Genomic DNA, 42801 nt, shown 5'->3' with positions numbered 1-42801 from the left:
ATAGGAGAGACGGTATCTACAGAGGGGATAGCCCATACTGTAGGAGCGGCTTCAGCCGCGATCAAAGCGGACTAAAGTCTCGCACCTCCAGCCAGCGCCCCTGGCCCGGATCGTAATGGAAGGTGCCCACCACCTGGACCCGCTGACCCAGGTGCTCCCGGGCCAACGCCAACGGTTCCAGCTCCACCCGATTAAGGGCCTCATCCTCGATCCAGTAATGCTCCGGATCGTCAAAGCCCCGCACCACGCCGCTGGTGGCCACCAGGCTGCCCTGATAGGTCTGCGGCTCGGCGGCCAGCGCCCGCAGCGGCGCCCCCTGGGGCGCGTCGCGGTAATCACAGCCGGCCAGCGTCAGCATTACCGCCAACGCCAACGCTGCCACCGCCGCGCGGCGGCCTCCGTCAAACATCATTACCGCTCCCATCATTACCGCTGCCCGGCTGGGGCGGCACCCGCCATTCCGGCTCCTCGAACTCACCCAGCGGCGTGATCTCGCAGGTGCGCGCGTGTTTTTCCAGGATCGCCTTGACCCGGGCGCTGCGGCTGTCGTCCTTGGCGTCCCGGTGGGCCTTGGAGTCCCAATGGGCAATCGCCAGCAGGGTGTCCGGCTCGCCGATCTTGCGGTGCAGGTAGGTACCCCGGGCACCGGGGGTTTGCTGGATGACGCGGCTGGCCTCGATCCAGGCCTCGGCGTATTCCTCCACGGTGTAGCCGTGTTTCATGCGGACTTCGAAGATGTATTTCATGGCGGTTCCTTACTTAGAAGAGCGGCACTGAAAAGAGCGGCGTTCAGGGCCCGGCGGTCTCCCACCAGCGGTCCGAGGTTTCCATCAGCCCGGCACCGCGCAGCGCCCGGCGGGCCTGTTCCCGCCCTTCCGCATGCAGGAAGGCGCCCACCTCCAGACCGCTCTCATCGTCGCGCAGGATCAGACGCGGCAGATCCACGGAACGAGCCGGCAGTATCACATGCAGATGGGCGTCCGGCCGGCTCAGTTCCCAGCGGCGGCGCGGCGGCCCGCGCACGCCCTGTTCGATCAGCACCCGCTCCGGCTCGATGGTGATGCGCTGGTACAGATAGCTGAGCCGGAAGCAGACCCTGTGCATCAAAAAACACACCAGCCCCACTTCCAGGCCGGCGAACGGCAGCGCCAGCCAGATGCCGGCGGCGCTCCAGGCGGCGGCCACCACGAACACCACCGCCGCGATCAGCGCCATGAACCGCTTCACCTGCCGCCAGTCGGCGGACAGATGGGGACGGAGGGTGATCACCGTGGTTCCCGCCCGGGTTTCGCTCAGCACCATGATGGACTCGGCATCGGATTGACTCGGCATCCAGGTTCGCACCGCCCATGATCGCACCCCCGGCGCCAACATGGGAAATCGCCGCGCGATGACGACGCCGGGCCCAGCCGGTAGCATGGGCGGCTTGTCGAGATACGGACCCTTGCTTGGAGACATGCGCATGATGGGATGGTGGCATTCCCGCCGGCTTCGCTTTCTGGCCGCCTGCGTGGCGACGCTGTGGATTCTGATGGTGCTGCTGCGCGCCGCCTTCTATCTGTTCTTCTCCGAAGTGGGCGACACCGTCAGCGCCGGCCAGATCTGGCAGGCGGTGGGTGTGGGCCTGCGCTTCGATCTGCGGCTGGCCCTGCTGATGGTGTTGCCGCTGGCGGTGCTGGCCTGGCTACCGCGCTTCAACCTGGTCCGCTCGCCGCTGGCCCGTGGCCTGGCGCTGGTCTATCTGGGCCTGGCCACCCTGTTGCTGCTGCTCACCTATATCCTGGATTTCGGCCACTACGTGTACCTCGGCGACCGGCTGAACATCACCGCCCTGCGCTTTCTGCAGGACACCCGCATGTCCACGCAAATGGTCTGGGAAAGCTACCCGGTGGTGTGGATCACCCTGGGCTGGCTGGCCGCCAGCGCGCTGATCACCTGGCTGTTCGCGGGCCTGGCCGCCCGCTTCCTGCTGCGCGACAAGCCACCGATCCGCACCCGTTCCCTGTGGGCCGGGGGCGTGGTGGTGTTCCTGCTGTTCACCTTAGGGCTGCTGGGCCGGGCCACCGACATCAACTGGGAAAACCCGGTGCCCCTGCGCTGGAGTGATGCCTTCGTGTCCGGCGACAAGGCGGTCGCGGCCCTGGGCCTGAACCCGGTGCTGTTCTTCTACGACACCAGCCAGCTGGAGACCGAGCCCTACGACCTGGAAGCGGTGCGCCACTACTACCCGCTGATGGCGGACTTTCTGGACCTGCCCGCCGACCGCCGTGGCGACCTGAACTACCGCCGCCACGTCACCGTGCAGCCCCACCGCCTGGACACCACCCGGCCGCCCAATATCGTGGTGGTAATGCTGGAGTCCCTGGGCGCCAGCCGGGTGGGCGCCTACGGCACCCCGTTCGACCCGACCCCGAACCTGGACCGTATCGCCGAAGGCGGCTGGTTCTTCGAGCATTTCTACGTGCCGGTCACCGGCACCGCCAAAAGCATCTGGGCGTTCCTCACCGGCATCCCGGACGTGGCCCCGGAGGAAAGCGCCAGCCGCAACCCGCTGATCGGCCACCAACGCATGATCGTCGACCAACTGGACGGCTACCGGAAGCTCTACATGGTTGGCGGCAACGCCGGCTGGGCCAACCTGAAAGGCCTGCTCACCCGCAGCATCGACGGCCTGGAACTGTACGAGGAAGGCGACTGGCAAAGCCCCAACGTGGATGTATGGGGCATCTCCGACCTGGCCCTGTTCAAGGAATCCCACGCCATCCTCGACGCCATTCCCGACGACCAGCCGTTCTTCGCCTTTATTCAGACCGCCGGCAACCACCGGCCCTTTACCATCCCGCCGGACAACGACGACTTTAAGGTGCGCGACGACCTCAGCGAGGAGCAACTGAACGGCAACGGCTTCAAGAACGCCGCCCAGTACAACGCCGTGCGCCTGCTCGACTACAACGTGGGCCGCTTCATGGACATGGCCCGCCAAAGCAACTACTTCGACAACACCCTGTTCGTGTTCTTCGGCGACCACAACAACCGCATCACCACCCTGCCGCACATGCCACGCTTCCAGGAGGTACTGCGCCTGGAAAGCCACCATGTGCCGCACATGATCTACGCCCCCGGGCTGCTGCAACCGCGCCGCATCCACGAGGCGGTGAGCCTGATCGACGTGATGCCCACGGTGGCCGGCCTGATCGGCCTGGAATACGACAACACCACCCTCGGCCGGGACATCCAGCAACCCGCCCCGGAAGGCGACCGCACCGCCTTCGTGGTGCTGCGCGAAGGCCCCCGCCCGCAGATCGGCGCGGTCACCGCCGACCACATGGCCCGGCTCAACCACGACGGCGAGGACGCCAGCCTGCACAAGCTTTACAGCGACAACCCGGAACAGGACCGTTCCGACGCGGACCCGGAGACCTTCCAGCACCTGTTCGATCTGGCCCGGGGCTTCTACGAAACCTCCCGCTACCTGTTCTACGACAACGCCATCCGCGACCGCCGGGATGCGCCGGCCGGCGACCAGGAACCCTGATGGAGCGGGTCGGCACCGTGGTGGTCGGCGCCGGCGTGGTGGGCCTGGCGGTGGCCCGCGCACTGGCCCTGGCCGGCGACCCGGTGGTGGTGCTGGAAAACGAAGCCCACTTCGGCGAGCACCTGTCGTCGCGCAACAGCGAAGTGATCCACGCCGGGCTCTACTACCCGCCCGACTCGCTCAAAGCACAAAGCTGCCTGCGCGGCAACGCCCTGCTTTACCAGTACTGCGCCGCCCGCCACATCCCCCACCGCCGCTGCGGCAAGCTGATCGTGGCCGGCCCGGACCAACAGGACGCCCTGGCGCAACTGCTGGACAACGCCAGCGCCGCCGGCGCCACCGGCCTGACCCTGATCAGCGGCGGCAAACTGGCCCGGGAGGAACCCTGGCTGCGCGCCGCCACCGCCCTGCACTCCGCCCACAGCGGCATTGTCGACAGCCACGGCCTGATGGCCGCCCTGGCCCGCGACGCCGAGGACCACGGCGCCCTGCTCTGCCCCCGCCACCGGGTCACCCACATCGACTGCGCCCCCGGCCGCTTCGACCTGCGGGTGGACACCGGCGGCGACACCTTCGAGCTGCGCAGCGACCGCCTGATCAACGCCGCCGGCCTGGGCGCCGTGCCCCTGATCGAACAAATGAACGGCTTCCCCGACGACCAACGCCCCACCCAGCGCTTCGCCAAGGGCAACTATTTCCGCCTCGCCGGCGCCAGCCCCACGGACCGGCTCATCTACCCCCTCCCGGAAGCCCACGGCCTGGGAGTGCACCTCACCGTGGACCTGGCCGGCCGCGCCCGCTTCGGCCCGGACGTGGAATGGGTGGACCACCCGGACTACCGCGTCGACGACACCCGCCAGGCCCACTTCGAAACCGCGGTACGCCGCTACTGGCCAGCCCTCCCCGAAGGCGCCCTGCATCCGGACTACGCCGGCGTGCGCCCCAAACTCATGGTCGACGGCCAACCCCACCCGGACTTCCTGATCCAGGACCACCGCCACCACGGCCTGGAAGGCCTGACCAACCTGCTCGGCATCGAATCCCCCGGCCTCACCGCCGCCCTGGCGTTGGCGGAGCGGATCGCGGCCGGGTAACCGCGCGCACCGCCCTTGATTAGTCTTATAAAAATACTTATATTTCCATCTGTCAGGAGGACAGATGAACGATGTGAAATGGACTCGCAAGGCACCTACCAAGGTTCAAATCATCAACGGCTCGGACGGGAAACCCGCCTTCGTGGTGATCCCCTACGACGAATACGTCGCCACTCACCCCGGTTCAGATCTGATTCCGCATGAAGTGGTCGGCATGATGGTGATGGACGATCTTTCCCCGGCCGCCGCTTGGCGAAAGCACCTCGGCCTGACCCAGCTCCAGGTCGCTGAACGCATCGGTATCACCCAAGCCGCCTACGCCCAACAGGAAAAAGCGAAAAAGCCGCGTGCCGCCACCCGCGCAAAAATCGCCGACGCCCTGGGCATCAGCGCGGACTGGCTGGATATCAACTGATCGCGCCGCCGACTGTCCGCGCCCGGACACAAAAAAGCCCGAGTTCTTGAAGGACCCGGTATTCTTCTGGGCCACTTCAATATTTCTGAACTCCACAACCGTTTTGTCTTCAAGCACGTCTCCGAAATCAGCGAACCCTTGTTGTATTCCTCAACAACGGACGCAACCACCACCCCGATTTTTCCGTCCTGGGACTGCAAGGCGGAACCGCCACCGACCACCTTCCCACTCCAGCCCTGAATCACCCACCTTGCAGCAAAAGAACATTTGAGCGGAAAGTGAAATATGTGATAGATATCGTTATGACAACAAACTTATAAAAACGGAAGCATCATGCACGGAAGAAAAGATTGGACCACCACTTCTGAAGTAATTTCGGCTTTCTTGGGGATAAAACAGAGCAAAACCAGCGGACCAGAAATACTCAAAGCCAAGAGCCTGCTCCTTTTGGCGGCGCTTTTCTGTACACCCGCGCTGGCCGAAACCGCACCCGAGTCCGAGTTCAAGGCCCGGATGGAACGGTGCAAGCTTATGGAGCGGTTTGGCGAAACCGTTATGCTGGCGCGGCAAAGCGGCATGGCCCTGTCCGACACCCTGGAAACGCTCAACAAGGATTCATCGATGCCTTTGCTGAATGCCATTGCCATGAAGGCCTGGGAAGTGCCCCGGTTCTCCAGCGAGCAGCTTCAGCTACGGGCAGTCAACGAATTCAAGGACGGCATTTTCCACGGCTGCATGGAAGGCTGAACCGGCCTTCCAACGCATCCTGGCACCAATACGTTTAACGCTGGGGTTGAACGGCACCGAAAGAGAAAATCTGGAAAGCGGCTATCTCAACGCGCTACGACAATACAGAGAAGCCGCCCTCAGTGACCTGTCCGCTCTTAATACGGACTCTTTCGCGTGCTTGTAACTCGGTTTGAGTATCAGTTTATCGGATGAGGCGGAAATCAGTTCCGCCCTGGCACCGTCCTGGAAAACCAGACGCTCGCCATCATATTTGAGCAACGACACCGCATTCTTCTCATTCCAAGAATGGCAATATCGGCCAGTGCCATCGGGTTCCACCACAAGGGTCACCAGATAGGAACCCATGCTGCCCGTCCATGTGCCGACCAGGCTAGCCGGCGCGGGTTGAACTTTCGCCTCTGAGTAACCGCCCTCCAGCAAGTCATCCAGCGGTGTAGCACAGCCGGACAGCAGCGCCGCCGCTAGTAAAATGCCAAGTGCAAACCTCATTATATCGCCCCCTGATCTATCGCCCATTGCATGACCGGAGCAATGGCGGCGCAGCCGAGATCATGTATTTGGCCGCGCTGTTGATGCTGTTCGCCTGTTAGAGCTGCGGTTTTTCGGAACCTACTCACCCTTGATTTCTCCGGCGCGCTCCTGCGCTTTGCGAATCAAAGTGATTAGATCGTCGAACTTTTCGGCACTGCCAAAAAACATGACCTTGTTCACGTTATGCTCGTCAGTGGCGTAAAGGCTGATGGTCGCTTTGCCGCCACCCTCGTTGGCGACATGGACATACATCTCCCCTTTTGGGTTCTTCCATATACCAATTTCTTCCAGGGTCCTGGCGCCGGCAGAGCCACCCCACACAAGAAAAATAAAGCCAATGATGGCGTATTTCATTTTGCCCTCCTGGGTCGTTTTTATTACATCGGATCATACCTGCCAATTACCCCCCGCACACACTACAGCAGCCGTTGATCCTGATGATTGGCTCTGGTCGGCCCGGATTAACGGGCTTCAGGTATAGCTCTCCTTCGCTGTCACAGTTCCGGGTACGGCAAGCCCAGCCAACCGCTCTACCCGCCACATGCATCCTCTATCTGTCTGGCGATCTAGCCCAATGCCCGTTTATCCCCACGCCTGTGGGGAACCCGGCGAGCAGAGCACCGCGACCGGCGACAAGAACGGCTTATCCCCACACGTGTGGGGAACCCCAGCTGGCCAAAGTCTTCCTGGTCCTGCTCGGCGGTTTATCCCCACACGTGTGGGGAACACGTGCGCGGAGTAGCTGGGCCTGGGCCAATTCCACGGTTTATCCCCACGCCTGTGGGGAACACCTTCCCGTAGGCGGTCACACGGTCGGCGATTTCGGTTTATCCCCACGCCTGTGGGGAACCCGTCGCCACAATGCCGTCCACCCGGCCCGTGCTCGGTTTATCCCCACACGTGTGGGGAACCCCTGCGCCGCGTTCTTTGTCTGCTGCCCTGCTACGGTTTATCCCCACACGTGTGGGGAACCCCGCTTTGCTTGAGGCGCGCGCCTATCTGCGTCCGGTTTATCCCCACACGTGTGGGGAACCCGGCCCTCTTCTGCTTGTCGATGCCGGCGGCGACGGTTTATCCCCACACGTGTGGGGAACCCGCCAGAGCAATATCTGCCGGTACCGACATCGACGGTTTATCCCCACACGTGTGGGGAACCCTCCGCCGAACGCACGAACCTGTTCGCCAACTGAGGTTTATCCCCACACGTGTGGGGAACCCGGCAAGTTGGCCCATCCGGAGGCCGACCGGGCCGGTTTATCCCCACACGTGTGGGGAACCCTGGAATTGGTGGGCGCCGGGCGTTCCGCGGTCCGGTTTATCCCCACACGTGTGGGGAACCCTTGTGACGACCACCAGAACCGGTGGTGGCGTCCGGTTTATCCCCACACGTGTGGGGAACCCGTGGCAAGCGCCACGACTATTTTACCTCTGCTCGGTTTATCCCCACACGTGTGGGGAACCCTGCACCATCTTCGGCTTGAACTTCGTCCACTCCGGTTTATCCCCACACGTGTGGGGAACCCGTCGGTGACCAGCGCCATTACCAGCCCGCCGCCGGTTTATCCCCACACGTGTGGGGAACCCGGCTTTTTCATCATGTACGTAAGGTGAGGGCCCGGTTTATCCCCACACGTGTGGGGAACCCTCGCCCTCGCCCTCTGTCAATTCGTCCTGCCCCGGTTTATCCCCACACGTGTGGGGAACCCCTGCCGAATACCTAAGAATCAGCACAAGCACCCGGTTTATCCCCACACGTGTGGGGAACCCTCGCTGAGGCGCTGGACGTGATGCTGGATGACCGGTTTATCCCCACACGTGTGGGGAACCCATCCATCAATCTGTTTCCTGCAATTTCATTCACGGTTTATCCCCACACGTGTGGGGAACCCTCTAAATGTATCCCATTGATCTTAAAGAAGAAAACCGGGCCGGTAATTTCCACCGAACAAGTTGATCAAAAAACAGCCTTCGATTAGGTACTACAGAAACCGCTCAAACGACGTCACGAGAAAACCATCACTTCGTCAGGCCAGGGTTGTGCTGGATGACAAGGGCGAGGGACACCAGCCAGGTTGGCCGGGTCGGCGGAGCCACCCGGAAGGAGCGCGGTCGTCGACCGAGGAAAGGTTCCGAGGCGCGTTGAGGTTTATGCCTTGCGGATAGAACCAGGGCGGACTCGGCGGCCCGCTCTGGAGGCGGGCCGCCGCGGATAAAGCAGAGGGCCAAATCTCACGCTGTCACTGACTGAGGTCGCGGAGTCCCGCTGACAAACCGTGGCGTTAACTCCGGAGCCAGAAACGGGCCGGAATCGATTTGCTCAGAGGCAACTGGAATGCTCGCCATAACGATAAACCAGATAAGGGCTTCCATGATCGGTGCTCACAAAATACACCAGATCCTCCCAAATCAAGCCGTCAATGATCTCCTCGTCATCCGTTTGGGACATGAGAAAAAGCTCAAGCCGCTGGACGCCATCGATATGGTGGGATGCTACTTCCCCGGCTATGTCCCACTGCACCACAGGGCCCGGCTGTGGAGCGTCATAGTCCATTCTTTCCGTGCGCGACCCTGTTACCGTGCCGTCCGACATAATGTTCAGAGTCATGGAGTCTGAAGACAAGTAGTCGCCCTGGCTTATGTATTCGGTGCTGATGTTTCGGCAGCCGGACACCGGGGTAACCGGCTCGGCGGTATCACCGGCGTAGGCGAACTCAACCGATTGTCCCGCGAGCGAGCCCTGTATGGTCTGGCCTTCCACCGTCGAGGCGCTCCATTGGACAGACTGGCAAACGCCTTCGGCCGCGAACGTCCGTTGCTGACCGTCTTCCCCACGCTGATGCTCGCACAAAAGAAGGTCAGCGGATGATTCCGCGCGCATGGGCACTTTGCCATACACGGAATAGAATTCGACATTATCAGTATCAAGCCAGCTACCGGTCATGGTGCCGTCGGTATCAATGAAGAGCGAGGAGCTATAACCATTAACTTCGCCCTGCCAAAGCCCGGCAAGATCCGCCGGCTGGCTCGGATTTCCATTACCTGGGGACTCGGAACCTCCGCCACCTCCGGAGCCCCCGCCTCCACAACCAAACATCATAAAAGACAGAACAAAAAATACAGCCCATTTCATTATTAATATCCTCCTTTTGGCGGGACCACCATAGGATCGGACTGCAACCCGGTCCACAATATATGCCTTCTTCCAGTCATTTTTGCCGACCGGAATAGAAAAATTTCTACTTGTCTTTATTCAAGGTGGGTGAGTCTTCGACGGGCAGAAAAGAGACCAGCCGCAGGCCGTCATGGTCCACGGGCACACGGCGGTTCTCGCCACAGGTCTGGAAGTCAAAACCGGATTCGGTGTTGGTGGCCCAGCAAAACGCCACATTGCCCTCCTCCACCAATTCCTTGGCCTGTTCCCAGATCATTTCACGGATGCGTTTGCTGACATCGCCGACGTAGACGCCGGCGCGGATCTCCAGCAGCCAGACGGCAAGGCGCCCGCGCAATCGCGGCGGGACATTCTCGGTGACCACCACCAACATGCTCATCCCTGGCTCCGGTGGCCGCTGTCGGCAAGGGATTCCGGTTCGGGAATGGCGGGTGGCTGGCTGTCTTCCGGCGGTGGCGGGGGCTCAATACCCCCGGCGGCGAGGACGTCCTCAATGGCCGGTATAATTCGCTTGAGCAACTTGCTCTGCCGGAAGACATCGCGGCAGGCGACGCGCACCGCACGGTCTGGTGCCACGGGTTTGCTGGCGGCGATGCGAAAGGCGACGGGAACCACGGTATCAAACTTAAACAGGTCCGCTATGTCGTACACGAACGACAACGGCTTCCCTGAGTGTACAAAGCCGACCGCCGGGGCATACCCGGCGGCGAGAATCGCGGCCTCAGTCACACCGTACAGGCAGGCGGTGGCGGCACTAAGGCACTGGTTGATCAAATCGGATTTGTCCCATTCCTTTGGATCGTAACGGCGGCCCTTCCAGACAACCCCGTGTTGTTTCGCCATCAGCTCGTAGATTTTGCGCACGCGGGCGCCCTCGATGCCACGCAACTGGTCCACGCTGCGCCGCTCCGGAGCCGGTTCGCCAAACCGCTGCTCGAACATACGGCGCACGACCTTGAGGCGCAGGTCCGGATCCAGGGCGAGCTTCGCCTGATAGAGCAGCTTGTCGGAGCGGGCGCCGCCGGGTTGACCACTGGCGTACAGGCGCACGCCTGCCTCGCCGACCCAGATCAATAAAGTGCCGGTCACCGCCGCCAGCTTTACCGCCGCGTGGGAGACCCGGGTACCGGGCTCCAGCATGATGCACGCCACCGATCCCACGGGAATGTGCATGCGCTCGCCATTGACCTCATCGACCACCACGAAGGCGCCGTCTTTTACGTCAATGCGACCGTAGGCAACGAACATCATGGAGACACGGTCCTTGATCGGGATCGGTTTGAGCGGCACGAAGGCCATGGTCAGGCACGCCGTATCATCATCATGCCGAAGCCGAACGCCTTGGAACGGCCCAGGCCCTGCGCCAACGACGCCATGAAGGCCTGTGCATCGGTCACCTCCAGCGTGCCGCTGTAATCCACGCCGGAGAACTGAATCGGCTTACCCTGCCTTCTGCGCCCCAGGCTGTGTTGGCGATAGCCGCTGACCTCCGGCTCCGCCCGGAGGACGAAGCCATTCTTTTCGCCCTGCCCGGCCAACCACTGCCGCGCGGCGGCGTCCATGGCGTCCTTGCATTCCTGGCTGGCGCGCTGATCCGGTGCGAACGCCGCTTTGGCATGCATCAGAACATCGCTGCGAACGGAGTGCTTCTGGCCGTCGACCCGGCGCGCCACGGTGGGGTTGGCGCGTAATCGAAACGCCAGGGTCTCCCCCGCGTCCAGGCGTGGCGCGAACGGTTTGCTTTCCACCGCCAACAGACCGGGCACCGCCACCGGGGTTTGTTCGGAAAGCAGATAAAACAACGGTAACCCCTTGCAGCGCCCTTCGCCGTCGGCGCCGTCCTCGATTTCCTGGCGGAAAAGAAAAGGCCGCGGGCCGCTGTAATCGGGAAACAATCGCCAGAGCAGTTGGTGGGTGCCGTAAGGCTCACCGCCCATGACCGCGAACAGCTCATTGCGGCCAAGGCCATTGAGATCAACACGAACGCGAGAGAGATGCATCAAGCCACCTCCCGGGCGTATTGGTATCGCCGAAATGCCTTGCGCGGGCCGAACTGCCAGCGGTCGCGGTTGAGCGGGTCATCCCACACATCGTTGCTTTCGACGTGCCGGTCGTCACCGTCCAGGTCGGTGGCCGTCCCCTCCCACACATAGAGGCAGGCAGCGTCGGGCCGTAGCCAGCTCTGCTGGCCGGACATCAATGGCTCGAACTCGTGATCAAGGGCCGCCTTCAAGGTCTCACGCTCGATCACCTCCGGCGCCAATGGCGCCGCCAGCGGGCAGGCCCGGCGGCCGAGGTACAGGGGAAACACGGGTTTGAACAGGGCCTCACGGAGAACCGCCAGGTCCTGCCGCGCCGCCGGAGTCGCCCGTACCGCCACCGTCCACAGCCCGTCGCAGCGATACTGGCGGCTGGAGAGAATGGTATGAATCACCTTTTGAGGCGCGTTGAGTTCGTCACGGCGAGTGCGATAACGGACTCTCGATTGTGAGGCGGGCACCTGGGCAGTGTGGTAATCGCTCAGCAAGGTACCGGCACGATATTGCTTCACCGCCACGCGAAAGCCGCCAAACAAAGCTGCCTGCCCCTCCGCGTCGTCACGGCGCAGCCCAAGGGCGGCGCCCAGCAGGCCCAGCAAGGCGCCACGGCCCGGGCAGGTACCCGAGGGACGCGTCTCGCCCACCGCCGCTTCGCCCCAGCTGGCCAGCGGCGCATACAGGCGGAACACAAGATACTGGCTCATGGCGCCCCCTAGCGATCCGCTTTCAGAAACTCGATCAGCGAACCGAGGTCACCGGACTTCATGCCCTCCGGCGCGCCCGGGTAGTCCGGCTCGGCGGACAGTACGAAGCGGCGGTCGGCGCCGGCGCCGTAGGCACCGTCGAAAGCACTCACCTGGCGTTCGAGGCGCTGAATGGCGTCCAGCGCCTGATTGTCACCGCTCACCGGCTTCAGGAAGGACACCGACAGGGAGCGGGGCTGCTGATCACCGGCTTCCACCAGCACGTAGCTGGCGTGGGCGCGGGAACCAAAGCTGTTCTGCTTGCCTTTGGGGGAAGTGCGTACGGCGGCTTCCAGCAGAGCGGCAATGGCGCGGTCCGCCAGTTCCCGATCCCCATCCAGGTTTTCCTCGAGCAGATGGCGATCGATGCAGACATAGGAGTAAAACAACCCCGCGCCAAAGCCGGCATCACCAACATGAGCGGCGCCACGGTGCTCCTCACCGGTATTCAGGTCGTCCACGGCGGTGAAATAGTCGTCCTCGACTTCGGCGGCGTGCACGGTGATGGCGTGCGCCACCTGGCAGGAAGCATCCACGTTGAAAGCCGGTGACGCCGCCAGCATACGACCAAACAAGGCCACGTCCACGGCGCTGGTATGATGACGCAAGGCGTCCAATTCCGATTTTTCTGGAGCGCGCTTCTCTTCGGCAAGCGTGGTCGCCAATGCCTTTACCGCCGCAAGTTCCTCCGGACCGACATGCACGAGCTGGCTGGTCTCCAGCTTGCCTTTTTCCACATCCCCGAACACTTTGGCGATTTCCAGCGCCCATTCATTGGCTTTCTTCTCTTCAACGCCCTGGGCGAGAAGCGCCTCCACAGCGATCAAACCCACTTTCTTGGTGCGCGTACCGCAATGCCGCCCCAGCGCCTCCTCAAACAGCGCGGAAGTACGCCAGGTACGCTTGAGGCTTTGCGAGGAAACCCGCAGCCGCTTTCTGCCCCCCATCATCGCCGTCTTCGGGCGCCCCAGGTCATCCCGGTTGAGGTTGGCCGGCGGGTAGGACGTCAGCAGATGCACTTGAATAAAATGAGTCATGACACACCCCTATTTATAATCAGTGAATTCAGTCGTTGTTCGAGCGGTAACCCGCCACCTGACGGAAATAGTCGTTGGCCCAGCGGAACGCCACCCCCTGCGTGGGCCGCTCGGGGCGCCAGGGGCTCTCGTTTTCTTTCCACCATTGAAGAATGTCATCGGCCAGGGACACCGCGCTGACGCCCTCTTTATCCACCAGCGCCAATGCCCGCCGGAGCCGCATCAGCAGTTCTTCGAATGAATGGCATTCCATCAGTTGCTGAAAGCGCAATTCGCTCATGCGTGGTTGCTTGCTATCACCTTGTTTCTTGGCATCACCTTTGGCTTTACCCGCTTTGGTCGCTAAGCTGACGCCAGCCTGCTCGCCCTTTAGTTCCGCCAGGACCATGGCGACCCCGGCCCAGACGTATAGGGCATCCTTTGCGATTTCGTCACGGCCCAGCCCATCCCAGAGATGCCGAAAGCCCTCGGTGAGCAGCGCGGCTTCCGGGCGGTCGCAGCGGCGTAATTCGGCGCGCACACCTTTTGACCAGCCTGGACGGGAACCGAGTTTCTTGAGCATTTCGGGGGACAGGGTCAGCCGCTGCCACCAGTCACGCACCGCCCATGCTTCGTGGCCGGAGAGAACGTGACAGCGCTCAATCCGCGCGTCTTTCTTCTGTGCGTTTTCAAGCTCCGTATCGCTCATGCCGTTTCCTTCCGCTCAGGGTTGTCGCGTTCGCTCCGCGTCAGAGGAACATGGTATTGGCGGGCGAACTGCGTAATCGGTTTGGCGCCCTTGCCCTGCCCGCTCAGGAAAGCCAGCAGGCGGCTCCTTGCCGACACCACGCGCGGCCAATTGAGCGCCTCCTGAGCGGCGGTGAGCACCTGGTCTTCGAACAGTGCCAGCGAGGCGGCGCGCAGGGCCCGGAACCAGGCGTCGGCGGGCGCGCTCAGGTCGGCTGTTTCACCGTGCTCGATCAACACTGCCTTGATGCTCTCCAGCGCCTGGAAGAAAGCGCCCTCGGTGTTCTCATAAAGCTGCGCTTCCAGGTAGGAGGTGTCGCCCTTGGCATCGCCGGGGCGCTCGAACCAGGCGTTTTTGATCTGGGTGCGCGTGTACCAGACCACCTGACGGGTGAGGTCGGAGAAATGCTGCACCGCCTCGCGGAAGACGTCCTGGAGGGCCTCCGGCAGTACCACCAACGGCATTTCCGTGCCGTACCAGCAGCGGGCTTTCATGTTGTCCATGTCGTAACCGAACACCCACAGCCGGGGCCGCCTTAGAAGCGCTTCCACGTCCTCTCCCCAGGCCCTTTCATTCGTACTGGTCTGATATTTGGCGTCGAGAAAATCACGGACCACCGCCGCCGGCAGCGCACCGGTATTGGTCGGATCCGGCAGCACCAGATAAGACCAGTTGCGGTAACCGATGCCCCCGGGCTGGCCCTTGCTGGACAACGGCGGCTCCTGGGGTTTCTTCGGGTCCGTGCGATAGGGGGTGAGCGGGTGCAGCCAGGGCCCGGCATAGTTGGCGCCGTAATTCTTCGCCTTTACCTCGCGCACGCTTTGCGGCGCCTCACGGCCACACAGATCGCAGCGGCAGGGCTGGTTTTCCACAATCAGGCGAAAGCGCCTCGGCATCGCCCAATACGGATGCAACGGATGCATGTGCTCCGGGAATACCTCGGTGTTCTTGGCTTTGCTTTCCCGCGTGGGCGCCACCCAAGGGAATAGAGTGGCATCCTCCGCCGAGGGCGCCGCAAAGGCCAGCCCATCACGGTCGAACACCGACCCGGACATCACGTTCAGCCACAGCCGCTGCCAAAGACTGGCGTCGCCCGCCTCGGGAAGAACCAGCGTGGTCAGGGGGCCGCCACCCCGCAGGCCGACGCGGTAACCAGCGCCGCCGGACGGCGCATTGATCTGCATGGTGAACAAGGCCATGGCCGCGCAATCCGGGCACATCACCTCGGTACCACCCCGCTTCACGAAGAAGTCGGTATTGTTCTTGATGCCGTTGGCACCCGGCGCGTCGATCAGCAACCCGGCCACCGGCGAGGGCTTGGCGTCGTCCAGCGGGTCCAGATCCTGCATAAAACGCGGGCCATCGCCGTCCAATTCAAAGGCCTGCAGAAAAGGGGCAAAAGCCTCCTCCAGCGCTTTCTGATCCGGCGGTTGTGTCAGACCTTCCAACCAATCAACGTGGTGTTTGGGGGGCAAGGCGGTCTGCAGCAGGCCAATCAGCCATTGGTAGGCCGCGCCCTGGAAGTCAGCACGCGGCAGGCCCAGATCGACGATGTCCGGATCGGATATCGCCGTAGGTGGTGCGTATCGCGTTTGACCATTTCGCGTCCTGAACGGCAGCCAGTCTTCCTTTAGCAAGTTCATACTTATCTCGATTCCCTCCGTTCAGCGACTATCGCCGTCTACCCCAACAAACACCCGAGCGCCGGATCGTAGCGTACCGCCGCGTCCGCCTCGGGCAGCCAGGGTCGGGTGTATTTCAGTGCTTTGTACCGGCCCTGCAATTCTTCCCAGGCGGCCAGATCGGCCCCAGCCAGCTCCGGCAGCTTGCGTGCCTGGCTTTCGCGCAGGCGAAGCTGGCTGAGCATGGCGGCATGGCGCTCGCCTTGAGCCCATAACACGATCCCGCCTTCGGCCTCCCTTTTCAGTAGCACCACATTCACGGTGGGCTCGTCGCTGAGCCGGGTGCCGATTTCCTGGTGGTCGTCCAGCCAGGGTTGGTCATCGCCCACGTAACCGGCGGCCAGGTCCAACAGGTTGTAGCGCGCCATGGAGATCCTGCCCTGATCCTCGCCCTCCTGCTGGAGGTGCACGTCGCGCAGCCCCTCGGGCAGGGTTTCTTCGGATACGCCGTAGACACCCTCCAGTAACACACGGGCGTCATCGGGCAGATGGATGCCGCCGCGCTCGCGGAGCACTTTCTGAGTCAGCCAGCTTATCGCCACGTCGGGGTACACGAAGGAGGTGCCTGGCAAGGCGTCCCGCAGCCAGCTGACGCCGGGCCGCTCATCCCATGGCGGCGCCAGCACCCAGAGGCGTGGCAGCGGGCGCTCACCACGGTCATGGCGCTGCAGGCGGCCGGCCCGCTGTATCAGCAAATCCACCGGCGCCAGGTCGCTGATCATCACATCCACATCGCAGTCCAGGCTCTCCTGGAAGACCTGAGTGGCGATCAGCACCTGGCCCCTGCGCGCCTGCGGTTCCGAGTCCTTGCCAAGCGCCGACAGCACCCTGGACTCAATTTCCTGGCGGTCCGCCATGGCGAAACGGCTGTGGAACAGGACGCAGCGATCCGGCTCGGGGTGACGGTCCCGTACCGTTTGATAAGCCCGGATGGCGTCATCCACCGTGTTCCGTACCCAGGCCACGGACCGCCCCTCGGATACGGCATTGAGCAGTGTCTCCACCGCCTGATCTTCATCCTCAAGCCAATCCACCGCCACGGATCGGCGGCTTGCCGGTCTCGCTTGCACCGGCTGTTCCAGAACGGACGGATCGCCGCCGGTGCGGGTTAGCAAAGGAAACTCCGTCTCTTGCAACGATATCGGGGCGGCGTTCAACGCCTGGCGCCAGGCATTTACCAGCGCCTGGCGCTGGCCCAGAGGCAGAGTCGCGGTCAGCAAGATGGCGCTGCCGCCCTGTCTGGCGTGGTGAGCCAGCAAGGCCACCAGAAGCGACCGGGTATAAACGTCGTAGGCATGGACTTCATCGACGATAAGCACCTTGCGCGCCAACCCATACAGCCGCAGCGATTGGTGACGAAACGGCAGCACGCCCATCAGTGCCTGGTCGATGGTGCCCACCGCCACGTCCGCCAACAGCGCTTTCTTGCGCGAGTCCGCCAGCCAATGGTTGCACTGCGCCGACGCGCTGGCTTCATCGGCGCGATAATTCCGGTCGCCGGGCTGGTCACCGACCAGCGAACGGGCGAAGTCCTCATTCAAGTCGCGGGCCCCGTGGGCCAGCACGAAGGATGGCGCGCCCTCCTCCGTGTAAAAGCGACGATGCATGGCGCCCAGGCGGGAGTACATGGCGTTGGAAGTGGCCATGGTGGGCAAAGCGAAATACAGCCCTTCCGCCTCCCCGGCATACAGCAGCCGCTGAGCCAGAATACAGGCGGCTTCGGTTTTGCCGGCCCCGGTCACGTCTTCAAGAATAAAAAGCTGTGGCCCGGCCTGAAGCTCAAGCGCTTCCACCGCGCTTTGAAGGGGCGTGGGCGTTACCGCCTTACCCTTGAACCAGGTGCTCAGGCCGGTATACGGCCTGGGCTCCAGCGTGTGACCGAACCCGGTGGCGGACAGAGCCTGTTCCGCCTTTTCAAGCGCCGCCGGCCAGTACGCTTTCAAGGGGTCGGGTTCGTCAACGTATTCGAAATAGGTCTGATTGGAACCGAGCCAATCGCTGAGGACCGCCCAGCCAGCGAGCGTCCAACTCAACCCACGCAGCGATGCGGCCCATTGCGCCGAGGTTAATTGCTCCACCGGCCAGGGCACCGCCATCAGAGCCGCCCATTCGGCCACAAAGGCCCTCGCCGCCTGAAGGTCATCGGCGTGCTGATCCGCACCGAAGAAAGACTGCATTCGCAAGCCATTCCGCGCCACCGGCTTGCCATGGTGCCCGAACACCACGCTGGTCAAGACGCCCAGCGTGGCGCTCAGGGTGTTGCGCTGATCACCGTCGAAGGATTGTTTTGGAAAGCCCAGGGTGCCATCCCTCAGCCAGGGAATGCCCGCCTCGGACCATAGCAAGGCGCCCAGACGATCGTGGCGTTCGGTGTATTGGCAGGACCTTAACGGCGGGACCAGAGACCCCATGGAAACCAGCCCCTGGAAAGCACGGGCGAACTTGCCCAAGTCGTGCAGCCCCAGGAAGAACACCAGCAGAGAGCGTAATATCGGTGGAGGAAGATCAAGGCGCCGGGCCAGCAGCCGGGCCAAGGGACGCTCCGGCGCCAACAGGTGCCAACCCACGGCCGCCACGTCCAGACTATGGAACGGCAGCAGATGGTAGGCCGCGCCCTCAGCGGAAGCCGGCCGAGCTTTACCCCAATACAAAAAACAAGCCGGCCAATCAGTAGCGTGCATCCCGATCACAAATCCCTTTTGCCTCTTTTAGCCGCTTTGTCCAACGGCGAGGTTTTTTATCACTGGGCTCTTCGGCCCATCACGCGGAACCATTGACGACATCGCCCCAGGCAACGTCGCCAAGCTCACAATCTAGCGCCCTGTGACGCAGATCACAACAGAGCACCGTTGACCCTGGCGCCACGCCCATACGGGCGGCAGGGACGAATCAGACCGTATGCGGGACCGGTTTACCATCCTCCCCCTTTTTCGGTATTAAAATCTGACACCATGACCGCAGACGGCAAAGTACCCTGAAGGCTATATTCCGCGCTCCTAGGCCCGGACGCCAAACCGTATCAGGTCCCTGATGCTCGGGCATTTCTTGAACAAGCAGGAGTCACCCCATGAACGCGATGAGCTATAAGGGCCACGCGGCCTGAATTACCACATCATGCTCATTGGTGGCCACCACACGGCCGTGGGGAACACCGCCAGGCTGTCCTCTTCTGCTGGCCAATGAGCGGCTTATCCCCACGCCTGTGGGGAACACGCCGGCAAGGGCGTGGATAACCGCGCCGATCTCGGTTTATCCCCACACCTGTGGGGAACACGTTGGACAGCGGGCCGGAGATGCGCTCCATCTGCGGTTTATCCCCACACCTGTGGGGAACACCGCTCGAACGTGCCCAGCCACTCGGCCAGCAGCGGTTTATCCCCACACCTGTGGGGAACACCAGTGTTCCGGGTTAATCCGTCTAGCCATTTCCGGTTTATCCCCACACCTGTGGGGAACACCAGTTCCGCGCGGTCACCCAACAAATCCTTTCCGGTTTATCCCCACACCTGTGGGGAACACTCCACGTCGTCCGGCGCCGCGAACGCCGACGGCGGTTTATCCCCACACCTGTGGGGAACACAACTCCGCCGCGCTGAAGTGTTCGAGCGGCAGCGGTTTATCCCCACACCTGTGGGGAACACGTGAGTGTGCCCATCAGGATCCAGCCTCCCAGCGGTTTATCCCCACACCTGTGGGGAACACCTGGCCCGGCACCAGACGGAAACGCGGGAACACGGTTTATCCCCACACCTGTGGGGAACACAGGTACCAGTCGTCGTAGCCGTTCAGGTTCAGCGGTTTATCCCCACACCTGTGGGGAACACTCCAAGCCGATCTCGTCGGCCATTACCGCACCCGGTTTATCCCCACACCTGTGGGGAACACAGGATCCCCGCTTTGATCGCCTGCAAGAATCCCGGTTTATCCCCACACCTGTGGGGAACACTATCTCCCGGCTGTTGGCGTCTCTGGCGTAGGCGGTTTATCCCCACACCTGTGGGGAACACTGGCTGGACTACGGCTACCCGCAGCACCCCTACGGTTTATCCCCACACCTGTGGGGAACACGGGCCGCGCCATTGGGTGGGGCGAGGAAAGCACGGTTTATCCCCACACCTGTGGGGAACACGCGTTGATCTCGCCCACCATATGGAAACAGCCCGGTTTATCCCCACACCTGTGGGGAACACGTGCTGCACACGGTAGATCATGCCAGTTGACGCGGTTTATCCCCACACCTGTGGGGAACACTGCTGATGAACGAGGGAGAACTGATCGACGTCCGGTTTATCCCCACACCTGTGGGGAACACCCTGGGCGATGAGTGAGCAGCATAAAGGAGTGCGGTTTATCCCCACACCTGTGGGGAACACAGGGAATCCCCAGGTGTCGTCGCCGCCGGCACCGGTTTATCCCCACACCTGTGGGGAACACCGGCACTCGGTGACGCGCACCTCAGCGAACGCCGGTTTATCCCCACACCTGTGGGGAACACGCCCCTCTACCCAGCGCCCAGACCCAGGAGCCCGGTTTATCCCCACACCTGTGGGGAACACACCTCCCGGCTGTCCGTGGCGATATGGGGGTGCGGTTTATCCCCACACCTGTGGGGAACACCCCGGTCACCGGGAAGCGGGTCCACATGGTCGCGGTTTATCCCCACACCTGTGGGGAACACCGGATCAGCAGGGCCACGCCGGCAAGCACCTGCGGTTTATCCCCACACCTGTGGGGAACACTCTTCCTCGGACTCGCGGACACGCTGGAAGATCGGTTTATCCCCACACCTGTGGGGAACACGTGCCGCCAATGCTGCGACAAAATGTCGTTACCGGTTTATCCCCACACCTGTGGGGAACACGCGTGGAACGCCTGTTCGAGGTTGTCAGCCTGCGGTTTATCCCCACACCTGTGGGGAACACGTAGTCGCCGATAAAGTACCGCTCCATCTCCCGCGGTTTATCCCCACACCTGTGGGGAACACCCGTAGGCGCTCTCGTAGTCCTCGTAGATTTTCGGTTTATCCCCACACCTGTGGGGAACACGCGTCGGCCAGTGATACCTGGGTAGCCCGCACCGGTTTATCCCCACACCTGTGGGGAACACTCCGGCAGGTGCGGATTGCTGTACGACGGCGCCGGTTTATCCCCACACCTGTGGGGAACACATCGCCACCATTTGAGTTATGGTGATTTCTGGTGTATGGAAGCAGGCTGAAGGGGTGGCGTATCCTGTTGGTTGATCTCCGCCAAGATCACAACCAACAGAGGAATGATACGCCATGCCCAAGTCTAACCTGCATGCTCTTTCACAACCAGAGGTAGCCAGCAACGACCCGTTGCACGAGTTGATCCGGCAGGGTGCCCGGGATCTGATCGCACAGGCCGTTGAGACGGAGCTGGAGAGCCTGTTGAAGCAGTACGCGGACGTCAAGACGCCGGATGGCCGCCGTGCTGTGGTGCGCAATGGGCACCTTCCCAAACGCGCTGTTCAGACAGGCGTCGGCGACGTAGAAGTCCAGGTTCCCAAGGTCCGGGACCGCAGTGGCTCTGGCATTCGCTTCAACAGCCACCTGCTGCCACCCTACCTGAAGCGCGCCCGGAGCCTGGAGGAACTGATTCCCTGGCTCTACCTGCGAGGTGTTTCCTCCGGTGATTTCCAGGAGGCCCTGAGTGCGCTGGTTGGTGAACAAGCCAATGGCCTGTCGGCCAACACAGTGTCTCGGCTCAAGGCGAAGTGGCTTGATGAGCACAAGGACTGGCAGCGACGAGACCTGAGCCAGAAGCGTTACGTCTACTGGTGGGCGGACGGCGTGTACAGCAACGTCCGCCTGGATGACCGGCTCTGCCTGCTGGTGATCATTGGCGTGACCGAGCACGGCCACAAGGAGCTGGTTGCGGTCGAGGACGGCCACCGGGAGTCCGAAGCCAGCTGGCGAGAGCTGCTCACGGACATACGGGAAAGAGGCCTGGAGCCTTCGCCCAAGCTAGCTGTTGGCGACGGCGCACTGGGCTTCTGGAAGGCCCTGAGCAAGGTGTTTCCGGACACCCGGCACCAGCGGTGCTGGGTCCACAAGACGGCTAACGTGCTGGACAAACTGCCCAAGTCCGTGCAGCCAAAGGTGAAATCGGCACTGCACGAGATCTATCTGGCCGAGACAAGAGACAGCGCTCACAAGGCGTTCGATAGCACCTTGAGGCGGTTTCGGGACAAGTACCCAAAGGCCATGGAAAACCTGGAGAAGGATCGTGACGAGCTGCTGGCCTTCTACGATTTTCCGGCGATTCACTGGATTCACTTACGGACGACCAATCCGATTGAATCCACCTTCGCCACAGTGCGACTGAGAACCAAGCGAAGCCGCTCTTGCGGCAACCGCGACACCACGTTATCGATGGTGTTCAAACTGCTCCAGTCCGCCCAAAAGCGCTGGAAGCGGATCAAGGGGTTCGACCAACTGAAGCTGGTCGTGGACAACGTACAGTTTCAGGATGGAATAGAGGTGGAAGATCAATCTGACAGGAACGCTGCCTGATGGTCATACACCAGATTTGACAATAACTCCCACCATTTTGATGCCTGACTCCAGCCGCGGTTTATCCCCACACCTGTGGGGAACACGCCGCCAGCCGTTCATCCCACAGGGCGCGGAGCGGTTTATCCCCACACCTGTGGGGAACACTGTGATGGATGACGAGACCGCGATTAAGTGTGCGGTTTATCCCCACACCTGTGGGGAACACCTGGAAATAACCAGCGGGTGGTCCAACGTGAGCGGTTTATCCCCACACCTGTGGGGAACACGCCAATGGCCCCGGAAAACCAGACTCCGAACGCGGTTTATCCCCACACCTGTGGGGAACACGTACCGAGTGATCCGATCCCCCATAGCCAGAACGGTTTATCCCCACACCTGTGGGGAACACTCTAAATGTATCTTATTGATTAAAAAGAGGAAAATCGGAGTCCCATTTTCCACCAAACAAAAAGATCAAAAAACAACCAAAAAAACAGGGGCACTTTACCAGTTCAGACACGGTACCTAAGCGACCAGCCAGGCGAACGGTCCGCGGTGCTTGCTGTCCGCTTCAGCATGAGGGGGAACCGTCGTGTACTCGATTGGAGAATCACTGGCGGGTTATTGAAAACTTGATATTCAGGGGGACGCGGCAGCGGGTTGAAAGCCGCGGGTCGGACAGGATGCCGCCGATCAGGGATTGACGGCCCAATTCTCCACGCTCAGACCCTGTACATGGGTGAAGGCACTGTCTGATGTGACCAACACCAAGCCTAGCGAATAGGCGTGCCCGGCGATCATCATGTCCAGGGCGGAGAGGGATACCCCGCGGGCCTGGTTCTCGGCTCTTAAGGTACCGTATCGCTGCGCCACGTCGGAGTTCCATGGCTCGACCGAGACCCGGGCCAAAAATTCACGGACCAGATTCGCAAGGTGTGTCGCTTCAGGTCGGCGCGCAAGTCCGAATCGAAGCTCGCCTTCAGTGACGGCGGATATACAGATTTCCCCTATTGCGGTGGCCGTGACCGCCGTGACGACAGCCGGGTGACCGCGAAGCAGATGACTCACGATGTTGGTATCGAGCATGAATCTAGCCACGATCAATCCCTTCGAGAGGGTCCCGATGCGCATCGGGCGCCTCACGCTCATCCGGGCCCAGAAAATCATCGGGCACATCCGTCCGCGCCTGGACTTCCAGAAAGCCGGCCCAGCTTTCCGGACGTGTACTCAGCACGATATCCCCGGTAACAGGGTCCCGACGGATGAAAACCTCCTTCTCGGTGAAGCGGTACTCAGCCGGCAGGCGCACCGCCTGGCTCCGACCGCTCATGAATACTTTCGCCGTATCGGTCATGGGTAGCTCCCACACAGATGGTATATACCATGTAATATCTCAACTTCCCCGGGTTAATGCAAGCCATCCGGGGAACGGCAATGATCGACCGCCAACTGCTTGCCAAAGGGGCATACGCCACGACTACAGCATCTCGTTTCCCGCCCGGGGGGCATCAAGCCAGTCGCGGTCCTCGGCGGTGAGAGCCGTATCTCCAGGGCTGAAGGTTTTAAGCATTTCACTCAACGTCATCGCCGCCACCGGGCGAATCACCAGCTCCCGACCGCGCACTTCGATTTCCACGTCGCCAAGCGTCATACCCACCTGATCCAGAACCGCTTTGGGGATTCTCACAGCGCGGCTGTTGCCCAACCGCACCAGTTTCGTTCGCGTAACCATGAACATTCCTCCACCCAACAAAGAGCAATCTAGATAATCCGAAATTCATCCTTAATGTATATCCATGGATGTTTTACAGCATCCGGAGTTTGTCTCCGCGCCTGTGGGGAACACCGGTGAACTGGGCGTTGCCCGGTTCCACCCGCCGGTTTATCCCCACGCCTGTGGGGAACACAAACCAGCGCCGATTCGATCAACGCATGGGCACGGTTTATCCCCACGCCTGTGGGGAACACGTGTTCGGTATGGACTTCGCCCGCCACCGCCACGGTTTATCCCCACGCCTGTGGGGAACACTAATCCGGTCAGGTCTGCGATTTCTAGGCCTACGGTTTATCCCCACGCCTGTGGGGAACACTGGTCTTGGGTATGACGAGATTCACTCGATAGCGGTTTATCCCCACGCCTGTGGGGAACACATTGACGTAACCTCCAAATTCTTCCCAAAGAACGGTTTATCCCCACGCCTGTGGGGAACACCGTGCTCAGAGAATGCCAGCCGGCACTTTTCTCGGTTTATCCCCACGCCTGTGGGGAACACGGATCGGCCCTATTCGCCGGTAGGATCGGAGCCGGTTTATCCCCACGCCTGTGGGGAACACGTTGCAAGGCCATGGTGATCCTGACGAACGACCGGTTTATCCCCACGCCTGTGGGGAACACCCCGGTAAAGTCGCATTTCCATGTAGGGCAGCCGGTTTATCCCCACGCCTGTGGGGAACACATCTTCGGAGAAACATTGCAGGCAGTCGTGCACGGTTTATCCCCACGCCTGTGGGGAACACTCGTTGATCTTTTCCAGTGGCGCGTACTTGGCCGGTTTATCCCCACGCCTGTGGGGAACACGGTCGCGGCGCCGTTCGATCCGCCGTTGTGTGCGGTTTATCCCCACGCCTGTGGGGAACACCTCGCAGCTGCATTCCCACTCAAACACAACCCCGGTTTATCCCCACGCCTGTGGGGAACACTTCCCCGGTTTGCGCCCGGGCCACCTCCAGGCCGGTTTATCCCCACGCCTGTGGGGAACACTATTTTTCAGAATTGCCCGTTGGGTGCATTTACGGTTTATCCCCACGCCTGTGGGGAACACGCGGTTGTACAGGCCCGGCCATTGCTGGTCAGGCGGTTTATCCCCACGCCTGTGGGGAACACACGTATTGCGCACTGTTCCGCTGGCCGAACAGCGGTTTATCCCCACGCCTGTGGGGAACACCCCAGAGCGGCAGGGAGGAATGATATGGGCAACGGTTTATCCCCACGCCTGTGGGGAACACTCCGGCAGCATCTGGATGTTTGTCCCCGCGAGCGGTTTATCCCCACGCCTGTGGGGAACACCATTGTTAATCCTTGGTGGCCTTTTCCGTTTTCGGTTTATCCCCACGCCTGTGGGGAACACATAATCAGAGGTGTCCGGGGAAATCCCCGGCGCGGTTTATCCCCACGCCTGTGGGGAACACTACGGCTGATCGCCATAGCGTTCGGTCTGGAACGGTTTATCCCCACGCCTGTGGGGAACACGCGCATCTTGGGCTCGCTGGCGGCCTTCTCGACGGTTTATCCCCACGCCTGTGGGGAACACTGCCCTGTGCCGGCCAGCTTCTCCGGCTGCCCCGGTTTATCCCCACGCCTGTGGGGAACACCGGTACAGCCGCATTTCCATGTAAGGCAGACCCGGTTTATCCCCACGCCTGTGGGGAACACATGCGTTAACGTAATAAGATGATCGGCATTGACGGTTTATCCCCACGCCTGTGGGGAACACAAATTTCCGCTTCTCCGGCAGCCGCTTGAAGACGGTTTATCCCCACGCCTGTGGGGAACACTCCGGGATGTCGCCGATAGCAACCTCTTCAGCCGGTTTATCCCCACGCCTGTGGGGAACACAGCTGGCCGGCCTACGGCCTCTTGGCCATCGTCGGTTTATCCCCACGCCTGTGGGGAACACAACTGCGCAAACGCGCCGCCCCAACATGAAACCGGTTTATCCCCACGCCTGTGGGGAACACCTCGGAATCCTGCGAGCGTTCCGCTCGCTCAACGGTTTATCCCCACGCCTGTGGGGAACACCCCGAACGGCTCCGCGTGCCATGATCAACCGTCGGTTTATCCCCACGCCTGTGGGGAACACTCACGGATCCCACGGTAGTACACGGGCCGGGACGGTTTATCCCCACGCCTGTGGGGAACACTCGCGCAATAGTCATCCATCACTCTTGCGCCGCGGTTTATCCCCACGCCTGTGGGGAACACAGAGCCTCCGGCACCGCCACCTGGGGCGCCTGCGGTTTATCCCCACGCCTGTGGGGAACACAAACTGTCATCCATGTTGAACACATCCACGGCCGGTTTATCCCCACGCCTGTGGGGAACACGCCCCATATCCGGGTATGACAAGGGCGCCACCTGGTTTATCCCCACGCCTGTGGGGAACACTGTGATAATGTAGGTGTTCATCGTCTGCACCTCGGTTTATCCCCACGCCTGTGGGGAACACCGTTTCCAGCGCGGTCAGACCCGACGGAACGGCGGTTTATCCCCACGCCTGTGGGGAACACTATCAGTGACCAGCGCCATTACCAGCCCGCCGCGGTTTATCCCCACGCCTGTGGGGAACACTGGGGCGCCGCCCATGCTTTCGGTTACAGGGCCGGTTTATCCCCACGCCTGTGGGGAACACCCCGGGATCGCGTTGCTGACAGTCGCCCAGACCGGTTTATCCCCACGCCTGTGGGGAACACGACCACAGCCAACGAACCAACGAAAGCGCCGGCGGTTTATCCCCACGCCTGTGGGGAACACGCCGCGAGACCGGCGCCATTCATTGGCGGAATCGGTTTATCCCCACGCCTGTGGGGAACACCGTCGTTCATCGGAACCATCGACAGCAAACCGCGGTTTATCCCCACGCCTGTGGGGAACACCGCGTTTTTTGGGTGCTCCCTGTCCTGGCGGTCGGTTTATCCCCACGCCTGTGGGGAACACTTGCCGGTGTTGACACCTGTTTGTCGTTGATCCGGTTTATCCCCACGCCTGTGGGGAACACACCAGCAGCGTCTCGCCCATATCGACGGCCCACGGTTTATCCCCACGCCTGTGGGGAACACCGGGCGGCCCTATCCGCCGACCAGCTCTATGACGGTTTATCCCCACGCCTGTGGGGAACACAAATGGGAAATTTCCCCTTTCGTAAATGCCCCCGGTTTATCCCCACGCCTGTGGGGAACACTGAGAACAAACCGCTCCGGTGCCGATATCAGCCGGTTTATCCCCACGCCTGTGGGGAACACTGCTCCGACAATATGGACGCGATTCAGTGCGCCGGTTTATCCCCACGCCTGTGGGGAACACCGACTGATTCCGGACCCTATCAGGCGTCAGAGCGGTTTATCCCCACGCCTGTGGGGAACACCGAACAGACCGCCTACGCCTACACCGGGGGCGCGGTTTATCCCCACGCCTGTGGGGAACACCATTATCGGCACTCCCGAATATCGGTCCGGGCCGGTTTATCCCCACGCCTGTGGGGAACACCTCTGAGGACACCATCAGCTTCGGCAATCTCGCGGTTTATCCCCACGCCTGTGGGGAACACATCCGATTGGTCGGTTTCAAACGCCATGCATCCGGTTTATCCCCACGCCTGTGGGGAACACTCTAAATATATCTTATTGATTCAAAAGAAGAAAATCAGGCTCTGATTTTCCACCAAAAAAACCGATCAAAAATTAGTCAAAAAATAAGGGGCAGATCAGGTGATGGTCATCGGCCACCAGGTGTGTGGGCGGCGGTTGCTACCGGGTGCAGCGGAGGGCATCACCACTTCAAATTCGGAATGCGATGAAACACATCGCGCAGGCCCACGGACCAGGCTTCGCCGAGCTGGCGGAAGCCTTCGTGGTGTTCGTCCACGTTGAAGTGTTCGCTGGCGTTAAAGCTGGCGCGCTGGTAGCGCAGCACGTCCAGGGGGAGGCCCACGGAGAGGTTGGAGCGGATGGTGGAGTCAATGCTGATAAGGGCGCATTTGATGCCGTCGTCGAGGGAGGTGTCGTAGTCGATCACCCGGTCGAGGATGGGTTTGCCGTATTTGGTTTCACCGATTTGGAAGTACGGGGTGTCGGCGGTGGCTTCGATGAAGTTGCCTTCCGGGTAGACCAGGAACAGGCGCGGCGGTTCGCCCTGGATCTGGCCGCCGACGATAAAGCTGCTGCCAAAGTCCACGCGGCCCTGCCCCTGGCCGCTGTCGCGGGCGACCACTTCGCGGCCGGTGGCGCCGATGATGGTGGCCACGTCGTACATGGAGGCGGCGCCGAACAGGTTGGGCCGGTCGCTGTTGAGGCGCATGCGCATCAGGCTGAGCACGCTCTGGGTGGTGGCCAGGTTGCCGGCGGTCATCATGACGATGACGCGTTCGCCTTCGATCACGAATTTGTGCAGTTTGCGGTAGGTGGCGATTTGGTCGACACCGGCGTTGGTGCGCGAGTCCGCCGCGAATACCAGCCCGTCCTTGAGTGCCAGGGCCACGCAATAGGTCATTGCCGAACTCCGCTTACCGCCTGCCCTATTGTTCCCCGGTGCCGGTAAGGCGCACGTGGGCCACCGCGTTGAGCGATTCCACGCCGCCGCCGTAGCGGACGCCGCGAACCGGGCAGGCGTCGAGATAGTCGAGACCCACGGCCAGTTTCAGGTGGTGCCGTGGCCGGCGGGTCTGGTTAGTGACGTCGAAGGTGTGCCAGCGGTCGTTGCGCCAGACCTCGGCCCAGGCGTGGCTGGCCACATGTTCGCTGTCGTCGCTGTAAAGATAGCCGCTCACGTAGCGCGCGGGTATCCCCAAGGAGCGGCAACAGGCAAGAAAGACGTGGGTGTGGTCCTGGCACACGCCCTGCCCGCCCTGGTAGGCGGCCACGGCGTCGCTGGCCACGTCGGTGACGCCGGCGGTGAAGGGCATGTCCGCGAGGATTTGTTCGCTGAGTTTTTCCAGGGTGGCCAGGGACAGGTCGCCCCGGTAGCGCTCGGCCAGGTCCCGCAGGGCCTGGTCGGTGGCGGTGAGCGCCGAGGTGCGGGCGAACACCAGCGGCGACAGCCGGGCGTCGTCGTCTTCCTGGTCCTCGTCGACGATTTCCACCTGGCCACGGGCGGTGAGTTCGATGCTCTGGTGGGGCTGGTCCAGGGTCAGCACGTGCAGGATGTTGTGGAAGCCGTCGGCGGCGCGGGTGGCGTGTTCCGGCAGGTCCAGGTGCCAGTCGAGGATGCGCTGGCGCCGGGACGGGCGCGGTGTCAGGCGCAGGTACTGGGTGCTGTGGCGGACGCGTTCGGAGTAACGGTACTCGGTGCGATGTCGGATCGAGAGTTTCATACCACCTCCAGGTATTCCTGGCGGATGGTGTCCGCCAGTTCGTTGACGCGGCGCAGAAAGTCGGTGAGGTACTCGTGCAGGCCGGTGTCCACGATATGGTCCAGGTCGCCGTATTGCAGCCGCGCGAATTGCACCGCCGCCAGTCGTTTCGATTGTTGGCCGGCCTGGCCCTCGATGGCCGGCAGCAGCTCGCACAGCATCTGCATGCACGAGCGCAGCGAGCGTGGCACTTCCGGGCGCAGGATCAGCAGTTCGGAGACGCGCTCGGAGTTGATCGGTTCGCTGTAGATTTCCCGGTAGGCTTCATAGGCGCCCACCGAGCGCAGCAGGGCGTGCCAGCGGTAGAAGTCCACCGCGCCGTCGCCGTCGAAACCGCCGATCTGGTGCTTCACATCGAGGATGCGGGCGGTGTTGTCGGCCCGTTCGATAAAGGTGCCCAGGCGCAGGAAACGGAACGCATCGTTGCGCATGCTGGTGCCGTAGGTGGCGCCACGGAACAGGTGCGAGCGGTTCTTGACCCAGTCGAAGAACTCGCTGGCGCCGTAGCCTTCCAGGCCCTGCGCGCGGATCTCGCGCAGTTCCAGCCAGGTGCTGTTGACGCTCTCCCACATCTCCGCGGTGATCTTGCCGCGCACCGCGTGGGCGCTTTCCCGGGCGGCGCGCAGGCAGTGGAAGATGCTGCCCGGGTTGCCATCGTCCAGGGTGAAAAAGTGCATCACCTCGTCCACGCGGATGTCGTCATGGGCGGCCTCATAGGCTTCCCGGCTGCCGGTGATGATCAGCGGCGCGGTGATCTCCTCGCGGGCGTCCACGGCGAACGGAATCAGCGACAGGTTCCAGGCCACGTCCAGCATGCGCGCGGTGTTCTCGGCGCGCTCGAAATAGCGCGACAGCCAGTACAGGTCGGCGGCGGTACGACTCAGCATGATCCGTCCTCCAGCACCCAGGTGTCCTTGGTGCCACCGCCCTGGGAAGAGTTCACCACCAGCGAGCCGGCGCTCATCGCCACCCGGGTCAGGCCACCGGGCACCAAGCGGGTTTCCTTGCCGCTGAGCACAAACGGGCGCAGGTCGATATGGCGCGGCGCGATGCCTTCATCAACAAAGATCGGACAGGTGGACAGCGACAGGGTGGGCTGGGCGATGTAGTTGGCCGGCCGGGCCCGCAGGCGTTCGCGGAAGGCGGCGATCTCCGCCCGGCTGGCCGCCGGGCCCACCAGCATGCCGTAGCCGCCAGCGCCATGGACTTCCTTGACCACCAGTTCCGGCAGGTGGGCCAGCACATGGTCCAGGGCCTTGGGGTCGCGGCATTGCCAGGTGGGTACGTTGGCGAGAATTGGTTCCTCGTCCAGGTAGAAGCGGATCATGTCCGGCACATAGGGATAGATGGATTTGTCGTCGCCGACGCCGGTGCCCATGGCGTTGGCCAGAATCACGTTGCCTTGCAGGTACACCGACAGCAGCCCGGGCACGCCAAGCATGGAATCCGGGCGCAGCGCCAGCGGGTCCAGGTAGTCGTCGTCCACCCGCCGGTAGATCACGTCCACCCGTTGGGGGCCGGCGGTGGTGCGCATGTAGACCAGCCCGTCCTTGACGAACAGGTCGGCGCCTTCCACCAGTTCGATGCCCATCTGCTGGGCCAGGAAGGCGTGCTCGAAATAGGCGCTGTTAAAGCGGCCCGGAGTCAGCAGCACCACCGTGGGGTTGGGCACCGCGCCGCTTTCCTGCAGGGTTTCCAGCAGCAGCGAGGGATAGTGTTCCACCGGCGCCACGGACTGCTGGCTGAACAGCTCCGGGAACAGGCGCATCATCATGCGCCGGTTCTCGATCATGTAGCTGACCCCGGAGGGGGTGCGCAGGTTGTCCTCCAGCACGTACCAGGTGCCCTCCCCGTCGCGGATCACGTCCACGCCGCTGATGTGCGAGTAGACCCGGTTGGGCAGGTCCAGGTCCTGCATGCAGGGCTGGTACTGGGCGTTACCGAACACCTGTTCGGCGGGCAAGCGGCCGGCGCGGATGATGGCCTGGTCGTGGTAGATGTCGTGCAGAAACAGGTTCAGGGCCCGCACCCGCTGGATCGCGCCCTGTTCCAGGCGGCGCCAGTCGGCGGCGGGGATCACCCTGGGCAGGGCGTCGAAGGGAATCAACCGCTCGGTGCCGCTTTCCTCGCCGTAGACGTTGAAGGTAATACCGACCCGGTGGAACTGCAGCTCCGCTTCCTTGCGCTTGCGCAGCAACCCGTCGTGGACCTGGCCGAGCAACCAGCGGTGGTAGCCCTTGTAGGCGTCCCGGACCCTGCCACCCGGCAGAATCATTTCGTCGTAACCGGACACGTCCGGCAGAGATAGTGGCCCCATGGCATTCTCGCTGACACGGCCCGGCTCCTTGCCGGCCCCTGTATCAGTATGAGCAAACGCCGTGCCAGAAATTGTAAAGGTTTGCGAAGGAGAAATGCGCCGTGGCGGGGCCGTCGGCGTGGGCTGCGCCATTCTGGTGCGCGGGGATCGCGGCTGAAGCCGCTCCTACAGGGGGGCATCCTGTCTCCGCAGGAGCGGCTTCAGCCGCGATCCCCCAGAAACGAAAAAGCCCGGCACAAGGCCGGGCTTTTCAGGAACGGATGTTGAATCCCGCTCAGAGCTTGCTGTCCAGCTCCGGTACGGCTTCGAACAGATCCGCCACCAGGCCGTAGTCAGCCACCTGGAAGATCGGCGCTTCTTCGTCCTTGTTGATCGCAACGATCACCTTGGAGTCCTTCATGCCGGCCAGATGCTGAATGGCGCCGGAGATACCCACCGCCACGTACAGGTTCGGGGCGACGATCTTACCGGTCTGACCCACCTGCATGTCGTTGGGCACGAAGCCGGCGTCCACGGCGGCGCGGGAAGCACCGACGGCGGCGCCCAGCTTGTCGGCCACCTTGTAGAGGATTTCGAAGTTGTCGCCGTTGCCCATGCCACGGCCACCGGAGATAACGATCTCGGCGCTGGCCAGCTCGGGACGGTCGGACTTGGCCAGTTCCTCACCCACGAAGGAGGAGATGCCGGCGTCCTTGACCACGTCACAGCTTTCCACGGAGGCGGAACCGCCCTCCTCGGCCACGGCGTCGAAGGACGTCGGGCGCACGGTGATCACTTTCTTGGCGTCAGCGCACTTCACGGTGGCGATGGCGTTGCCGGCGTAGATCGGACGCTTGAAGGTATCGGCGTCGACCACGTCGGAGATCTCGGAGATCTGGGCCACGTCCATCAGCGCCGCGGCGCGGGGCGCGAAGTTTTTACCGGTGGTGGTGGCAGCGGCCAGGATGTGGCTGTAGTCGGCGCCCACCTCGGCCACCAGCTCGGCGATGTTCTCGGCCAGCTGATGCTCATAGGCGTCGTTGTCGGCACACAGTACCTTGCTCACGCCTTCCGCCTTGGCGGCCTGCTCGGCCACGGCGTTGCAGCCCTTGCCGGCAACCAGAACGGTAATGTCACCGCCGATTTCCTTGGCGGCGGCGATCACGCTGAGCGTTGCTTTGTTCAGCGCGGCGTTGTCGTGTTCGGCGTAAACTAAAACACTCATCAGATCACCTTCGCTTCGTTCTTCAGTTTGTCGACCAGCTCATCCACGGAGCCCACCATGACACCAGCCTTGCGCTCGGCCGGGGTTTCCACCTTCTCGATGGTGACGCGCGGGGTCATGTCGACACCGAGATCCGCCGGGGATTTCACGTCCAGCGGCTTTTTCTTCGCCTTCATGATGTTCGGCAGGGAAGCGTAGCGCGGCTCGTTGAGGCGCAGGTCGGTGGTGACCACCGCCGGCAGCTTCAGCTCAACGGTCTGCAGACCACCGTCGATTTCACGGGTGACCTTGACCTTGCCTTCTTCCATGTTCACTTCGGAAGCGAAGGTGCCCTGGGGCATGCCGGTCAGCGCGGCCAGCATCTGACCGGTCTGATTGTTGTCGTCGTCGATAGCCTGCTTACCGAGGATAACCAGCTCCGGCTTCTCTTCGTCGACGATGGCCTTGAGCGCTTTGGCGATGCCCAGCGGCTGCACGTCTTCGTCGGTTTCCACCAGGATGGAACGGTCGGCGCCCAGCGCCATGGCGGTACGCAGTTGTTCCTGGGCGGCCTTCGGACCGATGCTCACGGCCACGATCTCGGACACCACGCCTTTTTCTTTCAGGCGCACGGCTTCTTCCACGGCGATTTCGCAGAAGGGGTTCATGGCCATTTTGACATTGGCGAGATCGACGCCGGAGTTGTCCGCTTTCACGCGAACCTTAACGTTGTAGTCAATGACTCGCTTGATGGGTACAAGAACCTTCATAGGATCCTCGGAATCTTCCACTTGGTGACTTGAATCGTTCCCTTCCGCGGCTGCCACAAACCAGGGTTTGGAAGCCCACCTTGCCTTGTGGCAACCCGGTCCCCGGGAGGGACGAAAACGATGAAAAAGGCGAGACGACGCCGAACACGGGGCCCCGCGCGAGGTCCGGTATCTTGAACGCTACCCCCCGCGAGGTCAATAGGCCGAAAATGCGTAAGCGGATGATTTCGCTGCCAATTGTGTTCACTATTCATGACTCGCCGGTCGCTCATTTTGTTGAAAATCAAGCACCTGCCGGCGGATAATCCAAACACTTGTTTGAGCATTTGTGAAAGAGGGTTTCACATCTGCCCAATTGGTGGTGCCGTCCAGCGGATGCTTATATACTCGCGCCACCCCAAGAACCTCCGCCCGCACCGGCCAGGCCAGACAGCCTCAGGCTCACGGCGTCACGGCGAGGTCCCGGCCGGCCCATACAAGGCAAAATAAGGGCCGTAACGCAACCGAAAGCTAGGAGACAGGCTGTGGAACGCGAATCAATGGAAGTCGACGTAGTCATCGTCGGCGCCGGCCCCTCCGGTCTGGCAACCGCCTGCCGGCTCGGCCAAATCGCCCAGGAAAGCGGCCAGGAACTCAGCGTAGTGGTCGTCGAGAAGGGCTCCGAAGTGGGCGCCCATATTCTTTCCGGCGCGGTGTTCGAGCCGCGCGCGCTGAACGAACTGTTCCCCGACTGGAAAGAGAAAGGCGCCCCCCTCAACGCGCCGGTGACCACCGATGAAATCTACTATTTCACCGGCGCCGACAAAGCCAGCAAGGTACCCGGCCCGTTCGCGCCGAAGACCATGCACAACGAAGGCAACTATGTGATTTCGTTGGGCAACCTGTGCCGCTGGCTGGCGGAACAGGCGGAAGGCATGGGCATCGAGATTTTCCCGGGCTTCGCCGCCAGCGAGATCCTCTATAACGAAGACGGTTCCGTGAAAGGCATCGCCACCGGTCAGATGGGTGTCGCCGCCGACGGCGAGCACAAGCCCAGCTACGACCCGGGCATGGAGCTGCACGCCAAGTACACCGTGTTCTCCGAAGGCTGCCGTGGCCACCTGGGCAAGCAGCTGATGGAGAAGTACAACCTGCGCGAAGGCGTGGACCCGCAGCACTATGGCATCGGCATCAAGGAGCTGTGGGAAATCGACCCGTCCAAGCATAAGAAGGGCCTGGTAATGCACAGCGCCGGTTGGCCGCTGAGCGAATCCGGTTCCCCGGGCGGTGCCTTCCTGTACCACCTGGAAGACAATCAGGTGACCCTGGGCCTGATCACCGACCTGGCCTATTCCAACCCGCACGTTTCGCCGTTCGACGAGATGCAGCGCTGGAAGACCCATCCGGAAGTCAAAAAGTACCTGGAAGGTGGCAAGCGTGTGAGCTACGGCGCCCGTGCCATCGCCAAGGGCGGCCTGCAATCGCTGCCGAAGATGACCTTCCCGGGCGGTATCCTGGTGGGCTGTGACGCCGGCACCCTGAACTTCGCCAAGATCAAGGGCAACCACACCGCCATGAAGTCCGGCATGATGGCCGCCGAGACCATCGCCAAGGCCATCGCCGATGGCCGCGCCGGTGACGAGCTGAGCGAGTACAAGGCCACCTTCGAGAACAGCTGGGTCCACGAAGAGCTGCATCAACAACGCAACTTCGGCCCCGCCCAGCACAAGTTCGGCAATCTGCTGGGTTCCGCCTTCGCGTTCGTCGATCTGAACATCTTCAACGGCAAGCTGCCGTTCACCATGCGCGATACCACCCCGGACCATGACACCCTGAAGCCGGCGGATCAGTGCAAGAAGATCGATTATCCGAAGCCGGACGGCAAACTGACCTTCAACAAGCTGGATTCGGTGTTTCTGTCCAACACCAACCACGAAGAAGATCAGCCCTGCCACCTGCAGTTGAAGGACCCGAGCATCCCCATCGAGTACAACCTGCCCAAGTACAACGAACCGGCGCAGCGTTATTGCCCGGCGGGCGTGTACGAAGTGGTCGAGGACGAGACCAGCGGGGAAAAGCGGTTCCAGATCAACGCCCAGAACTGCGTGCACTGTAAGACCTGCGACATCAAGGACCCCACCCAGAACATCAACTGGGTGGCCCCGGAAGGCACCGGCGGGCCCAACTACCCGAACATGTAAGCGGGTCCCTCACCGGAACAGAAAAAGCGCCCCTCGGGGCGCTTTTTTTATGCGCTTCAACGGCCGGCCGGATGTAGGAGCGACTTCAGTCGCGACCAGCGCCGGTGCCATCTTCATCGCGACTGAAGTCGCTCCTACCACCGCCAGGTACCACTGGCGCGGCGTCCTGGTGACGTTCGAAGCGGCGCAGGCGCCGACGTTTCAACCAGGCGCGCACGCGGGTCTCCAGGGCATGGATCAGGCCCAGGGGCGGCATCGCCGGCATATAAAGTTCCGGTTCCCGGGGCCGGGTCGGGCGTGATTGATGGTCGGATTCGCGGGTATTCATGATGGGCTCCTTTCCTGATATCCGGTTCGAAGGCCCCCAGCATCGCCGCCGGTCTTTGTTCAATCCAACGAAAAGATCTACACTCATCCTTCAGTTTTACTGAAGGCAATAACCATGACGGTGTCCTCCCCCACTCCTCCGCCCCTGCTCGATACCGATGTGCTGCGCAGCTTCGTGGCCATCGCCGAAAGCGGCAGCTTCACCCGCGCCGCCCGGCAGGTGTTCCGTACCCCTTCGGCGCTGAGCATGCAGATCAAACGGCTGGAGGAGACCCTTGGCCATCCGCTGTTCGTGCGCGAAGCCCGCCAGGTGCGACTGACCCCGGAGGGCGAGATGCTGCTCGGTTACGGGCGGCGGCTGTTGAAGCTGAACCAGGAGGCGGTGGCCCGGTTTCTGACGCCGGCCCTGGACGGCGTGGTGCGCCTGGGCACGCCGGACGACATCGGCACCCGCATCCTGCCGCAGGTGCTGAGCCGCTTCGCCAGCGGGCACCCGGCGGTGCAGGTGGAGGTGGTGGCCGGGCGCAGCGGCGAGCTGGTCGAACGAATGGCGGAGGAGAAGCTGGACCTGGTGCTGGTCACCGAAGGCAATGACGACCTGGCCCCGGGCCTGGGGGAAGTGGTGCACACCGAGCCCCTGGTATGGGCCGGTCGGGAAGGCGGCGTGGCGGTGCAGCGATCACCGCTGCCGCTGGCGCTCGCCAGCCACGGCTGCGCTTGGCGGAGCATGGCCCTGGCGGCACTGGATCAGGCCGGCATGGACTACCGCATCGCCTACAGCAGCGAGAACTGCGCCGGCCAGGAGGCGGCCATGCTCGCCGATCTGGCGGTGGCGCCTTTCCCGCGCAGCCTGGTGCGCCCGCCGCTGCGGCGGCTGGGCAGCGAGTGCGGCCTGCCACCGCTGGGCAATTACCGCCTTGCCCTGCTGCGCGGCGAGCCGCTGTCCCCCGCCGCCGAGGCGCTGGCCGCCCCGGTGGTGGAGGCGTTCCGGGAGTGGCGCTGAGCGGTTATTCCGCGTCCAGCGCCCGGCGGCCGCGCCATACCAGATTGTAGAGGTCCTTGCGGCGGTCGCGCAGGTTGGTGACCGAGCCCTCGCTGTGCAGCAGCTTGAGCTTTTCCAGGTCCACGTCGGCGAACAGCAGCATCTCGGTGTTGGGTACTGATTCGCTGATGGTGCCGTCGTGGGGAAAGTAGAAGTCGCTGGGCGAGAACACCGCCGACTGGGCGTACTGGATGTCCACGTTGTCCACCCGGGGCAGATTGCCGACGCTGCCGGAAATGGCCACGTAGCATTCGTTCTCGATGGCGCGGGCCTGGGCGCAGTGGCGCACCCGCAGGTAACCGTTCTTGGTGTCGGTCCAGAACGGCACGAACAGGATTTCCATGCCCTGCTCCGCCAGCAGCCGGCCCAGTTCCGGGAACTCCACGTCGTAGCAGATCAGGATGCCGATGCGGCCGGCGTCGGTGTCGAAGATGCGCAGGTCGTTACCGCCCTGGATCGCCCAGTCCTTGCGTTCGTGGGGGGTGATGTGGATCTTCTTCTGCTCTTCCACGGAGCCGTCGCGGCGCATCAGGTAGGCCACGTTGTAGATGCGGCCGTCCTCTTCCAGCGGCATGGAACCGCCGATGATGTTGATGTTGTAGCTCACCGCCATGTCCGCCATGGCGTCGCGGATTTCCTCGGTGAAGCTGGCCAGGTAGCGCACCGCCTCCACCGAGTTCAGGTCCGGTTTCAGACCCATCAACGGGGCGCTGAAGAACTCCGGCAGCACCGCGAAGTCGGCCCGGTAGTCGGACAGGGAATCGACGAAGAATTCCACCTGGCTGAGCAGGTCTTCCACCGAGCGGGCGGCGCGCATGCGCCGCTGCACCACGCCCAGGCGCACCACCGAGCGGCGCGGCCAGTCGCTGTCGTCGTCCGGCTGGTAGAGGATGTTGTCCCATTCCAGCAGGGTGGCGTAGCCCCGAGAGCTTTCGTCCTCCGGCAGGTACTTGGTGAGCAGCCGTTTGACGTCGAAGCCATTGGACAGCTGGAAGGTCAGAATCGGATCGTAGATCGCCCGCGCCTCCACCTGCTCGATGTATTCGGTGACGCCCATGCGGTCGGCGTAGTCCTTGTAACCGGGCAGCCGGCCGCCGGCCAGAATGGCGCGCAGGTTTTCCTCGCGGCACAGTTCCTTGCGCGCCTCGTAGAGGCGCCGGCCCAGCCGGTAGCCCCGGTACTCCGGGTCCACGAACACATCCAGGCCGTAGAGGGCGTCGCCCTTGCGGCTGTGGGAGCGCACCTTGTCGTCGGTGATAAGATCTTCATAGCGGTGCGGGTTGGAGAAGCGGTCGTAGCTGACCTTGATGGTCAGCGCGGTGGCCACCAAGGTGCCGTTGTCCTCGATCACCATCTGCCCTTCCGGGAACAGCCGGATCAGGGTGGTGACGGTCTCTTCCGGCCAGGCGCCACCAATGTCGTGATAGACCATGTCCATCAGACGGGCCAGGGCCGGGTAATCCTCACCGGTCAGTTGGCGCAGACGCAGTCGTGTACTTTCTTCGGCCATGCTTTTCTCCAATAACATCTTCGCGGTGGCGGCCGCGCCCGCGACGTACTTCGGTCCGTCGCGGGGTCAGGCATTCAGGGGCGGAAAGGGAATCAGCCAGCAACAGTCACGATTATGCAGCGCGTCCAGGCTGGTGGGATACAGGGCCACGCCATCCGGGCGCACGAACAGGGCGGCACCGGAGCTGAGGCCGATAAAACCGGAGGTCTGTTCGCTGACGTAGCCTTCCGGGTCGATGAATACCGGCCGCAGGGGTTCCGGAATCGGCTCGTAGCCCACCAGGCCGTTGGCCAGGGGGTCTTCCACCGAGCGCCGGTCTCGGTACAGCCCCACCGCGTCGGCCCCCACCACCAGGATCATGCCCTGGTGAAAGTGCAGCAGATTGACGGCGCCCCGGGCCGGTAACGACAGCACTTCCTGTCGTGAGATAATGGTATCCATAACACTCCGCGAACGTTGAACGGTAACGGGAGACGCTCACCCATGCAGGAAAAGATTGTAATACTTACCGGCGCCGGAATCTCGGCGGAATCCGGCATCCGCACCTTCCGCGACAGCGGCGGACTGTGGGAAAACCACCGCCTGGAAGACGTGGCCACGCCGCAGGCGTTTCAGCGCGATCCGCACGGCGTGCAGCGCTTCTACAACCAGCGCCGCGCCCAGCTGCGCGACCCGGCGATCCAGCCCAACGCCGCCCACCGGGCGCTGGCCGAACTGGAGCGCGCCCTGCCCGGCCAGGTGCTGCTGGTGACCCAGAACGTGGACGACCTGCACGAGCGCGCAGGCAGCCACAATGTGATTCATATGCACGGCGAACTGCTCAAGGCGCGCTGCCGCGCCACCGACGCGCTGGTGCCGGTGGACGGGGAGCTGAGCCCGGAGTTGGCGTGCCCGGTGTGCGGGGTGCCCGGCTGCCTGCGGCCCCATGTGGTGTGGTTCGGGGAGGTGCCCCTGGAGATGGATCGGATCTTCGACGCTCTGGCCGGCTGCCAGCGTTTTATCAGCATCGGCACCAGCGGCAACGTCTACCCGGCCGCCGGCTTCGTGGCCGAGGCCCGCGGCCACGGCGCCCACACCGTGGAACTCAATCTGGAGCCCTCGGAGCAGGCCACCGCCTTCGCCGAGCACCGCCACGGCCCGGCCTCCCAGCGGGTGCCGGAATACGTGGCGGAATTGCTGGCCGGCGTCTGAGCCGGCCACGGGTTTACAGCACGAAGGATTGGATCAGCTTGTCCAGCCGTTCGGCGTGGCGGCGCATCTCCGCCGCCGAGGACGAGGTCTGCTGCACCATGGCCGCGTTCTGCTGGGTCATCACGTCCATTTCCGCCACCGCCGTGTTGACCTGACCGATGCCCCGGCTCTGTTCCCGGGCACCGGTGCTGATGTCGCCGATCAGTTCGCTCACCGGCGTCACGCTGTCCACGATCTCCTTCATGGTGGCGCCGGCCCGGCGCACCAGTTCCGAACCCTGGCGGGTGCGGGTCACCGAGGTATCGATCAGGCCGCGAATCTCGGCGGCGGCATCGCCGCTGCGGCCGGCCAGGTTGCGCACTTCCTCGGCCACCACCGCGAAGCCCCGGCCGTGTTCACCGGCGCGGGCGGCTTCCACGGAGGCGTTCAGGGCGAGGATATTGGTCTGGAAGGCGATGCCGTCGATCAGGCCGATGATCTCGGCGATGCGTGCGGCGGCTTCGTCGATGGAGGCCATGGTGGTCTCCACTTCCTGCATGGCGCGGCCGCCCTCGCCGGCCACCCGGGCGGCGCCTTCCACCATGGTGCTGGCACGCTCGGCGGAATCCGCGGTGTGGTTGACGGTGGCGGTGATCTCTTCCATGGAGGCGGAGGTTTCCTGCAGGCTGGCGGCGGACTGCTCGGTGCGCGTGGCCAGTTCCTCGCTGCCGGTGGCGATCTCGCCGGCGGCCTGGTTCACCGAGCCGGTGGTGTCGCGCACCTCGCGGAGGGCATCCTGCATGCGCGACACGAAGGCGTTGAACTGGCGGGCCAGTTCGCCCACCTCGTCGTTGCCGGACACCGTCAGCCGGCGGGTCAGATCACCCCGGCCCCGGGCAATGTCTTCCATGGCCCGGGCGGTGTCGCCAATCGGCCTGGCCACACGCCGCACCAGCCCCACGGCGAGAATGCCCACCACCGCCAGCAAGGCGGCGCCGGCCAGCACGCCAACCAGGATCGAGCGGCGCAGTTCCGCCCGCGCCGTCGCTTCGATGGCGGCCATGTCCGCGTCGATGTCGGTGATATAAACACCGGTGCCGATCACCCACTCCCATTCCGGCACCGACACCAGGTAGGCGTATTTGGTCTCCACCTTGCCGGTGCCCGGGTGCAGCCACTTGTACTGATAGGGGCCGTCCCCCTGTTCCCGGGCGATGCGCACCATGTCACGGACCAGATATTTACCGTCCGCGTCCTGCAAATCCCAGGAATTACTGCTGGGATTATTGGCGTTGGCGACTTTATTACCTTGGTAGTCGTAGGCGAACAGATAGCTGTCACCGTCGAACTTCATGCCCAGTATCATCTCCTTGGCGCGGCGCTGGGCCTCGGCCTGGTCATCCATGTTCAACAGCGGCTGGATCGACGACCGGGCCACCTCGGCGGCACTGCGTATGCCGAGTTCACGCATCTGAATCATCGCCTGGCGCTGGCGCTCCAGGCTTTGCTCGGTGGCGCGGGCCCGCTCCATGGCGGACCAGGCGGTCAGCGCGAATACCGCCAATACCAGCGGCACAAGGGAAAGCAAAAGGATCTTGGCCTGCAAACGCAGCCCTTTAAAAGCGAAAGGTTTCATGTCATTCCTGATGGGAAACGCAAAAAAGGCGCGACCGGTATCGGCACGCCGGGCTGAAACCTGAGCGGTATTCGGCTAAACTGCGGATCTTCCGGCCACTACGACCAACAAGCAGCCAGACCATGAGCCATCAACAACTCGACGACCTGAACATCGAATCCCAGGACGTGCTGATCACGCCCCGGGCCCTGAAGGAAAAACTGCCGCTGAGCGACGCCGCGGCGGACACCGTGTACCGGGGCCGGCAGCAGATCCGCGACATTCTGGATCGCAAGGACCCGCGCCTGTTCGTGGTGATCGGTCCCTGCTCCATCCATGACCCGAAAGCGGCCATGGAATACGCCGAGCGGCTCAAGACGCTGGCCGCCAAGGTCGACGATGCCCTGTTCCTGGTGTTGCGGGTCTATTTCGAGAAGCCGCGCACCACGGTGGGCTGGAAGGGGTTGATCAACGACCCCTACATGAACGATTCCTTCAAGGTGGAAGACGGCCTCAACATTGCCCGCAAGCTGCTGCTGGACGTGGCCGAGCTGGGCCTGCCGGCGGCCACCGAGGCGCTGGACCCGACCACCCCACAGTACATTCAGGATCTGATTTCCTGGTCCGCCATCGGCGCGCGCACCACCGAATCCCAGACCCACCGGGAAATGTCCTCCGGCCTGTCCGGCCCGGTGGGCTTCAAGAACGGCACCGACGGCAGCCTGGACGTGGCGGTGAACGCCATGCTCAGCGTTTGCCATCCGCACCGTTTTCTCGGCATCGACCCGGACGGCCGGGTGGCGCTGACCACCACCAAGGGCAACCAGTACGGCCACGTGGTGCTGCGCGGCGGTGGCGGCAAGCCGAACTATGATTCGGTGTCCGTGGCGCTGGCGGAAACCGCCCTGGAAAAGGCCGGCGTGTCCACCAACATCATGGTCGACTGCTCCCACGCCAACTCCAATAAGGACCCGAGCCTGCAGCCGCTGGTGATGGAAAACATCGGCAACCAGATTCTGGAGGGCAACACCTCCATCGTCGGCCTGATGGTGGAATCCCACCTCAAGGCGGGCAACCAGAAGATCCCCGCCAATCTGGACGATCTGGAATACGGCGTGTCGGTCACCGACGGCTGCATCGGCTGGGACACCACCGAGCAGGCCATCATCGATCTGGCCGACAAGGTGCGCGACACCCTGCCCCGCCGCACCCGCGACTGATGGCGGATCTGTAGGAGCGACTGTAGGAGCGACTTTAGTCGCGATAAAGATACCCACCGAAAGGCATCGCGACTGAAGTCGCTCCTTGTGTCTTTCCACGG

36 protein-coding genes and 4 CRISPR repeat arrays are annotated in these 42801 nt (G+C 62.7%); of the genes, 9 read left to right on the top strand and 27 right to left on the bottom strand.

Annotated elements, in window-relative coordinates:
* Positions 1–61: 61 nt before the first annotated feature.
* The 3 genes from FGS76_RS03805 to FGS76_RS03795 are packed head-to-tail and all read right to left on the bottom strand — an operon-like array spanning position 62 to position 1332.
* Positions 62–412, bottom strand: a complete 351-nt coding sequence (locus FGS76_RS03805; protein WP_205717170.1) for a hypothetical protein — start codon at positions 410–412, stop codon at positions 62–64.
* A complete protein-coding gene (locus tag FGS76_RS03800) occupies positions 402–746 on the bottom strand; it encodes an antibiotic biosynthesis monooxygenase family protein (protein ID WP_138771302.1) in 345 nt (114 codons plus the stop codon). The genes FGS76_RS03805 and FGS76_RS03800 overlap by 11 nt, the downstream gene beginning before the upstream one ends.
* Positions 747–789: 43 nt before the next feature.
* Complete coding sequence (locus FGS76_RS03795; protein WP_170214390.1) at positions 790–1332, bottom strand: DUF2244 domain-containing protein; 543 nt, start codon at positions 1330–1332, stop codon at positions 790–792.
* A 130-nt stretch (positions 1333–1462) separates the two neighbouring features.
* On the opposite strand from FGS76_RS03795, the gene FGS76_RS03790 reads away from it, so the two are divergent.
* From FGS76_RS03790 to FGS76_RS03775, 4 genes are all read left to right on the top strand, one after another.
* Positions 1463–3535 carry an LTA synthase family protein gene (locus FGS76_RS03790; protein WP_240692404.1) on the top strand — a complete coding sequence of 691 codons (2073 nt, stop codon included), beginning with the start codon at positions 1463–1465 and terminating at the stop codon, positions 3533–3535.
* Complete coding sequence (locus tag FGS76_RS03785) at positions 3535–4629, top strand: NAD(P)/FAD-dependent oxidoreductase (protein ID WP_138771300.1); 1095 nt, start codon at positions 3535–3537, stop codon at positions 4627–4629. The genes FGS76_RS03790 and FGS76_RS03785 overlap by 1 nt, the downstream gene beginning before the upstream one ends.
* Positions 4630–4693: 64 nt before the next feature.
* The gene (locus FGS76_RS03780) at positions 4694–5044 is read left to right on the top strand and encodes a helix-turn-helix domain-containing protein (RefSeq protein WP_138771299.1); all 351 of its coding nucleotides are present in this window, start codon (positions 4694–4696) and stop codon (positions 5042–5044) included.
* 333 nt (positions 5045–5377) lie between these two features.
* The gene (locus FGS76_RS03775; protein ID WP_138771298.1) at positions 5378–5791 is read left to right on the top strand and encodes a hypothetical protein; all 414 of its coding nucleotides are present in this window, start codon (positions 5378–5380) and stop codon (positions 5789–5791) included.
* An 81-nt stretch (positions 5792–5872) separates the two neighbouring features.
* On the opposite strand, the gene FGS76_RS03770 is transcribed toward FGS76_RS03775, so the two are convergent.
* The 11 genes from FGS76_RS03770 to cas3 form a co-directional block, all read right to left on the bottom strand.
* Positions 5873–6283, bottom strand: a complete 411-nt coding sequence (locus FGS76_RS03770; protein WP_138771297.1) for a J517_1871 family lipoprotein — start codon at positions 6281–6283, stop codon at positions 5873–5875.
* Between the two features lie 120 nt (positions 6284–6403).
* Positions 6404–6679: a hypothetical protein gene (locus tag FGS76_RS03765; protein ID WP_138771296.1), complete on the bottom strand. Its 276-nt coding sequence runs from the start codon at positions 6677–6679 to the stop codon at positions 6404–6406.
* A gap of 224 nt (positions 6680–6903) precedes the next feature.
* Positions 6904–8214: a CRISPR direct-repeat array (repeat unit 29 nt; unit sequence CGGTTTATCCCCACACGTGTGGGGAACCC).
* 428 nt (positions 8215–8642) lie between these two features.
* The gene (locus FGS76_RS03760; protein WP_138771295.1) at positions 8643–9455 is read right to left on the bottom strand and encodes a hypothetical protein; all 813 of its coding nucleotides are present in this window, start codon (positions 9453–9455) and stop codon (positions 8643–8645) included.
* A gap of 106 nt (positions 9456–9561) precedes the next feature.
* Positions 9562–9876, bottom strand: coding sequence for a type I-E CRISPR-associated endoribonuclease Cas2e (gene cas2e, locus FGS76_RS03755; RefSeq protein WP_138771294.1), 315 nt, complete (start codon positions 9874–9876; stop codon positions 9562–9564).
* A complete protein-coding gene (gene cas1e, locus FGS76_RS03750; RefSeq protein WP_138771293.1) occupies positions 9873–10796 on the bottom strand; it encodes a type I-E CRISPR-associated endonuclease Cas1e in 924 nt (307 codons plus the stop codon). Before cas1e ends, cas2e begins: the two co-directional genes overlap by 4 nt.
* Positions 10797–10798: 2 nt before the next feature.
* Positions 10799–11497, bottom strand: a complete 699-nt coding sequence (gene cas6e / locus FGS76_RS03745; protein ID WP_138771292.1) for a type I-E CRISPR-associated protein Cas6/Cse3/CasE — start codon at positions 11495–11497, stop codon at positions 10799–10801.
* On the bottom strand, positions 11497–12240 hold the full coding sequence (gene cas5e / locus FGS76_RS03740; protein WP_138771291.1) for a type I-E CRISPR-associated protein Cas5/CasD: 744 nt from the start codon (positions 12238–12240) through the stop codon (positions 11497–11499). The genes cas6e and cas5e overlap by 1 nt, the downstream gene beginning before the upstream one ends.
* An 8-nt stretch (positions 12241–12248) precedes the next feature.
* On the bottom strand, positions 12249–13316 hold the full coding sequence (cas7e, locus tag FGS76_RS03735; protein WP_138771290.1) for a type I-E CRISPR-associated protein Cas7/Cse4/CasC: 1068 nt from the start codon (positions 13314–13316) through the stop codon (positions 12249–12251).
* 28 nt (positions 13317–13344) lie between these two features.
* A complete protein-coding gene (gene casB / locus FGS76_RS03730) occupies positions 13345–14004 on the bottom strand; it encodes a type I-E CRISPR-associated protein Cse2/CasB (RefSeq protein WP_138771289.1) in 660 nt (219 codons plus the stop codon).
* Positions 14001–15686 (bottom strand): type I-E CRISPR-associated protein Cse1/CasA, encoded by a 1686-nt coding sequence (casA, locus tag FGS76_RS03725; RefSeq protein ID WP_138771288.1) that lies wholly within the window; start codon positions 15684–15686, stop codon positions 14001–14003. Before casA ends, casB begins: the two co-directional genes overlap by 4 nt.
* Positions 15687–15724: 38 nt before the next feature.
* Positions 15725–18406, bottom strand: a complete 2682-nt coding sequence (gene cas3 / locus FGS76_RS03720; protein ID WP_138771287.1) for a CRISPR-associated helicase Cas3' — start codon at positions 18404–18406, stop codon at positions 15725–15727.
* Between the two features lie 503 nt (positions 18407–18909).
* Positions 18910–20892: direct repeats of the CRISPR family, unit length 29 nt; unit sequence CGGTTTATCCCCACACCTGTGGGGAACAC.
* Positions 20893–21006: 114 nt separating this feature from the next.
* Here cas3 and FGS76_RS03710 point away from each other — a divergent pair.
* Positions 21007–22260 (top strand): IS256 family transposase, encoded by a 1254-nt coding sequence (locus FGS76_RS03710; RefSeq protein ID WP_138771286.1) that lies wholly within the window; start codon positions 21007–21009, stop codon positions 22258–22260.
* A 57-nt stretch (positions 22261–22317) separates the two neighbouring features.
* A CRISPR array of direct repeats spans positions 22318–22651; the repeat unit is 29 nt; unit sequence CGGTTTATCCCCACACCTGTGGGGAACAC.
* A gap of 284 nt (positions 22652–22935) precedes the next feature.
* On the opposite strand, the gene FGS76_RS03705 is transcribed toward FGS76_RS03710, so the two are convergent.
* The 9 genes from FGS76_RS03705 to FGS76_RS03665 form a co-directional block, all read right to left on the bottom strand.
* The gene (locus FGS76_RS03705) at positions 22936–23328 is read right to left on the bottom strand and encodes a type II toxin-antitoxin system VapC family toxin (protein ID WP_205717169.1); all 393 of its coding nucleotides are present in this window, start codon (positions 23326–23328) and stop codon (positions 22936–22938) included.
* Positions 23329–23332: 4 nt separating this feature from the next.
* Positions 23333–23596, bottom strand: a complete 264-nt coding sequence (locus FGS76_RS03700) for an antitoxin (protein WP_138771284.1) — start codon at positions 23594–23596, stop codon at positions 23333–23335.
* 123 nt (positions 23597–23719) lie between these two features.
* On the bottom strand, positions 23720–23980 hold the full coding sequence (locus FGS76_RS03695) for an AbrB/MazE/SpoVT family DNA-binding domain-containing protein (protein ID WP_138771283.1): 261 nt from the start codon (positions 23978–23980) through the stop codon (positions 23720–23722).
* Positions 23981–24059: 79 nt separating this feature from the next.
* Positions 24060–27627: direct repeats of the CRISPR family, unit length 29 nt; unit sequence CGGTTTATCCCCACGCCTGTGGGGAACAC.
* A 160-nt stretch (positions 27628–27787) separates the two neighbouring features.
* The gene (locus FGS76_RS03690; RefSeq protein WP_138771282.1) at positions 27788–28507 is read right to left on the bottom strand and encodes a proteasome-type protease; all 720 of its coding nucleotides are present in this window, start codon (positions 28505–28507) and stop codon (positions 27788–27790) included.
* Positions 28508–28532: 25 nt separating this feature from the next.
* Entirely contained in the window at positions 28533–29327 is a 795-nt protein-coding gene (locus FGS76_RS03685; protein WP_138771281.1) for a transglutaminase family protein, read from the bottom strand.
* Positions 29324–30253, bottom strand: a complete 930-nt coding sequence (locus FGS76_RS03680) for an alpha-E domain-containing protein (RefSeq protein ID WP_138771280.1) — start codon at positions 30251–30253, stop codon at positions 29324–29326. The genes FGS76_RS03685 and FGS76_RS03680 overlap by 4 nt, the downstream gene beginning before the upstream one ends.
* A complete protein-coding gene (locus tag FGS76_RS03675) occupies positions 30247–31683 on the bottom strand; it encodes a circularly permuted type 2 ATP-grasp protein (protein ID WP_138771279.1) in 1437 nt (478 codons plus the stop codon). The genes FGS76_RS03680 and FGS76_RS03675 overlap by 7 nt, the downstream gene beginning before the upstream one ends.
* A gap of 274 nt (positions 31684–31957) precedes the next feature.
* The gene (locus tag FGS76_RS03670; RefSeq protein ID WP_138771278.1) at positions 31958–32887 is read right to left on the bottom strand and encodes an electron transfer flavoprotein subunit alpha/FixB family protein; all 930 of its coding nucleotides are present in this window, start codon (positions 32885–32887) and stop codon (positions 31958–31960) included.
* Entirely contained in the window at positions 32887–33636 is a 750-nt protein-coding gene (locus tag FGS76_RS03665) for an electron transfer flavoprotein subunit beta/FixA family protein (RefSeq protein ID WP_138771277.1), read from the bottom strand. The genes FGS76_RS03670 and FGS76_RS03665 overlap by 1 nt, the downstream gene beginning before the upstream one ends.
* A gap of 524 nt (positions 33637–34160) precedes the next feature.
* Between FGS76_RS03665 and FGS76_RS03660 the strand changes: the two genes are divergently transcribed.
* Positions 34161–35816 (top strand): electron transfer flavoprotein-ubiquinone oxidoreductase, encoded by a 1656-nt coding sequence (locus FGS76_RS03660; RefSeq protein ID WP_138771276.1) that lies wholly within the window; start codon positions 34161–34163, stop codon positions 35814–35816.
* An 85-nt stretch (positions 35817–35901) separates the two neighbouring features.
* On the opposite strand, the gene FGS76_RS03655 is transcribed toward FGS76_RS03660, so the two are convergent.
* A complete protein-coding gene (locus tag FGS76_RS03655) occupies positions 35902–36144 on the bottom strand; it encodes a hypothetical protein (RefSeq protein ID WP_138771275.1) in 243 nt (80 codons plus the stop codon).
* Between the two features lie 114 nt (positions 36145–36258).
* Between FGS76_RS03655 and FGS76_RS03650 the strand changes: the two genes are divergently transcribed.
* Positions 36259–37146, top strand: coding sequence for a LysR family transcriptional regulator (locus FGS76_RS03650; RefSeq protein ID WP_138771274.1), 888 nt, complete (start codon positions 36259–36261; stop codon positions 37144–37146).
* Positions 37147–37150: 4 nt separating this feature from the next.
* Here FGS76_RS03650 and FGS76_RS03645 read toward each other — a convergent pair whose 3' ends face one another.
* Positions 37151–38695, bottom strand: a complete 1545-nt coding sequence (locus FGS76_RS03645; RefSeq protein WP_138771273.1) for a bifunctional GNAT family N-acetyltransferase/carbon-nitrogen hydrolase family protein — start codon at positions 38693–38695, stop codon at positions 37151–37153.
* Between the two features lie 66 nt (positions 38696–38761).
* Positions 38762–39136, bottom strand: a complete 375-nt coding sequence (locus tag FGS76_RS03640) for a hypothetical protein (RefSeq protein ID WP_138771272.1) — start codon at positions 39134–39136, stop codon at positions 38762–38764.
* 42 nt (positions 39137–39178) lie between these two features.
* On the opposite strand from FGS76_RS03640, the gene cobB reads away from it, so the two are divergent.
* Complete coding sequence (gene cobB, locus FGS76_RS03635; protein ID WP_138771271.1) at positions 39179–39886, top strand: Sir2 family NAD+-dependent deacetylase; 708 nt, start codon at positions 39179–39181, stop codon at positions 39884–39886.
* Between the two features lie 13 nt (positions 39887–39899).
* Here the strand turns inward: cobB and FGS76_RS19930 are convergent, their stop codons facing one another.
* Entirely contained in the window at positions 39900–41501 is a 1602-nt protein-coding gene (locus FGS76_RS19930) for a methyl-accepting chemotaxis protein (protein ID WP_138771270.1), read from the bottom strand.
* A 122-nt stretch (positions 41502–41623) separates the two neighbouring features.
* On the opposite strand from FGS76_RS19930, the gene FGS76_RS03625 reads away from it, so the two are divergent.
* Positions 41624–42700, top strand: a complete 1077-nt coding sequence (locus FGS76_RS03625) for a 3-deoxy-7-phosphoheptulonate synthase (protein ID WP_138771269.1) — start codon at positions 41624–41626, stop codon at positions 42698–42700.
* Positions 42701–42801: the final 101 nt, after the last annotated feature.

It is taken from the genome of Alloalcanivorax gelatiniphagus, from assembly GCF_005938655.1.
GTDB lineage: Bacteria > Pseudomonadota > Gammaproteobacteria > Pseudomonadales > Alcanivoracaceae > Alloalcanivorax > Alloalcanivorax gelatiniphagus.
Note: the sequence above shows the minus strand (reverse complement) of the source record. Positions and strands in the feature narration are given on the sequence as shown.

Bases quoted from the DNA above. Each gene is read 5' to 3' on its own strand.
- FGS76_RS03805 (WP_205717170.1), bottom strand. From the start codon at position 412: ATGATGTTTGACGGAGGCCGCCGCGCGGCGGTGGCAGCGTTGGCGTTG.
- FGS76_RS03800 (WP_138771302.1), bottom strand. From the start codon at position 746: ATGAAATACATCTTCGAAGTCCGCATGAAACACGGCTACACCGTGGAG.
- FGS76_RS03795 (WP_170214390.1), bottom strand. From the start codon at position 1,332: ATGCCGAGTCAATCCGATGCCGAGTCCATCATGGTGCTGAGCGAAACC.
- FGS76_RS03790 (WP_240692404.1), top strand. From the start codon at position 1,463: ATGATGGGATGGTGGCATTCCCGCCGGCTTCGCTTTCTGGCCGCCTGC.
- FGS76_RS03785 (WP_138771300.1), top strand. From the start codon at position 3,535: ATGGAGCGGGTCGGCACCGTGGTGGTCGGCGCCGGCGTGGTGGGCCTG.
- FGS76_RS03780 (WP_138771299.1), top strand. From the start codon at position 4,694: ATGAACGATGTGAAATGGACTCGCAAGGCACCTACCAAGGTTCAAATC.
- FGS76_RS03775 (WP_138771298.1), top strand. From the start codon at position 5,378: ATGCACGGAAGAAAAGATTGGACCACCACTTCTGAAGTAATTTCGGCT.
- FGS76_RS03770 (WP_138771297.1), bottom strand. From the start codon at position 6,283: ATGAGGTTTGCACTTGGCATTTTACTAGCGGCGGCGCTGCTGTCCGGC.
- FGS76_RS03765 (WP_138771296.1), bottom strand. From the start codon at position 6,679: ATGAAATACGCCATCATTGGCTTTATTTTTCTTGTGTGGGGTGGCTCT.
- FGS76_RS03760 (WP_138771295.1), bottom strand. From the start codon at position 9,455: ATGAAATGGGCTGTATTTTTTGTTCTGTCTTTTATGATGTTTGGTTGT.
- cas2e (WP_138771294.1), bottom strand. From the start codon at position 9,876: ATGAGCATGTTGGTGGTGGTCACCGAGAATGTCCCGCCGCGATTGCGC.
- cas1e (WP_138771293.1), bottom strand. From the start codon at position 10,796: ATGGCCTTCGTGCCGCTCAAACCGATCCCGATCAAGGACCGTGTCTCC.
- cas6e (WP_138771292.1), bottom strand. From the start codon at position 11,497: ATGCATCTCTCTCGCGTTCGTGTTGATCTCAATGGCCTTGGCCGCAAT.
- cas5e (WP_138771291.1), bottom strand. From the start codon at position 12,240: ATGAGCCAGTATCTTGTGTTCCGCCTGTATGCGCCGCTGGCCAGCTGG.
- cas7e (WP_138771290.1), bottom strand. From the start codon at position 13,316: ATGACTCATTTTATTCAAGTGCATCTGCTGACGTCCTACCCGCCGGCC.
- casB (WP_138771289.1), bottom strand. From the start codon at position 14,004: ATGAGCGATACGGAGCTTGAAAACGCACAGAAGAAAGACGCGCGGATT.
- casA (WP_138771288.1), bottom strand. From the start codon at position 15,686: ATGAACTTGCTAAAGGAAGACTGGCTGCCGTTCAGGACGCGAAATGGT.
- cas3 (WP_138771287.1), bottom strand. From the start codon at position 18,406: ATGCACGCTACTGATTGGCCGGCTTGTTTTTTGTATTGGGGTAAAGCT.
- FGS76_RS03710 (WP_138771286.1), top strand. From the start codon at position 21,007: ATGCCCAAGTCTAACCTGCATGCTCTTTCACAACCAGAGGTAGCCAGC.
- FGS76_RS03705 (WP_205717169.1), bottom strand. From the start codon at position 23,328: ATGCTCGATACCAACATCGTGAGTCATCTGCTTCGCGGTCACCCGGCT.
- FGS76_RS03700 (WP_138771284.1), bottom strand. From the start codon at position 23,596: ATGACCGATACGGCGAAAGTATTCATGAGCGGTCGGAGCCAGGCGGTG.
- FGS76_RS03695 (WP_138771283.1), bottom strand. From the start codon at position 23,980: ATGTTCATGGTTACGCGAACGAAACTGGTGCGGTTGGGCAACAGCCGC.
- FGS76_RS03690 (WP_138771282.1), bottom strand. From the start codon at position 28,507: ATGACCTATTGCGTGGCCCTGGCACTCAAGGACGGGCTGGTATTCGCG.
- FGS76_RS03685 (WP_138771281.1), bottom strand. From the start codon at position 29,327: ATGAAACTCTCGATCCGACATCGCACCGAGTACCGTTACTCCGAACGC.
- FGS76_RS03680 (WP_138771280.1), bottom strand. From the start codon at position 30,253: ATGCTGAGTCGTACCGCCGCCGACCTGTACTGGCTGTCGCGCTATTTC.
- FGS76_RS03675 (WP_138771279.1), bottom strand. From the start codon at position 31,683: ATGGGGCCACTATCTCTGCCGGACGTGTCCGGTTACGACGAAATGATT.
- FGS76_RS03670 (WP_138771278.1), bottom strand. From the start codon at position 32,887: ATGAGTGTTTTAGTTTACGCCGAACACGACAACGCCGCGCTGAACAAA.
- FGS76_RS03665 (WP_138771277.1), bottom strand. From the start codon at position 33,636: ATGAAGGTTCTTGTACCCATCAAGCGAGTCATTGACTACAACGTTAAG.
- FGS76_RS03655 (WP_138771275.1), bottom strand. From the start codon at position 36,144: ATGAATACCCGCGAATCCGACCATCAATCACGCCCGACCCGGCCCCGG.
- FGS76_RS03650 (WP_138771274.1), top strand. From the start codon at position 36,259: ATGACGGTGTCCTCCCCCACTCCTCCGCCCCTGCTCGATACCGATGTG.
- FGS76_RS03645 (WP_138771273.1), bottom strand. From the start codon at position 38,695: ATGGCCGAAGAAAGTACACGACTGCGTCTGCGCCAACTGACCGGTGAG.
- FGS76_RS03640 (WP_138771272.1), bottom strand. From the start codon at position 39,136: ATGGATACCATTATCTCACGACAGGAAGTGCTGTCGTTACCGGCCCGG.
- cobB (WP_138771271.1), top strand. From the start codon at position 39,179: ATGCAGGAAAAGATTGTAATACTTACCGGCGCCGGAATCTCGGCGGAA.
- FGS76_RS19930 (WP_138771270.1), bottom strand. From the start codon at position 41,501: ATGAAACCTTTCGCTTTTAAAGGGCTGCGTTTGCAGGCCAAGATCCTT.
- FGS76_RS03625 (WP_138771269.1), top strand. From the start codon at position 41,624: ATGAGCCATCAACAACTCGACGACCTGAACATCGAATCCCAGGACGTG.